General features: G+C 52.2%; 49 protein-coding genes and 1 tRNA gene (1 of these 50 running past the window's edge). 16 read left to right on the forward strand and 34 right to left on the reverse strand.

The window, feature by feature from the left end; genetic code table 11:
• Window positions 1-157 precede the first annotated feature (157 nt).
• The 4 genes from ADN00_RS14925 to ADN00_RS14940 form a co-directional block, all read right to left on the reverse strand.
• Window positions 158-394, reverse strand: coding sequence for a hypothetical protein (locus tag ADN00_RS14925; protein WP_075063805.1), 237 nt, complete (start codon window positions 392-394; stop codon window positions 158-160).
• Between the two features lie 149 nt (window positions 395-543).
• Window positions 544-2,772: a RelA/SpoT family protein gene (locus ADN00_RS14930; protein ID WP_075063806.1), complete on the reverse strand. Its 2,229-nt coding sequence runs from the start codon at window positions 2,770-2,772 to the stop codon at window positions 544-546.
• 135 nt (window positions 2,773-2,907) lie between these two features.
• A complete protein-coding gene (locus ADN00_RS14935) occupies window positions 2,908-4,074 on the reverse strand; it encodes an NAD(P)/FAD-dependent oxidoreductase (protein ID WP_075063807.1) in 1,167 nt (388 codons plus the stop codon).
• Entirely contained in the window at window positions 4,071-6,164 is a 2,094-nt protein-coding gene (locus ADN00_RS14940) for an FAD-dependent oxidoreductase (protein WP_075063808.1), read from the reverse strand. Before ADN00_RS14940 ends, ADN00_RS14935 begins: the two co-directional genes overlap by 4 nt.
• A gap of 185 nt (window positions 6,165-6,349) precedes the next feature.
• Here ADN00_RS14940 and pfkA point away from each other — a divergent pair, with 185 nt between their 5' ends.
• A complete protein-coding gene (gene pfkA, locus ADN00_RS14945; RefSeq protein ID WP_075063809.1) occupies window positions 6,350-7,321 on the forward strand; it encodes a 6-phosphofructokinase in 972 nt (323 codons plus the stop codon).
• 55 nt (window positions 7,322-7,376) lie between these two features.
• Here the strand turns inward: pfkA and prfB are convergent.
• The 12 genes from prfB to ADN00_RS15005 all read right to left on the reverse strand — a co-directional run bounded on the left by prfB (window position 7,377) and on the right by ADN00_RS15005 (window position 19,220).
• A protein-coding gene (gene prfB / locus ADN00_RS14950) for a peptide chain release factor 2 (RefSeq protein ID WP_236691523.1) occupies window positions 7,377-8,466 on the reverse strand; the annotation gives its coding sequence in 2 pieces (ribosomal slippage) (window positions 7,377-8,399 and window positions 8,401-8,466; 1,089 coding nt in all).
• Window positions 8,467-8,481: 15 nt separating this feature from the next.
• Window positions 8,482-9,384, reverse strand: a complete 903-nt coding sequence (ftsY, locus tag ADN00_RS14955; protein ID WP_201781208.1) for a signal recognition particle-docking protein FtsY — start codon at window positions 9,382-9,384, stop codon at window positions 8,482-8,484.
• Window positions 9,385-9,395: 11 nt separating this feature from the next.
• Window positions 9,396-10,475, reverse strand: a complete 1,080-nt coding sequence (rlmN, locus tag ADN00_RS14960) for a 23S rRNA (adenine(2503)-C(2))-methyltransferase RlmN (RefSeq protein ID WP_075063812.1) — start codon at window positions 10,473-10,475, stop codon at window positions 9,396-9,398.
• Window position 10,476: 1 nt separating this feature from the next.
• Complete coding sequence (locus ADN00_RS14965) at window positions 10,477-11,271, reverse strand: HAD-IIA family hydrolase (protein WP_075063813.1); 795 nt, start codon at window positions 11,269-11,271, stop codon at window positions 10,477-10,479.
• A gap of 75 nt (window positions 11,272-11,346) precedes the next feature.
• On the reverse strand, window positions 11,347-11,952 hold the full coding sequence (locus ADN00_RS14970) for an ATP-dependent Clp protease proteolytic subunit (protein WP_201781209.1): 606 nt from the start codon (window positions 11,950-11,952) through the stop codon (window positions 11,347-11,349).
• Between the two features lie 50 nt (window positions 11,953-12,002).
• Window positions 12,003-13,418, reverse strand: coding sequence for a trigger factor (gene tig / locus ADN00_RS14975; protein WP_075063814.1), 1,416 nt, complete (start codon window positions 13,416-13,418; stop codon window positions 12,003-12,005).
• 33 nt (window positions 13,419-13,451) lie between these two features.
• Window positions 13,452-13,536, reverse strand: a tRNA-Leu gene (locus ADN00_RS14980).
• 142 nt (window positions 13,537-13,678) lie between these two features.
• Window positions 13,679-14,764 (reverse strand): hypothetical protein, encoded by a 1,086-nt coding sequence (locus tag ADN00_RS14985; protein ID WP_075063815.1) that lies wholly within the window; start codon window positions 14,762-14,764, stop codon window positions 13,679-13,681.
• A 7-nt stretch (window positions 14,765-14,771) separates the two neighbouring features.
• On the reverse strand, window positions 14,772-15,296 hold the full coding sequence (locus ADN00_RS14990; protein WP_075063816.1) for a VOC family protein: 525 nt from the start codon (window positions 15,294-15,296) through the stop codon (window positions 14,772-14,774).
• Between the two features lie 67 nt (window positions 15,297-15,363).
• Window positions 15,364-16,662, reverse strand: a complete 1,299-nt coding sequence (locus tag ADN00_RS14995; protein ID WP_075063817.1) for an NAD(P)H-dependent oxidoreductase — start codon at window positions 16,660-16,662, stop codon at window positions 15,364-15,366.
• A 24-nt stretch (window positions 16,663-16,686) separates the two neighbouring features.
• Window positions 16,687-18,249 (reverse strand): FGGY-family carbohydrate kinase, encoded by a 1,563-nt coding sequence (locus ADN00_RS15000; RefSeq protein ID WP_075063818.1) that lies wholly within the window; start codon window positions 18,247-18,249, stop codon window positions 16,687-16,689.
• Window positions 18,250-18,272: 23 nt separating this feature from the next.
• Complete coding sequence (locus ADN00_RS15005) at window positions 18,273-19,220, reverse strand: sugar-binding transcriptional regulator (protein WP_075063819.1); 948 nt, start codon at window positions 19,218-19,220, stop codon at window positions 18,273-18,275.
• A 338-nt stretch (window positions 19,221-19,558) separates the two neighbouring features.
• On the opposite strand from ADN00_RS15005, the gene ADN00_RS15010 reads away from it, so the two are divergent.
• The 10 genes from ADN00_RS15010 to ADN00_RS15055 all read left to right on the forward strand — a co-directional run bounded on the left by ADN00_RS15010 (window position 19,559) and on the right by ADN00_RS15055 (window position 32,129).
• Window positions 19,559-20,551 (forward strand): sugar-binding transcriptional regulator, encoded by a 993-nt coding sequence (locus tag ADN00_RS15010; RefSeq protein WP_075063820.1) that lies wholly within the window; start codon window positions 19,559-19,561, stop codon window positions 20,549-20,551.
• A gap of 63 nt (window positions 20,552-20,614) precedes the next feature.
• The gene (locus ADN00_RS15015) at window positions 20,615-22,027 is read left to right on the forward strand and encodes an L-fucose/L-arabinose isomerase family protein (RefSeq protein WP_075063821.1); all 1,413 of its coding nucleotides are present in this window, start codon (window positions 20,615-20,617) and stop codon (window positions 22,025-22,027) included.
• Window positions 22,028-22,228: 201 nt separating this feature from the next.
• Entirely contained in the window at window positions 22,229-23,251 is a 1,023-nt protein-coding gene (locus ADN00_RS15020; RefSeq protein WP_152966377.1) for a sugar ABC transporter substrate-binding protein, read from the forward strand.
• 137 nt (window positions 23,252-23,388) lie between these two features.
• Entirely contained in the window at window positions 23,389-24,474 is a 1,086-nt protein-coding gene (locus ADN00_RS15025; RefSeq protein ID WP_075063823.1) for an ABC transporter permease, read from the forward strand.
• A gap of 18 nt (window positions 24,475-24,492) precedes the next feature.
• Window positions 24,493-26,013 carry a sugar ABC transporter ATP-binding protein gene (locus ADN00_RS15030; RefSeq protein ID WP_075063824.1) on the forward strand — a complete coding sequence of 507 codons (1,521 nt, stop codon included), beginning with the start codon at window positions 24,493-24,495 and terminating at the stop codon, window positions 26,011-26,013.
• Window positions 26,000-27,025 (forward strand): ABC transporter permease, encoded by a 1,026-nt coding sequence (locus tag ADN00_RS15035; RefSeq protein ID WP_075063825.1) that lies wholly within the window; start codon window positions 26,000-26,002, stop codon window positions 27,023-27,025. The genes ADN00_RS15030 and ADN00_RS15035 overlap by 14 nt, the downstream gene beginning before the upstream one ends.
• Before the next feature lie 101 nt (window positions 27,026-27,126).
• On the forward strand, window positions 27,127-28,635 hold the full coding sequence (locus tag ADN00_RS15040; protein ID WP_075063826.1) for an FGGY-family carbohydrate kinase: 1,509 nt from the start codon (window positions 27,127-27,129) through the stop codon (window positions 28,633-28,635).
• Between the two features lie 129 nt (window positions 28,636-28,764).
• Window positions 28,765-29,190 (forward strand): hypothetical protein, encoded by a 426-nt coding sequence (locus tag ADN00_RS15045; protein ID WP_075063827.1) that lies wholly within the window; start codon window positions 28,765-28,767, stop codon window positions 29,188-29,190.
• Window positions 29,191-29,199: 9 nt separating this feature from the next.
• Window positions 29,200-29,952 carry a DUF364 domain-containing protein gene (locus ADN00_RS15050; RefSeq protein ID WP_075063828.1) on the forward strand — a complete coding sequence of 251 codons (753 nt, stop codon included), beginning with the start codon at window positions 29,200-29,202 and terminating at the stop codon, window positions 29,950-29,952.
• Window positions 29,953-29,999: 47 nt separating this feature from the next.
• Entirely contained in the window at window positions 30,000-32,129 is a 2,130-nt protein-coding gene (locus ADN00_RS15055; protein ID WP_075063829.1) for a Tex family protein, read from the forward strand.
• A 54-nt stretch (window positions 32,130-32,183) separates the two neighbouring features.
• On the opposite strand, the gene ADN00_RS15060 is transcribed toward ADN00_RS15055, so the two are convergent.
• Window positions 32,184-32,627: an NUDIX domain-containing protein gene (locus ADN00_RS15060; RefSeq protein WP_075063830.1), complete on the reverse strand. Its 444-nt coding sequence runs from the start codon at window positions 32,625-32,627 to the stop codon at window positions 32,184-32,186.
• A gap of 33 nt (window positions 32,628-32,660) precedes the next feature.
• On the opposite strand from ADN00_RS15060, the gene ADN00_RS15065 reads away from it, so the two are divergent.
• Entirely contained in the window at window positions 32,661-33,317 is a 657-nt protein-coding gene (locus tag ADN00_RS15065) for an IMPACT family protein (RefSeq protein WP_075063831.1), read from the forward strand.
• Here the strand turns inward: ADN00_RS15065 and ADN00_RS15070 are convergent.
• The 3 genes from ADN00_RS15070 to ADN00_RS15080 all read right to left on the reverse strand — a co-directional run bounded on the left by ADN00_RS15070 (window position 33,305) and on the right by ADN00_RS15080 (window position 35,193).
• Window positions 33,305-34,402 carry a hypothetical protein gene (locus ADN00_RS15070; RefSeq protein WP_075063832.1) on the reverse strand — a complete coding sequence of 366 codons (1,098 nt, stop codon included), beginning with the start codon at window positions 34,400-34,402 and terminating at the stop codon, window positions 33,305-33,307. The genes ADN00_RS15065 and ADN00_RS15070 overlap by 13 nt on opposite strands.
• Window positions 34,396-34,884, reverse strand: coding sequence for an aminoacyl-tRNA deacylase (locus ADN00_RS15075; RefSeq protein ID WP_075063833.1), 489 nt, complete (start codon window positions 34,882-34,884; stop codon window positions 34,396-34,398). Before ADN00_RS15075 ends, ADN00_RS15070 begins: the two co-directional genes overlap by 7 nt.
• 81 nt (window positions 34,885-34,965) lie before the next feature.
• Window positions 34,966-35,193, reverse strand: a complete 228-nt coding sequence (locus tag ADN00_RS15080; protein WP_075063834.1) for a hypothetical protein — start codon at window positions 35,191-35,193, stop codon at window positions 34,966-34,968.
• Window positions 35,194-35,431: 238 nt separating this feature from the next.
• Between ADN00_RS15080 and ADN00_RS15085 the strand changes: the two genes are divergently transcribed.
• On the forward strand, window positions 35,432-36,862 hold the full coding sequence (locus ADN00_RS15085) for a L,D-transpeptidase family protein (protein WP_160317538.1): 1,431 nt from the start codon (window positions 35,432-35,434) through the stop codon (window positions 36,860-36,862).
• A 57-nt stretch (window positions 36,863-36,919) separates the two neighbouring features.
• Here ADN00_RS15085 and ADN00_RS15090 read toward each other — a convergent pair whose 3' ends face one another.
• Window positions 36,920-38,029: a hypothetical protein gene (locus tag ADN00_RS15090; RefSeq protein ID WP_075063836.1), complete on the reverse strand. Its 1,110-nt coding sequence runs from the start codon at window positions 38,027-38,029 to the stop codon at window positions 36,920-36,922.
• On the reverse strand, window positions 38,026-39,315 hold the full coding sequence (locus ADN00_RS15095) for a hypothetical protein (protein ID WP_075063837.1): 1,290 nt from the start codon (window positions 39,313-39,315) through the stop codon (window positions 38,026-38,028). The genes ADN00_RS15090 and ADN00_RS15095 overlap by 4 nt, the downstream gene beginning before the upstream one ends.
• A gap of 363 nt (window positions 39,316-39,678) precedes the next feature.
• On the opposite strand from ADN00_RS15095, the gene ADN00_RS15100 reads away from it, so the two are divergent.
• Both ADN00_RS15100 and ADN00_RS15105 read left to right on the forward strand, forming a co-directional pair.
• Window positions 39,679-40,362, forward strand: coding sequence for an FAD binding domain-containing protein (locus tag ADN00_RS15100; protein ID WP_075063838.1), 684 nt, complete (start codon window positions 39,679-39,681; stop codon window positions 40,360-40,362).
• The gene (locus ADN00_RS15105; protein ID WP_236691524.1) at window positions 40,362-43,271 is read left to right on the forward strand and encodes a molybdopterin-dependent oxidoreductase; all 2,910 of its coding nucleotides are present in this window, start codon (window positions 40,362-40,364) and stop codon (window positions 43,269-43,271) included. Before ADN00_RS15100 ends, ADN00_RS15105 begins: the two co-directional genes overlap by 1 nt.
• Before the next feature lie 81 nt (window positions 43,272-43,352).
• Here the strand turns inward: ADN00_RS15105 and ADN00_RS15110 are convergent, their stop codons facing one another.
• The 4 genes from ADN00_RS15110 to ADN00_RS15125 form a co-directional block, all read right to left on the reverse strand.
• Complete coding sequence (locus tag ADN00_RS15110) at window positions 43,353-43,691, reverse strand: DUF1475 family protein (protein ID WP_075063839.1); 339 nt, start codon at window positions 43,689-43,691, stop codon at window positions 43,353-43,355.
• Window positions 43,692-43,740: 49 nt separating this feature from the next.
• On the reverse strand, window positions 43,741-44,535 hold the full coding sequence (locus tag ADN00_RS15115; protein ID WP_075063840.1) for a DUF1295 domain-containing protein: 795 nt from the start codon (window positions 44,533-44,535) through the stop codon (window positions 43,741-43,743).
• An 84-nt stretch (window positions 44,536-44,619) separates the two neighbouring features.
• On the reverse strand, window positions 44,620-45,066 hold the full coding sequence (locus ADN00_RS15120) for a DUF4332 domain-containing protein (protein ID WP_075063841.1): 447 nt from the start codon (window positions 45,064-45,066) through the stop codon (window positions 44,620-44,622).
• A gap of 204 nt (window positions 45,067-45,270) precedes the next feature.
• Window positions 45,271-47,013, reverse strand: a complete 1,743-nt coding sequence (locus tag ADN00_RS15125; RefSeq protein ID WP_201781210.1) for an alpha-amylase family glycosyl hydrolase — start codon at window positions 47,011-47,013, stop codon at window positions 45,271-45,273.
• Here ADN00_RS15125 and ADN00_RS20170 point away from each other — a divergent pair, their 5' ends adjacent.
• Window positions 47,014-47,286, forward strand: a complete 273-nt coding sequence (locus tag ADN00_RS20170; RefSeq protein ID WP_201781211.1) for a hypothetical protein — start codon at window positions 47,014-47,016, stop codon at window positions 47,284-47,286.
• Window positions 47,287-47,308: 22 nt separating this feature from the next.
• Here ADN00_RS20170 and ADN00_RS15130 read toward each other — a convergent pair whose 3' ends face one another.
• The 8 genes from ADN00_RS15130 to pyk form a co-directional block, all read right to left on the reverse strand.
• Complete coding sequence (locus tag ADN00_RS15130) at window positions 47,309-48,403, reverse strand: carbohydrate ABC transporter permease (protein WP_075063843.1); 1,095 nt, start codon at window positions 48,401-48,403, stop codon at window positions 47,309-47,311.
• Entirely contained in the window at window positions 48,400-49,524 is a 1,125-nt protein-coding gene (locus ADN00_RS15135) for a carbohydrate ABC transporter permease (protein ID WP_075063844.1), read from the reverse strand. The genes ADN00_RS15130 and ADN00_RS15135 overlap by 4 nt, the downstream gene beginning before the upstream one ends.
• A 136-nt stretch (window positions 49,525-49,660) precedes the next feature.
• Complete coding sequence (locus ADN00_RS15140) at window positions 49,661-51,082, reverse strand: ABC transporter substrate-binding protein (protein ID WP_075063845.1); 1,422 nt, start codon at window positions 51,080-51,082, stop codon at window positions 49,661-49,663.
• A gap of 124 nt (window positions 51,083-51,206) precedes the next feature.
• Window positions 51,207-52,208, reverse strand: coding sequence for a LacI family DNA-binding transcriptional regulator (locus ADN00_RS15145; protein ID WP_075063846.1), 1,002 nt, complete (start codon window positions 52,206-52,208; stop codon window positions 51,207-51,209).
• A gap of 175 nt (window positions 52,209-52,383) precedes the next feature.
• Complete coding sequence (gene treS, locus ADN00_RS15150; RefSeq protein WP_075063847.1) at window positions 52,384-54,006, reverse strand: maltose alpha-D-glucosyltransferase; 1,623 nt, start codon at window positions 54,004-54,006, stop codon at window positions 52,384-52,386.
• A 110-nt stretch (window positions 54,007-54,116) separates the two neighbouring features.
• Window positions 54,117-55,619, reverse strand: coding sequence for an MFS transporter (locus ADN00_RS15155; RefSeq protein ID WP_075063848.1), 1,503 nt, complete (start codon window positions 55,617-55,619; stop codon window positions 54,117-54,119).
• Window positions 55,620-55,629: 10 nt separating this feature from the next.
• Window positions 55,630-56,757, reverse strand: a complete 1,128-nt coding sequence (locus ADN00_RS15160) for a hypothetical protein (protein WP_075063849.1) — start codon at window positions 56,755-56,757, stop codon at window positions 55,630-55,632.
• 81 nt (window positions 56,758-56,838) lie between these two features.
• On the reverse strand, window positions 56,839-57,671 hold the 3' portion of the coding sequence (pyk, locus tag ADN00_RS15165) for a pyruvate kinase (RefSeq protein WP_075063850.1). It continues 631 nt past the right edge of the window; the window shows 833 of its 1,464 coding nt (coding positions 632-1,464); its start codon lies off the right edge, out of view — the gene reads right to left on this strand; the stop codon is at window positions 56,839-56,841.

Genomic DNA, 57,671 nt, shown 5'->3' on the forward strand with positions numbered 1-57,671 from the left:
AGCAGCGCTACCTGGTTCATTACATAGGGCTTAAACACGGGGTGGGCTTGTTTTCTTCTCATTCCTTTATTGAATCATTGCTTTTTAAAAATGTAAAGGGGCTGTCCTCTACTTTTTGGACAGCCCCGCGGTGGAAATACTTTCAGGCGTCGATGTTTTAGTCTTCGGACCAGGTTTCGTCGGCGTCTTCTTCCTCATCTTCTTCGTCGAGGTCGAGATCTTCCCATTCATCCAATTCTTCCTCTTCTTCTTCCCACTCATCTTCGGTCAGAGGTTCGTCATTGGGTGTATAGGTGATACAGCCGTTGTCAGGATCGATTTCTACCGCAGCCGCGCTGCAGTAGCCTTCATCTAAGAAAGCGCAATCATCATAATGACAACGAATACGGGGCATAATTTCCTCCTGCGAAATAATTTCACCCTGAAGTTATTATTTATTCAGAGCAATAATGCAAAAAATGATGACCATAGAATAAGCATTCCAGAGCCAATTGTCAATGAAGAACTGGTCTCCTGGAAATCGAAACGCTATTATATCACTGATTAACCAGGTTTCAAGCGATGTGCTTCTAATACATTGGGCAAATTTTCAATTCGCGAAAGCACTTTACTCAATTGGCTGATATCGCCAATTTCCAAGACTAGACGAAATGTACCCATGTTGTGAGTTACTTTCAGGTTGATGTCTGAAATGTTAACCCCTTCATTGCTGATCACGTTGTAAATATCCCCCATTAACCCCTGGCGGTCATAGGCGCGGATTTCTACGGCGACAGAAAATGTCTTTTTGGGCTGACCCCAAGAGACCTGAACAATTCTCTCTTTATCATGCTCAGAGAGGCGCATGATGTTGGGGCAGTCCCGCCGATGCACCGTCGCGCCCCGCCCGCGCGTGATGTAGCCCACAATATCGTCACCGGGCGCGGGGTTACAGCAACGCGCGGTGGTCGTTAAAATCCCTTTAAGTCCAACAACGGTAACGGCATTCGAGTCTGGCCTGGTTGAGGGGGTAATATTGGCTTCAAGTAAGGCGTCTTTGTCTTTGTCCACCTCGCTGATCACGTTGATGATTTTTTTCAGCGAAAGATCACCGCACCCCAGCGCGGCATACAGGTCATCTTCGGACTTATATTCAAAGGAGGTGGTTAGTTTATCAAAATCAACATCAGGAATGCCCAGGCGGTGCAATTCTTTCTCCAGGATCAACTTGCCGTGGGCGATATTCTGATCGCGGTCTTGTTTCTTGAACCAGGCGCGAATTTTGGATCGTGCGCGTTGCGTTTTGACCAGCCCCAGATTGGAATTTAACCAATCGCGGCTGGGACCGCCCTGCTTGGCGGTTAAAATTTCCACCTGGTCGCCGGTTTTAAGGGCGTATTCCAGGTTAACCAGCTTGCCATTGATTTTTGCGCCGCGGCAGCGGTGGCCGATTTCGGTGTGGACGTGATACGCAAAATCGATGGGAGTGGAACCGGAGGGCAGGTCAATGATATCGCCGCGGGGGGTGAAGATGTAGACACGATCTTCAAAGACATCCGACTTCATTCCATCCACAAATTCCTGGGCGTCTTCCACTTCCTGGCGCCACTCCATTAATTTGCGAATCCAGGTTACCCGCTGTTCGTAAGAACGATCCGTCTTGATTTTTTCTTTATATCGCCAGTGCGCGGCAATACCAAATTCCGCGTTTTGGTGCATTTCTGTGGTGCGGATTTGCACTTCGAGTGGCCGTCCGTCATTGTAGATGACAGCCGTGTGCAAGGACTGGTAAAAATTATCCTTCGGCGCGGCGATGTAGTCATCAAACTCCTGGGGAATTGGCCGCCAGTGGGTGTGAATCAAGCCCAGGGCGGCATAGCAGGAAGGGATATCGGATACGATAATGCGTACCGCGCGAAGGTCCATGAGGGCCTCAAAGGGCTTGCCGCGGTCCTGCATTTTCTTGTAAATGGAATAGATGTGTTTGGGCCGGCCGCTAATCTCGCAGGCGATATTCGATTGATCCATCAAGGCTTTAATGTTGTTGATGATATCTTTGACAGTGTCTTCGCGAGATGTGCGCCGTTCTGAGAGTTTTTCCGCAATTTCTTTGTACTTATCGGGGTTGACATAACGGAAGGATAAATCCTCCAGCTCCCATTTGATGCGCCAGATACCCAGCCGGTTAGCAAGGGGCGCGAAGATATCGAGGGTTTCCTGAGCGACCCGGCGGCGCTTGGCCTCGGGCATGTAGCTGAGGGTTCGTAAGTTGTGAAGGCGGTCAGCCAGTTTGATGATGACAACCCGAATATCATCTCCCATTGCCACGAAGGTTTTGCGCAGCGTTTCGTTGCGCAAGTCTTTGCGACGGGATGAGCGCATCCCGGTTTCGGGGTAATCTTCATTCTCGTCTTCTTCATCTTCGTCCAGGATGCGGCCATTTTCCCGGGTTATTTGATCGCCGCGGGTAACATTGGGTAGGTTTGTCAGCTTCGTGACGCCGTCGACCAGGCTGGCCACCTCGTCGCCAAATTCTTGTTTGATGGTATCGAGGGTTATTTGTGTGTCTTCCACGGTGTCATGTAACAGGGCGGCTACGATCACTGAGGGGGGTACCGATAGCTCTACCAAAATCGCGGCAACTGCAACACAATGGGTAATATACGGCTCGCCAGATGCGCGTTTTTGACCGGCATGAGCCACCTCGGCAAATTTGTAAGCCCGGTTGATTAACTCGCGATCTACTGCTGTGTATTTTTCTGGCAGTGATTCAAGCAAGGTTTCGATTTTCATAAGGCAGCAAAGATATCCTTCTGAAGTTGTTGAATAAGTATAAACCCCACTTTTCAGTGGGGCAAGTCATCGAACAAGGAAATTGAAGTTCAGAAATACTTGGTCTTGCTGTATCGTGCGGGGTTTTCTCGCGGATTATTGCAAGACCTCCTGGCTGGTGAACGCGCGGATTGGCTCCATGTACGAAAGCGTTTCCTGGTCATCCGGGCTGAGCTGCTGTGTGAGAATGCGTGTGGTTAATTCTCCCAAGGCGGGGCCGAGCATAAAGCCCTGACCGCACATCCCAGCGAGGTGTAAGAATCCTTCTGTGTTGCGGCTCCAGCCGACAATGGGAAAGCCGTCGGGCGTCATGGGGTAAAGGCCGCGCCAGGTGCGCCGCACGCGGATGTGTTTAAGGCGCGGCATCACTTGAATCATACGCGAAGCAACCTGGGGCAGAAATGAGCTAGTTTCGCGGCTGTCGGTTCCCCAAATCTGCGGAGAGGGGGTTAGGCAGAATAAAAGCTGGCCGGTAACATGCTGGTAAAAATAGAAATTGCTGGAACCGGGCATGGGGCGGATGTCCACAATCATAGGCTTTAGAAACGGCGCGACTGGCTCTGTAACGGCTGCTTCGTGGGAATCAGGAAAAATTGGCAGATCTTCGCCAACAAGGGCGGCTATTTGTCGGGCTTGGGCCCCTGCAGCGTTGATGACGATTGGCGCGGCATAGTTACCCTTATCCGTGCGCACGCCAGTAACGCGGCCGCTGACCTGCGTAATTTCCAATACGCGCTCAGAGAAACGAAATTGAACTCCCTGACGCGCGCTGTGATCATAAAAAGCGGCTGCCATTTTGAGGGGAGAGGCAGAGCCATCTTTGGGTGAATACGTTCCACCGTGCAGACCAGCTGGGTTTAAGTCTGGCACGACTTCCAGTAGTTCTCTTGCGGGCAGCCAATCGATGTTTAACTGGTATTGCTTTTGTTTTTCCAAAAGTTGCTTGAGGGTGTTTTCTTCTTCGGAGCGGTAGGCAACAAAACAATAGCCTCCTTGCGCCCATTCGATTGAATCGCCGTAAACAGACTGCCAGGTGGAGAAGATTTCCAGCGAACGCTGGCACAGGCGAATTTTTGCGGGATCGGAGTGCGTGGCGCGAATACCGCCGATGGCCTTTTTATTCGATTGCTGGCCAACGGAGGCTTCCTGGTCAATGACCAGAACGTGGTAACCGGCTTTGGAAGCGTAAAAAGCGGCAGGTAGTCCAACAGAACCTGCACCAATGATGATGATGTCGTGTGTGGTCGTGTGAGATGGGTTCATTCGGTTAACCTGTTTGGATCGCCATCAAATAAGCCCAGGGGGGCTTCAATGAACAATGGGCGCTGAACCAGGGGGATGACTTCAGCGGCAGGGATGCCTTCTTCTTTGAAAAGCCGCATAATAAGGCTGGGGCACGTTTTTCCGCCGCAAGCGCCCATGCCGGCCCGTGTAACGGCTTTAATCTGGTTCATGTCGCGGCAGCCCGAACGGATCAGCGCGCGGATCTCACCGGCAGTAACGCGCTCGCAGCAACAAATGATGGTGTTGTCTTCCAGAGGCGGTTGTATGGTATCTGCTAGCGGCTGAGACGGTGTTTGCGCCTGAAAACCCGCAATTTGCGTAGCGATAGCCGCGGGCGCCTGAACCCTCAGTATCATGGTGCGGTCTGATGAGGGAATGGGGTGAATATCCTGGATTTGGAAGCTGCCAAGCGGGTGGCCGTTGGTGTCTAATACGGATATCCAATCTCCCGGCTGGTACCCTTGCGGATTGAATTCAAAAGGAATGGAAACAAAGGGTAGTTCAGCATTCTGCCGCCCATCCACGAGTGTGATTGCCAAACCCGGGCAGCCCGCCACGCAGCGCTCGCAAGCCTCGCAGCTCTGCTCATCCCCAATGTATTCGGGAATGGCGCGGATATTGCTTTCGGGGATGCGGATTAATTTATGCGGGCAGACCGCTGAGCAGGGGTTGCAGGGAATCTCTTGTGTGCAGTGGATGACCGGGAACACGCCTTTGATGGAGTTTATTTGCGCTTCAGGAACCACTTTTCCGGGCCGTGATTTGAGAATCTGGCTCATTTCTGACCACTCTTCTGGCACGGGCTGACTGGTTTTGTTCAACCAGCGGGCGATTTCCAATCCGCGGATTTTGCCGGAAAATATGGCAGCCGATGCTTCGGCTATTTCTTCAGCGTCGCCAGCGGCAAACGCTTTCAGGCCGTATTCAACGGCTTTGTGATAAAACTCATTTACCGGATCCAGCCCCACGGCAATGAGAACGCTGTCGCAGGCAAATGTTTTTTCCGTCCCGGCGAGGGGGTGGAATTGAGCGTCTACCGCGGCGATGGTGATCGATTCCACATGATCCCTTCCGTTGGCGCTCAGAATGGTGTGCGAGGTGTAAATAGGCACGCCAAAGCGGTGCAGCTTGTCAAGGTGAACTTTATAACCGCCGCATTGGCTGGCGGCTTCTACCAGACCCACAACTTCGATCCCGGCCTGAAGGGCATGGTAACCAGCGATGAGGCCAACGTTGCCGCCGCCGACGATAAACAGTCTCTGAGCGGGTTTAACCAAATCGCGGTTGACAAGGGTCTGAAAAGCTCCGGCTCCATAAACGCCGGGCAAGGTGTTGTTCTGGAAGGCCAGGAACTTTTCACGGGCACCGGATGCGACCAGGAGCACCTGGGGTTCAATGAGAACGTACTGGTTATTCTCTTTGAGCACGCCCACTTTTTGATCCGAAAACACGCCGACAGCGGTTGATTGGGTCCAAATTTCTACGGATGGATGGGCGCGTAATTTCTTCTCAAGGCGCTGGGCGATGTCAATTCCGCGCCGCCCGGCATAAACAGCACGGGTAGAGCCGAAGAAACGGTGGGTTTGCAGGACAAGCTTGCCGCCCAATTTCTGTTTGTCATCCACCAGCAGCACGTCTACGCCCAGGCTGCCCAATTCCATCGCAGCCGAAAGCCCGGCGGGGCCGCCGCCAATGATCAGCACTGTGATTTTTTTGGATTGGGGCGGAGAGGTGAAGCCTGATGGCGCGCCGGCCGGGGGAAGATCGGGCAGCCCGTCGACGGGGTTTACATCCATGCCGGGCTGAACCAGTTCCATGCAAGATTTCACTGGGCGTCCGTTGGCCAATACCAGGCACTGCGAGCATTGACCGTTGGCGCAAAAAATCCCCAGCGGGCTATGGTCTTTTGGGTGATGACCAAAAATGTGGATGCCGTGGGCGATCAGCGCAGCGGAGATTGTTTCGCCAGGGAGAGCTGTCAGCGGTTGTCCCTGCCAATAAAAGGTCAGTGTTTCTGGGCTTGGTGGGATGGACAAAATGGGATGTTGAGTTAATCGGTTGTTTGCCATTCTTTTTCAGTGATACTGCTTCTTATCGAGTTTTGTTTTGAATTGTAGCAAAAGTGGATCGGGGTCTCCTATTGCAATATAACCCATTTCCGCTAAATGATTGTCATATTGAAACCCGCAAAAATGACTTCATGATAGAATTAAACATTAAGTGATTATTATTTGATCTTTTTTCAGGAGGCGATATGAAACGGGTAGCAGTCTTGACCAGTGGAGGGGACGCGCCGGGCATGAATGCGGCTATCAGGGCGGTAGTACGCGCTGGTATCGCAAAGGGCTGGGAGATGTATGGGGTGCGCCTGGGATATAAAGGGCTGATTGAAGGTCGAATATCCCAGTTAGGCGTGCGCGATGTGGGTGGAATTATGCAGCGAGGCGGCACGGTTTTGGGCAGCGCGCGCTGTTTGGAATTCAAAACAAAAGAGGGACAGATTCAAGCCATCCGCTCCATGAATCAATTGGGGATTGAAGCCCTGGTTGTGATTGGCGGCAATGGTTCTCAAACTGGCGCGAACGCGCTGCGCTTGAATGACTTCCCGGTGGTTGGCGTTGCCTCGACGATTGACAATGACTTATTCGGGTCTGATATTACCATTGGGGTGGATACGGCCCTCAATATTGCTCTGGAGGCGATTGACCGCCTGAAGACGACAGCGTCTTCTCACCAGCGCGCATTTTTGCTGGAAGTAATGGGGCGCGATTGCGGTTACCTGGCACTGATGTCTGCGATTGCGGGCGGGGCAGAGATGGTAGTGATCCCTGAAGTTGAAACCGAACCAGAAGAGGTGGTGCAGGCCATCTGGAGGGCGTATGAAGCCGGCAAGGCTCACGCGATCATTGTGGTTGCTGAGGGCGCGAAATACAACGCCAACCGGTTGGCAGCTTACTGTGAGGAACATCAAGAACGCCTGGGGTTCTTACTGCGCGCCACTCAATTGGGGCATGTACAGCGCGGGGGGAATCCCGGCGCGTTTGATCGTATTCTGGCCACGCGCTTGGGCGCAGCAGCCATTGACCAGATTGAAAAAGGAGAGTACGGCGTTCTGATGGGATGGATAAAGAACGAAGCGACTGCGACGCCTCTGGAAGAGGTGGTAGCCAAGAAAAAGCCGCTGGATATGAAATTGTATGAATTGGCAAAAGTATTGGATCGCTAAGCAGTGTGCGAACATCAAAAAAGCCACGGACTTTTATGCGCCGTGGCTTTTTTTGTTATTTATTTCTGCTCATTCGTAAATAGGCTTCAATGAAGCCGTCCAGGTCTCCATCCAGCACCGCTTGGGAATTGCCCATCTCAAAGTTGGTGCGGTGGTCTTTGACCATCTGGTAGGGGTGGAGCACATACGAACGGATCTGGCTGCCCCATTCGGCTTTCTGATACTCGCCGCGCAGTTCAGCCATTTGTTTTTCCTGCTCTTCGCGATGTTTTTCCAGCAGGCGCGAGCGCAGCACGCGCATGGCGTTTTCGCGGTTCTGCAGTTGAGAACGCTCATTCTGGCAGGAGACGACAAGACCGCTGGGAATGTGGGTGATGCGGACGGCGGTGGCGTTTTTCTGCACGTTTTGGCCGCCGGCGCCCGATGAACGGTAAATATCGATGCGCAGGTCGTTTGGGTCAATCTGGATCGCATCGTCGTCATCGGTCACTTCTGGGAGGACTTCCACCTGAGCGAAAGAGGTGTGACGGCGGTGAGCGGAGTCAAAGGGCGACAGCCTGACGAGCCGGTGAACGCCTTTCTCAGCGCGCAGGTAACCATACGCGAACCGGCCATTGATTGCGATGGTCGCCGATTTCAGTCCGGCTTCTTCCCCTTCTGTGTAGTCGAGGGTTTCGGTTTGGAAGTTGTGTTTCTCTGCCCAGCGCAGATACATGCGTTCCAGCATACCGGCCCAATCTTGCGAGTCGGTTCCACCCGCTCCAGCGTGAATGGCCAGAATGGCGTTGCCTTTATCGTGACGGCCAGATAGAAGCGTGTCTAACTCGCGCTTTTCAATTTCCTTTTCAAAAATTAGTGTTTCCGCTTCCAACTCCACGCGCAGGGATTCATCTTCCATTTCCGCCAATTCAAGGGAATCGCGGATGCGGCGGTGAAGTCCTTCCCACGATTCGATTTCTTCGCGCAGCTCGGCGATCTTTTTCATCACCTTTTGCGCTTCATCGGGGGAATTCCACAAATCGGGATCCTCAGACCTGGCTTGCAGGCCTGCTAATTCAGATTTCTTTTTGGGTAAGTCAAAGATGCACCATTAAAGATAGGATGTTTGTATCACACACTTTAATGCGTTCTACAAGGTCTTGCATTTGAGTAACTCCTTATTAATTGTGGAAAATACCATTGACAAAGGCTTCGCGGTCAAAGTGTTCCAGGTCTTCGGGTTTTTCGCCCAGGCCAGCGTAAAGGATGGGCAGCCCCAGTGTTTTTTGAATGGCAAATGCCATCCCACCGCGGGCCGAAGAATCCAGTTTGGATAGAATGATGCCAGTCACCTGTACAGCTTCCTTGAAGGCTTTGGCTTGCTGTAAGGCGTTTTGGCCGGTGGTCGCATCTAAAACCAGCCAAACCGCGTGGGGCGCGCCGGAGAGGGCCTTGCCGGATACGCGATAGACTTTTTTCAACTCTTCCATCAGGTTATAGCGGGTGTGAAGCCTGCCAGCGGTATCAACGATCACATAATCAAAGCCGCGGGCAGCCGCAGATTGAATAGCATCAAAGGCCACCGCGCCGGGGTCTCCGCCAGGTTGGCCTGCCACCACCGGTAAATTGAGCCGCTCGCCCCACACCTGCAACTGGTCGACAGCCGCGGCGCGGTAGGTGTCGGCGGCGGCCAGCAGCACTTTCTTGCCTTGATTGGCAAATTGTTTTCCCAGCTTGGCCGCTGTGGTGGTTTTCCCCGATCCATTGACGCCAACCATCAGAATCACAAGCGGTTTTTGGTCGGGAAGAACCGGTTCGGGAATGGGTAGCAGGCGGTTGAGAAGCTCTTGTTTTAATACCTGGCTTAACTCTTCGGAGCGCGTAAGGCCATTTTCCACGACCACTTGTTTCAAAGCGCGAATCACATCGGTGGATGTTTCAATACCCAGGTCGGCCTGAACCAGAAGCGCTTCCAGGTCATCCCATGTGTTTTGATTAATTTCTGATACGCCCAAAAAGGCGCTGATGCGCCCAAAAGCAACTTTTCTTGTTCGGTCTAAGCCGGTCAGCCATTTATTAAACATAAGCACCCTGGTCAGTCTGAAATTATAACATTGGAGGACGGATTATTCAGCGATTCTGTCGCCAGCTGCCCGCAGCCAGCCTGGATATCAATACCGCGGCGCATGCGAATAGTGCAGGGGACCCCGGCTTTTTCGAGGATGGCGCGGAATGTTTCGGCTCTTTCACGGCCAGCCGCCTGCCCGGTGAACTGTCGCGTTGGGTTGAGTGGAATGGCGTTGACATGACAGAGCGTGCCTTTGAGCAGGGCGGCCAATTGGCGCGCCTGTTCGGGGGTGTCTGTCTGGTTTTCGATTAATGCCCATTCAAATGTAACCCGGCGGTGGGTCTGCTCAATGTAATAGCGCACAGCATCCATTAATGTTTCAATGGGCCAACGGCGGTTCACCGGCAACAAGGCAGAGCGGGTGGGGTTGTCGGCGGCATGCAGGCTGATGGCCAGATTGATCTGGCGTTTTTCATCCGCAAAACGCCTGATTTTGCTCACCAACCCGACCGTTGAAATGGTGAAGCGGCGCTCTCCCAGATTCATGCCCTGGGGGTGGTTCAGGCGGTCAATGGAATCCATTGTCGCCTGGTAATTGTGAAACGGTTCGCCCATGCCCATATAGACGATGTTGGTGACCTTCTCGCCCATTTTTTGTAGCTCGCGGGCATAATAAAGCACCTGTTCAATAATTTCGCCGGAAGAGAGATTGCGCTTGAAGCCCATTTGCCCGGTGGCACAAAAGACGCAGCCCATCGCGCAGCCAGCTTGCGTGGATATACACAAGGTACGGCGCTCGTCATAATGCATGAGGACGGCTTCAATGGCCAGCTGGTCTTCCAGTTTGAAGAGTGTTTTGACGGTTTCTCCGTCACTGGAGCGAAGCACGCGGTCGGGCGTGAGCGATTGGATGCTCAAATTGGCCTGCAGCTTTTGGCGTAAGCCCAGAGGAAGGTTGGTAAACTCGTCCCAGGAAGACCAGAGCTGCTGGTATAGGCCGTTCCAGATTTGAGCGGCGCGAAACTTCGGCTCTCCCCAAGCTTGGAGGAGTTCTGCGAGCTCTTCAAGCGAAAGGTCGTAAATCAGGAGCTTACGGTTGGTTTCCACTTCAGTCTTCCAACAGGGTTGCGATTAACTCTGACACATGATCACAGACCAGGTCGGGAGCCTGCGGCCAGGTTTCCAGGTCTTGCCGGCTGGTTACGCCGCTGAGCACCAAACCGGTGCGGCAGCCGGCGTTTTGGCCGGTGAGAATATCGGTGTCCAGCCGGTCGCCAACCACTAAAACTTCTTGCGGGGTAAGTTTGAGGTGTTCCAGCGCCATGTTTACCATTACGGGGGCGGGTTTGCCTGCATATTGAGGGGTGACGCCGGTGGCGATGGAGATAAATCCGATCATCGCGCCCGCGCCGGGTTGCAAGCCAAGAGGCGTTGGATAGGATGGGTCGGGGTTGGTGCCGACAAACATCGCGCCGTTATTAATCAGCAAGGTGGCTTTGGATAGTTTTTCATAATTCAGAGAGCGGTCCAAACCGGCCACCACGGCCAACACATTTTCTTCATTGTGATGAAAGCCCGCCTCTGCGAGGGTATTGATCAGGCCTTTTTCTCCAGCAACGTACACCGGACCCCCAGAGGGAAAATGTTTTTTCAGCAAATAGGCGGTGGCCATCGCCGAGGTAATGATTTGCTGTGGTTCCACCTGCACACCGAAGGTGAGAAATTTTTGAATGTACATCTCAACCGATCGGGTGGCGTTGTTGGTGGCAAAGGCATAACGGATGCCGTGCTGATCCAATCTTTTGAACAGGGCAGGTAAATCGGCAAGAGGGGTGTCCTCGCGCCAAAGCACGCCGTCCATGTCGAATATGATCCCTTTAATAGGAGGAGTGAAGGTTGGCATAATTCCCTTTACAAGTCAGGCCGGATAGAAAAGGATCCATCCGGCCTGGAAAGCATGCGTTCGTTTCCTGAAAAATTATTTTTCAGGCGGCGTCAAGACCTGATCGACCAGGCCATATTTCACAGCCGCGTCCGCGTCCAGATAGAAATCGCGTTCAGTGTCGCGTTCGATCACTTCCATTGTCTGGCCGGTCGCCTGGCTGAGAATGTTGTTGAGGCGCGCTTTGAGGCGCAGGATTTCGCGGGCCTGAATCTCAATGTCTGAGGCCTGACCCTGCGCGCCGCCCAGAGGTTGGTGCATGTGAATGGTGGCATGTGGCAGCGCGTACCGCTGTCCTTTGGTGCCAGCGGCCAATAAAACAGTGCCAAACGAAGCGGTTACGCCCACGGCCACGGTGCTGATTTTGTTGGGAATCATCTGCATGGTGTCGTAGATGGCGAGGCCGGCGTAAATTTGGCCGCCAGGCGAGTTGATGTACATTTGAATCTCTTTGTCCGGGTCTTCGCGGCTTAAGAAGAGAAGTTGGGCAACGATCAGGTTCGCAACCTGGTCATCAATGGGCGTGCCCAAGAAAATGATGCGTTCCTTCAGCAGCAACGAATAAATATCGTAGGCGCGTTCCCCACGGCCGGACGTTTCAATGACCATCGGGATGACGGAGTTAAAATTGTTCAGTGACATTTCTGCCTTCCTTGTTAAGACCCGAATTTGCCACATTTCGCGGCAGCGTTTTATTCTGCCGCGGGTTCCTGGTTTTCTTCGCCAGCAGCGGGCGTTTCGGGTTGTTCAACGGTAGAGGACTCAACTTCCTGATCGGCTTTGCCAGTGGCAATATCCTTTAGGCGGTTGAGAATTTGGCGGTTATACATACGGTTAGCGGTATCCATCGTGACGGCGCTGGCCAGGTCTTGGAATGCTTTGCCTTTTTTATATTTGCTATAATCGGGCATGGACTGCATTTCAAACAGAGTGCGAGCCACGGCGGTCTTGACTTCGTCGGGGTCAAGCTCCACTTTTTCCTGCTCGGCAATTTGTTCAAGCACTAAGGAACGCTCGAGACGCAAGCGGGCAGCGGGTTTGACTTCTTCTTCAATGAATTTTTCTTTGTCAGACTGGCGGATCTTTAAGTATGTATCCAGGTCCAGATTATTTTGCGCTAAATCTTGTTTGATCGATTCGAGGACGTGCTCGATTTCATGATCAAGGAGCTGCGGAGGGTATTTGACTGTGGAGTTCTTGACGATGGTCTGATCAAGCAGGTCTGCCATAAAATCCTGGTCGTACTGCTGCTGGCGGTCTGCTTCCATTTGCGTGCGAATCTCAGTTTTCAGCGCGTCCACCGAGTCAAATTCGCCAAGGTTCTTGACGAATTCTTCGTTGACTTCGGGCAGGTTAAGGACTTTAACGCTCTGAACCTGAATGGTGAAGTCGATGGCTTTGCCCTTCAAACGATCGGAGGCGAAGTCTTCGGGGTAGGTGTAGTGAACAACTTTTTCTTGCCCTTCTGCCATCCCCACCAATTCTTTCGTGAAGCCGTCATATGGCCAATTATCCGGGCGCGTTTCATTACCGCCCACAATCAGTTCGGCCGGGGTTTCATTGAAGACAGGAGCTTCATCTTCGGCGGCATCCACCAGCTTACCGGTGATTTTCACAAACACCAAGTCGCCTTCCTGCGCCGGGCGGTCAACTGGTTCCGATTCGGCGTAGTTCTGACGCAGGTTTTCGATGACTTTGTTAACATCATCATCGGTTACAGCTTCCAAATTGTATTCTTTGCGAATAGAACGGTAATCGCACAGCTCCACACTGGGTTTGAGGGGGATCAGAAAATTAAATTTCGGAGGATTGATGCTGACGATCTCTTGCAAAGTGCCGGGGGCAGAAGGTTCCAGCGCGGCTTCGTCCAGGAAGCGCGGGTAGTATTCCTCAACAATCAGTTCAATGGCCTCTTGCTCGATAGCCTGCTCACCGTAAAGGCGCAGAACCACTTCGTAGGGGGCTTTTCCAGGGCGAAAGCCAGAGATTTTGGCTTGCTTGGAAATATTGCGGGCAGCCCGGCGCTTAAATTGCTCCAGGACTTCACTGTCCAGTTCGGCGGTAAGCAGAACTTGCTGGTCATCACGAAATTCTTTTTCGATTTTCACGCTCTATCCTCGTCTTAAATTTTTTATCGCTGTTGGTAGGGAAGGAGGGGCTCGAACCCTCACGCCTGTCGGCACATGATCCTAAGTCATGCCTGTCTGCCAATTCCAGCACTTCCCCGTTCAGCGGCATATTTATAAGCAAAGGGTATTATACCAAGAAGTGAAACAGGCGTCTATCAATTGTACTCACTTGTTCATAGTTTGAATCAGCCCGGAGAGGATTTGCTCCGGGCTGAAAAAAACGTTTTATATTGAGATTGTTACAAAATGGGAATTCCCAGGAGAATCTGGGTAATGCGGCCAATGGTCTCGCGCTGGCCGGTGTAATACCAGATTTGCATTTGCTCGCTCACGCTTCGCAGCCCGTTAGGCCCTCCCACACTTTGTCCCTGGCATTCCAATTCGCCAAAGCCGCCCAACGCGCCGTCATCGTTGTAGACATAGACGGATTGGCCGTTGATTCCGGGGCGGGTGGGCGGTTCTTCCGCGTATTCCGCGGAAGGATTGTTAAAATAATTACGGACAATCAGGGTCGATGACTGCGGGCTGGTGTGGATGATATAGCCTAAACGACCGGTCAACCCGGCGGCGTAGTAGGCCAGCTTGAACTGATGGCTGCCGGTCAGCTTGACCTGGGCGTAACCGGGATGGTTGTACAGATACGGTTCGGCGACTGGGTTGCGGTAGAACTCAACCATTTCGGGAATGCTGGTTGGGATGAGCAGGTCGCCGCCGGGTTGAAGCTGCATGAGGGTCCACACGGCACTGTAGATGGGATTAGGGTCTTCGTCCACCAGAGTGAAGGCCTGTTCAAAGCCACCGAAGCGGTAGGCTGGTTTCAGTTCCGGGTAAATGGGCAGCTTGCGAAGCGGGTCTGCGGCGATGCGGATTTTTTGTTCCAGATAGAGCCGTTTTGTGCCCGTCGCCAGTATGCGTGTATCCATTTGAATGCGTTGCGACAGCCGAAATTCCGTGGAGGAAACTTGCTCCAGCGAGTAATTCCCCGGGTCCAGAGCGGCTGGGAGCGAATAAGAGCCGTCGAAATCAAACCGGTTGCTGATGTGAAACTGCAGCTCGGGGGAAATCCAGGCGCGGGTGCCGCCAACATTCCATTCTCCGCGTTCGATTAACGCTTGAAATTGCCGTGGATCGTTAAAGGCCTGGCTCATCCAGCCGATGGAGGGCGTATCTTCATCTATAAAGGGGCCAAAAATGCGGCCACCGCGCTGCCACAAAATAATAGAAAGTCCGTCTTGGAGGGTCAGCTGCGAAAATGGAAGGCCGGCTTCTTGCAGGCGCTGTTTGACAGTGTGCAAATTGATGCCAGATGGGGTTTGCGTTCTCATGGCAGAATTATTCTCCTGAGGCAGGGTAGACCTTTTCTGGTGGGTTGCGGTGTTTGGGGCGCTCGATCAGTTCAATGGTGACACCGATGGCGTTTTCGGTGTTCAGATAGGCGTAATGCCCATCGCCGTCCAGCCCAAAACCGGAGCCGTCTTGAATCATTTCCAGACCGGCTTCGGCGGCCTGGGAGAGGGCGGTTTGCATATCTTCAACCAGCACACCAAAGTGATGCACGCCGTAGCCGTGCTGGTCAATGAAATCCTGGTATATTGTCTGGCCTTCTTTGGCCTCAATCAATTCAACGCGCATAGGACCAAAATAACCCAGGGCAACGCGGAAACGATGCTCGACAGGCTGGCCGTGGTAAGTCATTTTTTTGACCAGCGGCGGTCCGTAAGTGTAAAAATGCCATTCATTGATTCCGAACAATTTTGAATAATTATCAACCGTCTCTTCCAGGTTGGAAACGATCAATGCCACCTGGGCAATGCCATTTTTCAAAAACGGTAAAGGCAACTTTGGTTGCGGGATCATCGAAACCTCCTGAGGGATGAAGGAATCCTGCCCTCATCCCATAAAAAATTCTAGCATGAGCGCGGAATCAGACCGCAGATTGGTGAAGCATTTCGTCCTGCATTTTTCGCAGCTGGTAGACAAATTTGGAGGTGTCGGGGGCAACGGCGTCTTCGGTGAGCGGTGTGCCTTGGGGAATGTCTTTGAGAATGGTCGCACCCGGAGCGATGCCCATTGGGATGGCTTTCATGGCACGGGCGTCTTTGTAGGTGTAAATGCGGTTGAAGATATCCGCGCTGCCAATGCCGCCGATGACTTCACCGGCTTTGAGATCACGTTTGGCAACCGAAACAACCTCTGATACCATGTCTTTGGCTACCACGGTGGTTTCACCGTAGATGGCGGCTTCGGCCACAGCTAATGGCGTTTCGATGTTGCAGAGATGGAAGGGACGCAGGAAGAGATAATATGGGCCGTTGCCCATCGAGACAAAGCGCAGGTCAGCGTGAATGCGCGGGTCATCGGTGGTGACAATGGCGAAAACGCCGGGGGCGATGTTACCGGTGGAGTAATCTACGCAGCCGCTCTTGGAGAGCACGCCGCCGTCTTTTTGCGGGATAAAGTGCTTTGTCAGATCGGGCAGGTCCACTTTGGGACCATGCATACCGGGAATATCGGGAACCAGCCCTGTGGCGTTGGAGACAGCGGCCATCTCGACCATTGTTTTTGTGCCGTCCTTGAAAGACGCCAGCATTTTGGGGTTCATGTTTTTGCTTTCAGCTTCGGCGCGGCAGGAATCAGGGCTGGCTTCGTAATTGATAACGTTATTCTTTCCCTTGCCCAGGCAAACAACTTCGAAACCCATACTGGAAGAAAAGTCGTAGAGCATTTTACAAACGGCTGGCTCGTCGCCGGCGGCAACGGTGTAGACGCAGCCGGTTTTCCGGGCCATGCGGCTGAGGAAAACGCCCACGGTAACATCGGTCTCCACATTTAACATGGTGATGTTCTTTTTATTGAGGATGCAGTTCCAGGCAACTTGCGCGCCAATTTCGGTGATGCCAGTGGCTTCCACAACCGCGTCGATGTTGTCCAGGCGAGTGAGCAGTAATGCGTCTTCGGTTACCAGATATTTGCCTTTGCTGAGGGCATCGGAGGCGACGGCGTAATTGGACGTAACCACGATTTCAGAGCGCGGGATGCCAATAGAGATAAATGTCTCAATGGGCCGTTCGGGGTTCACGTCGGCGATTGCGACGGTTTCCATGCCAGGCATTTTGCGGGTGATGTGGACCATGCCAGAGCCCATCTGGCCACAGCCGACAAGCCCAACGCGAATCAATTTTCCAGCGTTCTGGAGTTTTAATAAATGTTGATATAGTTCCATTGGAATGACTCCATGATTAAAAATTTATTCCTTCGAGAGTTTGCGAAGATTTGCCAATTCTCTGAAGTTGGGTTTGATGTTGTTGTAAACATTTTTGAAGAGGCCAAAATATTGCATATAGCGCTCGTGGTTGGCGGCGATGGGTTCCAACGGATCGATATACTCAGCCCAATCGCGCGCGATGGTGAAATCTGTAAACACCCCGGTTGAGACACCTGCCAGGATGGCATCTCCAAAGGGAGCACCGGTGCGGCGGTGGGTGAGAACAGTTTCTATATTGAAAACATCGGTGATGATGCGGCGCCACAACTGGCTCTTGGCGCCACCTTCATTCAATACCAGGGGATATCGGATGGGGATGCCTGCGTCTTTGATCAACTGGAAGGAATCGTACAGCGCGTATGCGACGCCTTCCATCGCAGCGCGAATGAGGTGGCCTTTGTGATGGTTCAGCGAGAGACCGAAGACCACGCCGCGGGCATACACATCCCAAATGGGCGTGCGCTCGCCCATTAAGAAAGGTAAAAAGAGCAACCCTTCAGAGCCGACCGGCACTTTTTGGGCTTCGAGGTTGAGCAGATCGTAGGAATTGATGCCCATTGTGCGCTCGGCTTCAATTTCCAGAGGGGAGTAATTGTCGCGGATATAGCGCAGCGTTTGCCCACCGGTGGTTGTGGTGGGGACGGTGATGTAGGTGTTTTCTGAATCTACGGTGTAGGCGAAATTGATGGAGGAGGCGCCAATCTCGGTGAACATAAAGCCGGTGTCTTTGAAGATGACGCCAAAATTACCGCAGGTGCCCAGGTTCATCTGGATGTCGCCCGTTTCAATGGCGCCGCCGCCCAGCCAGCCCGCGTTGCAATCCACCTGACCAGCCGCAACGGGCGTGCCAGCCGCCAACCCGGTTTGTTCTGCGGCAGCGGTGGTTACTTCTCCGACAATGTCTGTGCAGCGGTAAATGGGAGGGATCAGGTCGGGGCTGATTCCCAGTTTATCGAGGAAATCCTTTTTGAATCCACGGCCTAGAATATCGTAGGCCACACCGTAAAAGGCGGCCGCTGAAAGGTTGACGGTGGCTTTGCCCGTCAGTTTGAGGGTGACGTAGCCGTCAATGGTCAGCGCTTTGTCAATGCGCTTGAAGTCATCGGGGCGGTTGCGCTGTTCCCATAACAAGTTGACGAGTGAAGGGTGGTCATCGAGGCGATTGGCTGTGAGATTGAAAACTTCATTCTCGCCGAGGTTCTCTTTGATCCATTCCACTTCGGTCAGGGCGCGTCGGTCCATCAGATTGTAGGCGCGGTTGACCGGCTGGTGGTTTTCATCTACCATCACCATTGAGGGCAGCGCGGATGAAACGGCTACGCCGCGGATCTCTTTGGGGTTGACCCGGGATTCGGCTAAGGCCATGCGAATCAGGCGGCAGGCAGCATCCCAATAGCGGTGAGCATCGTGCTCCGACCAGCCAGGCTGGTCCGTGTAGATAGGATATTCTTCAAAGGCAAAGCCTAAAACCTGGCCTTGTGTGTCGATGATGCAGGCTTTCGCGCCTCCTGTGCCGAAATCGATTCCTAGCAGAAAATCAGCCATCCGGTTCGCTCCTCTTGTTTTCGTCAATTGCGCAGCAGCATCTCGGCTGTGCGGTCATCGGTTACCAGAACATTGATCAATTTCGCGCGCAGCGCGGCGCGAATGGCAATCCATTTTTCTTCGCCGCCGGCCACACCGATCACCCGGGAGATGCGTTTGACCTGGTGTAGTTCCAGACCAATAATGCGGTTGTGGATGGGGTCTTCGATCCGCTCGCCATTTTGATTGAAGTACTGCAGGCAAATATCTCCAATGGCGCCTTTTGCAACCAGACGGTCGACTTCTTGCGGGGTAAAAATTTCATTTTGCAACACCGCTGAATCCGGGGAAAAAACGCCCAGCCCAACCACGGCAATCTGCGCGGCAGCGGCCATACTCAGTGCTTTTGAAACCGCGGGGGCATTGATCAGCGCGTTGCGAACTTCCGGTGAATTGACAACACCGGGCGCGCTGAGAATGATAGGCCTGGCTTCAAAGGCCTGGGCCATCCGGCGAGTCAAATCTACGCCATTGATTTCAGCGTCTGGCTGGCTCATGCCACCTAACATCTGCACCACACGGATGGCCGGCCAATGTTCAGCGGGCAGCGAGTCTACCACAGAGAGGAGTGAGCTGCCCCAGGTAAGTCCAATGACCTCATCTCCCTTGATGCTGCGAACCAGCGCTTCGGCAGCCAAAGGTCCCAGCGCGCGGATGACACCTTCACGATTGTAGGAAGGGGGAGTGGTGGTAATGACTTCATCGATGCCATATTTTTTCTCGATGGCGTGTTCCAGGTCTGAGCGGCCGTCTTCAGGGGCGGACAGGCTGATTTGAACGATCTTCTGTTCTCGGGCCTGCTTAAGCATACGAGACACCTTGATACGAGACAAACCAAGCCGCTTGCCGATTTGCTTCTGGGTCAATCCGTCTTCGTAATATGACTTGGCAATTTTATACAGGATGCGCTGCTGGTCTATTTCGTCGTACATAAGCTTCCGTGAATGAAAATATTTTCAGTATTGAAAATCTGTTTAGATCATACCAAACCCACAGTCTCAAGTCAAGTGAACATTAATGATCATGTGATCATATTGGCTGGAATGGTTGATTTGGAAACAGGACGGCATCTGTGGTTGCAATTGTTTATGTATGGTTATTGGAAATTTGGGTACTTGACATGCATTTTACAATATGTTAATATGCTTATGAACAATTTTGCAAATATGAAAATATTTTCATTAAATGTTCATTGCTGAAATTAACGCACCCAATTATTGGTAATCCCATCTTTTTAACCGCTCAACTTTATCCACCGAATGGATCTTGCATGGCGAAACTAACCACCAAAGAAGAAATGCGGCTGCTGAGCAAGGTTGGAAAGCTCTATTATGAAGAAGGGCTTACCCAAAATGAGATCGTCGACAGGCTGCAGCTGTCTCGCGCGAAGATCTCTCGTCTCTTGCAGGCGGCTCGTGATCGTGGGGTGGTTCAAATCATGGTCATTTCGCCTCCTGGAATTTACCCAGATTTGGAAATGCAAATTGAAACCCGCTACCAGTTGAAAGAAGCCATTGTGGTCGAAGTAACCGAGCCAGAATCGTCTGAATCTGTCTCGCGTGAACTGGGCGTAGCGGCTGCCAATTACCTTCAGCGCATCATTCGTGAAGATGAAACGCTGGGTGTTTCGTGGGGAACCACGCTGAGCCACATGGCTGCATCTCTGCAGCCAAATATCTTTCCTGAAGCGCAGGTGGTGCAATTATTGGGCGGTTTAGGCGCACCCGAATCGGAAGTGCATGCCACCGATATTTGCCGCCGCATGGCGCGTATGTTGGGCTGCCGGCTGACATTGATGCCTTCACCGGGAATCGTGGACCGCCAGGAGATTAAAGATATTATTCTCTCGGACAGTCATGTTCAAAAAGCGTTTGACAGTTTCAGAGATTTATCGACCGTTTTTCTGGGGATTGGCGCGCCAAATGACCAATCGGTGATGCTGACCTCGGGGACGATCTTAACCCAAAAAGACTTGCAGGAACTGCTCGAGTGCGGCGCGGTTGGGGATATTGCGCTGCGCTTCTTTGACAAGTTTGGCCAGCCTGTGCGCTCCGAGTTGGATTCGCGGGTAATTGGCATTGGATTAGACCAGTTATGCAAAGTGGATCGGGTGGTTGGAGTAGCCGGTGGTAGTCACAAGGTAGAAGCCATTTTGGGGGCGCTGCGCGGAAAGCTGGTCAATGTTCTCATCACTGACCAGGTTACGGCTCGGCGCTTGCTGGAGCCGTTTGGAAATTTCAACGGTGCGCGTGGCAGGAATTAATGTGTGATTTTGCAACACAGGTTGCTTAAAACAAGAAATCAATTGTATGAGGAGAGGTAAAAAATGGCCAAAGCGACATTGGGTTTGATTGTTGGTAACCGGGATTTCTTTCCCAGCCGGTTTGTAACGGAAGGAAGAAATGATTTGCTGCAACTGTTCAAAGAAATGGACATTGAGGCGATTGTCATTGATGAGAAAGAAACCAATCTGGGCGGTGTTGAAACCCGCTCGGAGGCAAAAATTTGTGGCGAATTGTTCAAAAAGAATATTGACAAAATCGAAGGTGTGCTGGTCATTTTGCCCAATTTTGGAAATGAGCTTGGTATTGCTGAAACGCTGCGAATTTCTGGCTTGAATGTGCCGGTGTTGGTGCAGGCTTATCCGGATGATGTGCAGAAAATGAGCCTGGAAGGCCGGCGCGATTCTTTCTGTGGCAAGTTCTCGGCCTGCAACGTTTTGCGCCAATATGGATACGCATATTCGCTGACTGCCAATCACACTGTTCACCCGAAGTCGGAAAGTTTCCGCAAGGACCTGGAAAAATTTGTGGCGGTCTGTAAAGTGGTCAAGGGCCTGAAGAAGGCCCGCCTTGGCGCGATCGGCGCGCGCCCGGACGCCTTTAAGACGGTGCGCTTTAGTGAAAAACTGTTTGAACGCTCCGGAATCAGTGTTACCACGGTTGACCTCTCGGAGATTATCGGTAATGCCAGCCGCTTGAAAGACACCGATTCGCAAGTTGTGAGCAAGCTGGATGAAATCAAGAGCTACGTCCCAACGCAAAAAGTACCGGCTGCCTCGCTGTTGAAAATGGCGAAGTTGGGTCTGGTAATTGAGAATTGGATGAATGATAACGAAATCGATGCCACTGCTATACAGTGCTGGGAATCGATCCAGAAGAATTACGGGGTCAATGTTTGCGGCCTGATGAGCATGATGGGTGAAAAACTATTACCGAGCGCGTGCGAAGTGGATGTGGCGGGCGTTTTGGGTATGTATGCTTTGACCCTGGCTTCTGGCAAACCCAGCGCGCTGGTGGATTGGAACAACAATTACGGCGATGACCCGAATAAGTGTGTGCTCTTCCACTGCGGCAACTTCCCCAAGTCTTTCTATGACGACAAAGTGGAAATGTACCTGGCAGATGTTCTGGGGACGACTTTGGGTAATGAAAATGTGTACGGCGCTCTGGCGGGCCGCATTCCAAGTGGACCTTTGACTTACGCGCGCGTCAGCACCGACGATGTGAACGGAAAAATTCGCACTTACTTTGGCGAGGGCCGCTTTACGGATGATGAGCTCCCGACCTTTGGCGGCCGCGGCGTCATCGAAATCCCCAATATGCAGACCTTGCTGCAGAACCTTTGCAAGGGTGGGTTTGAGCATCATGTCGGTATCAGCCGATCTCACGTTGCGGGTGTTCTGGAAGAGGCGTTTGGCACGTATCTAGGATGGGAAGTTTACTATCACAAAGGATAGTGGACTGGATTAGATACGCCTGCTAACCTGACGATCTTCCGGTATGAAAGAACCATCACGGTTAGAGGAGGTGATAATAAGGTTAGGAAGCGAGAAGAGAGAACCTTAAGAAAATGCAGTCAGTATTTGGCTGCAGAGCTCAAAATGGAGCGAAGCAACAGCTTTCTGAATTCTCTACCAATAAAGAGGAGATCTCAACAAATGAAGAAGCTTTTTGGAATTCTGAGTGTTTTGATCATTGCTGCTTTCATTCTCGGCGCATGCGCACCGAAAGCCGCTGCCCCGGCCGCCGACGATGGCGAAAAGAAGATCAAAATCTGTTTTGTTTTCCAGGACCTGGAAACTGAATTCTGGGTAGCCGGCCACAAAGCGATCACCGAAACCCTGGCCAGCAAAGGCATTGAAGTTTTGGAGCGCAATGCTAACGAAGATGCCAACCGCAGCTTGGAAATGGTTAAGGACTGCATCACCCAGGGCGTCGACGGCATCATGCTGATCCCGCAAGATGGTGAAAGCGCTGTGAATATCATTGGCGTTGCCAACGAAGCCGGTATTCCGATTGGTATCTTCAATCGCCCGCCTTCCAATGATAGCAACCCTGCGATCGTGATTGTTGCTGACAACGAAGCCATTGCTGAAGACGCTGTTGAATATATGGCGCAGCAGGCTCAGAAACTTGGCCGCCAGGTTACTCCCTTAATCATGGTTGGCGATCTGGGTGACCCCAATGCCGTTGGCCGCCGCCAGGGCTTTATGAATGTCATCGAAAAATACCCTGATCTGTGGACGACCGCTCCGATCGAAGTCCCGACCAAATGGGACGCCGCTGTTGCTCAGGCTGGTCTCGAGAACGCCATGCAGGCGAACCCGGATGTTGACTTCCTGTTCACTTCTTCTGACTTCATGTTCCCGCTGATCCAGGGCGTGTTGGAACCGCTTGGAAAATGGGCGAAAGTTGGAGAAGAGAACCATGTGATCATGGGTGGTCTGGACGGTGATGTGACGGCCTGCCGCTTACTGAAAGAAGGTTGGATTGACGCGACTGGTGTGCAAGACCTGTATTTCGAAGCTGACTCTCTAATGACCGCGATGCTTTCTTCCATCGCTTTGGGTGAGAAGACCCCCGAGAACTGGATTGACGATCCTGGTTTCGCTTTGACCGGTGGAAACCTGGCCGAGCGCGAAATGGATATGTGGGGCTGCAAACTCCTGGCTGAGAAGTAAGCGCAGCTACTTTTACAGCACTTCGATTGGGGGGCAGGCATTGCCTGCCCCCCAAAAAACTCGAATTTGGTCTCTCATCCTGAATTTCCTGAGCACCCACTCTTGCTTCATTTTCAACTAGAAGGACTTTTCGCACAATGACGACGATTAACCTAGAGAAATCCAAAACATGGGTAAAGGTGCAGCAATTTTTCCATCGAATGCTGTTGTCTGAGTATTTTGTGCTTTACCTGTGCTTGTTTTATTTTGTCGTTCTTATACCATTTGTTCCCATCATTGCATCAGGCAGAAACCTGACGAATTTATTTTCCAATATCTGGCCGTTATTTGCGATTGCGCTGGGGCAAACATTTGTGTTAATTATTGCCGGCATTGACCTTTCCCAAGGGTCGATTATGGCCGTCTCGTCTGTAGTTGGGGCGGTCATCATCACCAATCAGGTCGATCCGATTTTATTTACCAAAAGTCCTTTATGGGGGAGCGTGGTGTCAGAGTCTGGCGGCTTGCTGGCCGGTCAGAGCTATGCCATACCGGTTGCGATTCTTGCCATGCTGATGACGGGTGTGATTATTGGTTTTATCAATGGTATCTCTGTGGCCTGGTTCAAGATTCCGGCGTTTATGGTAACGCTGGTGACCCAAATTTTCTTCTCTGCCTTTGCAATCTATTTAACCAAGTCTGAAAATGTTATCCACCTGCCCAAAGAGTTTACTGCTATTGGTAACGGGACCCTGTTTGGCATGTCTTTGCTGCCATACACGCTGTTCTTGACCCTGGCTTTAGCTGCGTGCGCCCATTTTTTGCTCAGCCAAACCGTATTCGGCCGCTGGCTTTATGCAATTGGAAACAATGTGCGCACGGCGGTTGTCTCGGGCGTGCCAACCGAAAAAGTAGTCGTTCTGGCTTATGTGTTCAGTGGTTTCTGCGCTTCTTTTGGCGCTGTGCTGTACACGGCCCGGTTGGAAGCCGGGCGGCCGACTTTGGGCGCGAACCTGCTGCTGGATATTGTGGGCGCGGCTGTGATTGGCGGCGCCAGCCTTTCGGGCGGCAAAGGCAAAGTGGTCTGGACGCTGTTCGGCGTTCTCTTCTTGATGCTACTGGCAAATTCGCTGAGCCTGTTGAATGTGCCATACTTCACCATTTACATGGTGAAAGGTGGAGTCATTTTGCTGGCCGCGCTGGTGGATGTTACCCGCACACGCATTTTACAAAGAAACGCATAGGGTGAAGGAGCGAAATTGATGAGAAATGTTATTTTGGAATTCAAAGCGATTAATAAGAGCTTCTTCGGCGTTCAAGTGTTGGAGGGTGTTTCCTTTCAGCTTGAGCAGGGCAGTGTGTTGGGCTTAATCGGTGAGAATGGGGCGGGGAAAACCACCATGATGAATATTTTGGGCGGTGTTATCCCCTATGATTCAGGCGAGCTGCTTTTGCGGGGCGAGCATTATCGACCAGAAAATCCAGGAGACGCGCAGAAAGCCGGGATTGGTTTCATTCACCAGGAATTAAACCTTTTTACCAATTTAAGCATCGCCGAAAACCTGTTCATTGAGTCGTTTCCCCGAGTTAAAGGAATGCCCTTTATTGATCGTAAAACCATTCACGATCATACAAAAGAATTTCTACAGATGGTCGACCTTGAGTTTTCGCCCGATGTACTTGTAGAGCGATTATCACCAGGCGAGCGACAGCTGGTTGAAATTGCCAAAGCGCTGAGTTCGGATGCGCAAATCATCATCTTTGATGAGCCGACCACCTCACTGACCAATCGGGAGACTGAGAGGTTGTTCAACATTATCGAGCGCCTCAAGAAGGACGGCCGGTCGATCATTTATATTTCCCACATTCTGGGTGATGTAAAGCGCCTCGCCGACAACATTCTGGTTTTGCGCGACGGATCGGTGGTGGGCGGAGGCTCTGCCAATGATTTTGACATCAACCGCATGATTTCCATGATGGTTGGGCGCGACATTACTCAGCTCTATCCTTCTCGCAAAACCGCACCCACTACCACCCCTGTTCTCTCCGTCAATGGGTTGCGGCAGTCGGGTATTGTGGAAAACATCAATCTCCAACTGCACAAAAAAGAGATTTTAGGCATGTTCGGGTTGATGGGGTCGGGACGCTCTGAGCTGGCGCGCATCATCTTCGGCCTCGACCCATACGAATCGGGTGAAATTGTCATCAATGGAAAGAAGGCCAGCCGCGTAAATCCGCGAACCAGCATTGCCAATGAGATCGCCTTTGTGACTGAGAACCGCCGTGAAGAAGGTCTGCTCATGAACCTGCCTGTGGCGGATAATATTGGGCTGGTTGCGCTGCCGACCTACTCCACGCAACGGCTCAGGAGGGTTGACCGCTCGCGCATCACGAAAGCGATTGACGATGTGACGGATTTGCTGAAGATCAAAGTGGCGAATGTGCACAAAAGCCTGGCAAAAGGTCTCAGCGGCGGCAACCAGCAGAAGGCAGTGATCGGAAAGTGGTTGCTTTCCAGGCCCAGCGTTCTGATTGTGGACGAGCCGACTCGCGGTATTGACGTGGGCGCGAAGTATGAGGTGTATAACATCATCAATGATCTGTCTGCGGAGGGTGCCTGCGTGCTCTTCATTTCTTCTGAACTTGAAGAACTGATGGGTGTGTGTGACCGCATTCTGGTGATGAGCTATGGCGAAATCACGGGTGAATTTGTCCGCGAGGAATTTAATAAAGAAAGTATTCTGCGCGCTGCATTCAGGGAGAATGGAAATGGCTCAAAGTAATCATAAACTGCTGATGCTGGCCCTTAAGAACACGCCGATCATTCTTTTTGTCGTTGTTTTTGTGGTCTTCGGTGTGCTTTCGCCCAGGTTTTTCTCGCTGCAAAATTTTGAAAACCTGCTCCGACAATCATCTTACATCGGCATTATCGCGGTAGGTATGACGTTTGTACTGCTGACGGGCGGGATTGACCTATCCGTTGGGGCGATTATGTATGTGGCCGCTGTGATCTTTGGAAAGATGGTTGAAGCGGGGATGAACCCCTGGCTGGCGGTGGCGGCCGGTATGCTGGCCGGCACGTTTTTTGGCGCGATCAACGCGTTCTTCATTACGAAACTCAAAATTATTCCGTTCATGGTTACCCTGGGAACGTTAACTGCGCTGCGCGGCCTGGGACTATTCATGACCAAATCGTATCCGCTGCATATACCTGACAATGTAAAGATCGGCGCAATTAAGTTTTTTGGGTTTATTCCTGTGCCGATTTTCTTGTTTGGTCTGGTGGTGCTGATTGCCTTTCTGGTGCTCAATCTCACACCTATTGGCCGGCAGATTTACGCGGTGGGGAATGATGTTGAAGCAGCTAAGAAAGCCGGTTTGAACACCAACCGCGTTCTCGCTACGGTTTACATTATCAGTGGTTTCTGCGCGGCGATGGGTGGTCTGATTGCCCTTTCGATGCAGGGATCCGTTCAGGCCGGATTTGGCACCGGTGACGAGTTCGACGCGATTGCCGGTTCGGTTTTGGGCGGCACAAGCCTGTTCGGCGGTGTGGGCACGGTTTTCCCCGGCACGGTTCTCGGCATGGTGCTGATCCAGATGATTCAAGCCGGGCTTGTGTACATCCAATTGGATCTGTATATCCAGCCTTTGGTAACGGCGGGGGTGATTTTCCTGGCGGTGTTTATTGATGCCTTCCGCAGCGGGTTGTTGAAGAAGATGGAGCGCCGCAATATCCGCATGCAGCGCGAGACTGAGACGAAAACGGAAGTTAATACCGTACCAACTTCTTAACCTGTTTGAATTATGGGTATTTTGGGCTCCTCTTGTTAACAGATTAGCAAGAGGAGCATTTCTCATCCAGATAAATACAGCCATCATTGGAGGATAACCCCATGACTCATTTGCTCGGATTGGATATTGGAACCACTGGTTGCAAAGCTACACTGTTTGATTTGCAGGGAAAACTGGTCTCGGCGGCCAGCCATGAGTATTCTGTTCAATTTCCCAAGCCCGGTTGGGCGGAACAGGACGCGGAGCTGGTGTGGGACCTTGCTCAACAAGTGATGAGGGAAGTGACCTACAAGAGCGGGCAGCGAAATGTAGCCGCGATCGGGTTGTCGGTTCAGGGGGAGGCCATTACCCCGGTGGACGCCAAAGGCAACGCGCTGCGCCCGATGATTTTAGGGATGGACACTCGCACTGTAGAGCAAAACCAATGGCTGGAAGAAAAATTCGGCAAGAAACGTTTGTTTGAAAAAACCGGCATGCCCATCCATACCATTAACACACTCCCAAAGCTGCTCTGGCTGCGCGAGTTTGAGCCCCAGTTGTGGAAGGAAGCCGAACGCTTCATGCTCTATGAAGATTTTCTGATTCGCAAGATGACCGGTGAATCTGTGGTCAGCCGCTGCCTGGCGTCGCGCACGCAGTTGTACAGCCACCAGGAAGATGGGTGGTCCGTGGAAGTATTGGAAGCCCTAGACCTGGATCAAAAGCGCCTGTCCGTAATTGCCGATTCGGGCTTCGCGGTTGGGCGGCTGCATCGCAAGATTTCTGACGCGATTGGATTTGCGGAACCACCAATGGTAGTGACGGGTGGGCATGATCAATCTTGCGGTGCGTTTGGGGTGGGCCTGACCCAGCCTGGGTTAGCCAGCGTATCTACGGGGACAGCCGAGGTGGTGGAAGTGGCGCTGGCTTCTCCCAATGTAAGCCAACCTTTGTTTGAAGGGAATATCTCGGTTTATGCACATGTGTACAAGAAATTGTTTGTCACCATGACGTTAAACCATAGTGGCGGGTTGTTGTTCCGCTGGTTCCGCGACACTTTTGGACAAGAAGAAATTCGCGAGGCGCAGACCAGCGGTGAAGACGCCTACCAGCTTTTGTTAGCCAACGCGCCAGAAGGGCCGACGAATCTGCTGGTTTTGCCGCATTTCTCTGGCTCAGGCACACCTACCTTTGACACTGCCTCTAAGGGCGCTATTCTGGGAATGGGATTCACGACCTCAAAGGCCGAAATGGCCAAGGCGATTCTGGAGGGGTTGACGTATGAGCTGCGATTGAATTTGGATGTGATGCGCAGCGGCGGCGTGCAGATTGATGAGCTGCGCGCGATTGGCGGAGGCGCAAAGTCGGATCTGTGGCTGCAGTTGAAAGCCGATATCACCGGCACGCGGGTTGTCGTTCCGCAGGTTACCGAAGCCGCCTCAATGGGAGCCGCTTTTCTGGCCGGGCAGGGCGCCGGTTTGTTCGCAGACGCTGGTGAGGCAGTTAACCAATATTTGCGGTTTGGAAAAGTGTTCGAGCCGGACAACCGCCGCGTGAAACAGTATGAAGAAAAATTCGCGTTGTATTCGGAAGTGTACCCAACGTTAAAGTCCCTTCATCATCGTATGTAAATCAGTGTTATGACCCCAGCTCTCAACCCGGCTTGAATGCTGGGTTGTTTGTTGCGCATAGGCGAAGATAGGGTTTGAACATTTAAGATATAATGGGGAAAGCCTTGAGGATTGGAGGAATCTTCGAAATTGAGCAGGGTCATAAATCCAGAATCCGCGGGAAAAGAACGCACGCGGTTGATCAAATGCATTGTGCTGGCGCTGCGCGAGCTTATGCAGCAGACCGAGCCCAACTCAGCTAGCAAAGACCTGGCGGCATTTATTGCCATTGCGCTGCAAGAAATTCACGATTCAATTGACAGCAGTGTAAACGCGTGGGAAAAGAGAGGGTATTGGGTCAAAGCCGATCGCTTCCGCATGGAGTGGGAATGGACTGGACGGGTGAGTCGCGCGATGAAGAACGCGCTTTTGGGCGAAGATTGGGGGGAGGTAGCCGGGCAATCGGCATTGATTATGCAAAAATTCTTTACGGTTCAGGTGCCGGCGCGGCACCGCTTGGGGACGCCGTGGGTTGGGGCGTATCAACGATTTCTTAATGAATCAAAAAACGAATAAGGGGATCAAATGGAAGCGATTCGCCAGTTAATTCAAACGTTGAGACCGGCTGAGATTGATGACGTGCGGATTGGTCTGCATTGGATTGGAGTGACTGCCCGAGCGCAAGGTAGGCTGACATGCGGATTGGCCTCAACCGTACCGGCATCCCATGATCACCACAGCGATTTTGACGTACCGGAAGCAGGCCGCCTGTCATTATTAAGCGGACTGGAGCTGGCAGAATGGGCATTGTCTGATCACCCGATTCGCACTGGGATTGGGTTGGCCGCCATTAACGCGATGGTAGATCCCTGCCCCGAATTGTGGGAAGATATCAACGCTGAGCAGGTGATCTTGCGTTATGCTGAACAAGGTCCGGTGGGGTTATTGGGCCGCTTCCCATTTATTCCCCGCCTGCGTGAAAAAGTGAAACAGCTTTATGTATTTGAGTTGAACCCACAGCCGGGTGAATATGGAACAGACGATATGAAAACCATTTTGCCCGACTGCGCGGTGGTGGCCATTACTGGCATGACGCTGGTCAACCACACCTTCGAAAAGGTCATTTCTTGCCGGTCTCCAGACTCGATCAGTCTGGTTATGGGGCCCACAACGCCCGTCAGCCCGGTGCTGTTCGATTATGGGATTGACTTGATTTCTGGCACGGTTGTAGAGAAGATTGAACCGGTGATGCGCTGTCTGATCCAGGGGGGCGCTTACCGGCAGCTTCACCAGGCCGGGACGCGCCTGGTCACTATTCAATCCCCTCGTTTGAGATAATAAGTGGTTCTTGACGCTCTTATTAAAATATTATTGCTTGAGGTACTATGGAAATTGCACAACAGATCGCAAAGCAGCTCAATATTAAACCTTCACAATCGTCAGCGGTGATTGAACTGCTGGATGAAGGCAACACGATTCCATTTATCGCCCGTTACCGAAAAGAGAGAACTGGAACGCTCGATGAAGAGCAGATCCGAAATGTATCGATTCTGGTTGAACGCCTGCGCGCAATGGAAGAACGCCGCTCAACCATTATCGCGACGGTTGAATCGTTAGGAAAAATGACTCCCGAACTGCTGGAAAAAATCCAGCAGGCGGATACCATGACGACTCTGGAAGACCTGTACCTGCCGTACAAGCCCAAGCGCAAAACGCGTGCCAGCATCGCGCGGGAGAAAGGGCTGGAAGGTCTGGCGGAGAAGATACTCAAGCAAGATTTATCCAAAGTTCCTGTTGAGCAGGCAGCAGAGGCATTCCTTAATGATCAGGTTCCCACAGTAGAAGACGCCCTGGCTGGCGCGCGCGATATTGTCGCTGAAACAATTGCTGACCACGCGGATGTGCGCAGCGCGACCCGTGAAAAGGCAATGGGCTGGGGCATGCTGCGGTGCGAAAAACTGGACGACAGCCAGGATGAACGCAAGGTCTACGAACTGTATTACGACTATGAATGTCGAATTGACCGCCTGCGCCCGCACCAGATTTTGGCGATGAATCGCGGCGAAAAGGAAAAGGTGCTGCGCGTGGGTGTTGAAGTGGCTGAGCGGGACTGGCGGAACGCGATGGTGAATTCTTTCCCGCCCGACCGGCGCTCGCTGTGGAATGAACAGTTGCAGCAAGCGATGGAGGATTGTGCTGAACGGCTGTTGCTGCCGGCAATTGAGCGCGACGTGCGCCGAAAATTAACTGAGACGGCGGAGGCTCACGCCATTCGCATTTTTGCGGACAACTTGCGGGCGCTGCTTACCCAGCCCCCTCTGGCGGGGCATGTTGTTTTAGGTTTGGACCCTGCCTACCGCACGGGCTGCAAAGTGGCGGTGGTGGACGCGACTGGCAAAGTGCTGACCACGGATACCATTTACCCGCATGAGCCAAAACGCCAGTGGAAGGAATCTTTGCAAACTTTGGACGTGCTGGTCAAGCGCTACCAGGTGAGCTTGATCACCATTGGAAACGGGACTGCGTCTCGCGAGACCGAACAACTGGTGGCTGAATTCATTCACAGCAGACCGGGTTTGCAGTACTTAATCACCAATGAAGCGGGTGCGAGCGTGTACAGCGCCAGCGAGCTGGCCAGGGCCGAGCTGCCGGATATGGACGTAAGCCTGCGAGGGGCGGTTTCCATCGCGCGGCGCGTGCAAGACCCTCTGGCTGAGCTGGTGAAAATCGATCCCAAGTCGATTGGGGTGGGGATGTACCAGCATGATGTCAATCAAACTGAACTCACGAACGCGCTTACCGGAGTTGTCGAGAGTGTGGTGAACCAGGTAGGTGTGGATTTGAATACTGCTTCACCGGCGTTGTTGACGTTTGTTTCAGGGATTGGGCCGAAGCTGGCCGAGAAGGTGGTTGCTTACCGTAATGAGTACGGCCAGTTCCGTGATCGCACGCAGTTAAAAGATGTCTCGGGCCTTGGGCAGAAAGCATTTGTACAGGCGGCAGGCTTTTTACGCATACGCAATGGAAAGAACCCTCTGGATGAGACGGCCATTCACCCCGAAAGCTATGCGGTGGCGAAAGCTGTGATGGAGCGGGCTGGATTGGATTTGAAAGCGCCTATTGCAGAAAAGCAAGCCAAAATTCAAACTTTGGTAGAAGTAGAAGGCCTGGAAAGCCTGGCGAAAGAATTAAACACAGGGCTGCCAACATTGAGGGATATTTTGGAACAACTGGTGCGCCCCGGCCGCGATCCGCGCGAGGATTTGCCCGCGCCAATTCTGCGCAGCGATGTGCTGTCAATGGAAGACTTGATTGTGGGTATGCGCCTGAAGGGAACCGTGCGTAATGTGGTGGATTTTGGCGCGTTTGTGGATATTGGTGTGAAACAGGACGGCCTGGTCCACCGCAGCCAGGTGCCGGTTGGGTATTCGCTGAACGTGGGCGATATTGTGGATGTTGAAATTGTCAAAATCGAAACCGAACGAGGGCGCATCGGGCTTTCGATTGTGGAGTAGCTGTAAATGGGACAACAGCCGCGCTGAGACAAAAGCAGCGCGGCTGTATCCATCTTATTTTGACGCTGACTGCGGCTGGATCAGCGCCAGGTAGTGGCGTAAATTTTCTCTGGTTATTTGTGTCAGGTCTGGCGGCGCGACATGCGGGTCAAACCAGCCGATCTCAGCGCATTTGCCGGGTTCCTGAATGGCCGGCTCGCCGGATGTGATGGAACAGATAAAGGTTGGTGAGACCCAATGCTGTTTTTCCTCCGGCAGAATGTGGTCAACTACGTCCAAAAGCCTGCCGACGGAAATGGTGATGCCGAATTCCTCGCGCATTTCGCGGATCAACGATTGGGCCAGGGTTTCGCCAAACTCCACGGAGCCGCCGGGAAACTCCCACAAGCCGCGTTCATTTTTTGCCAGCGGACCTCTGCGGGCAAGAAAAACCAGACCTTGTGCGTTGACGATGAGCGCGCCAACACCTACGCCGATGTAATCGATGCCTCTTTTCATGAGTGTGACCTTTCCTGCTACAAGGATCTTTCGATGAGTGAGAAGAAACCTTATCTACTGCCGGCCGGGCCAGCCCGAACAGAAATTCGGGTGGTAAACAGCCGCTTCATCGCCTCAGCCGGGCCGGCACGGACGGTGGAAGAAGCGCGGGCATTCATTGAGGCAGCGCGGGCGGAGTTTGCCGATGCTACTCACAATGTGCCCGGCTTTGTGATTGGCTACCCGCCTTCGGTGATTACCCACTACAGCGATGACGGCGAGCCGTCTGGTACGGCCGGGAGGCCGGTTTTGGCGGTTTTACAGGGCAGCGGGTTGGGGGACGTTGTGGTGGTGATTACGCGCTATTTCGGCGGCACCAAACTGGGCACGGGCGGGCTGGTGCGGGCTTACACCGAGGCCACCCAGGAGGTTCTGCGCATCCTACCGCGCGCACATCGAATTTTAACCCATTCGGTGATGCTGGCAATCCCTTATTCCTATTTGGAACGGGTGAGGCTGCTTGCGCCTGCTCACCAGGGTTTGATCCTGGATGAGGATTTTGGCGCGGATGTTACCTTGTCCCTGCGGTTTCCGATTGAGGCATTGGAAGGGTTTCAAACCGCGTTGGGTGAATTGACCCGGGGAAGCGTGTTGGCTGAGATTATTGAAGCAAATACTGAAACCTTGATGCCCGTGGATCAGAGCGATTGAGCGGAGAGGTGCTTGAGGATGAATTCGCTGATTTGGTCCGCGCCATTGGGAACCGCGCGCACCAGCCGGGGAGCAGAAAGCAGCGCATCCATGTGGTTTATCCACTTTCCCGAATAAAAATCCTGGTCCGAAATGCAAATCGCGTTGAAGTTCTGGTCTACATAGGCAGAGAGCAGTGGGCTTTCACGGAACTGGTCGCGGGGGATGTAGCCGAAGGCTAAACCCGCGTGGTATACCTCTGAAATGGTGCTGTATCCCAATTTTCCAATCACTGCCTGGCTGGCGTTGACCAGGTCGGGATGATAGAAGGCGCTGCGGTGTGGCAGCAGCACCAGGTTATCTTGAATCTGGTGTTCGTTGCTGCTGCCGGGCAGCATGAACCACACCGATGAAAGCTTGCGAAGCTGATCCAATGCGGCATATTTTTCAGGAATGCCGCCCATTGTGATCAACACAGCCGGATTGTTATCTTTAATACCGAGGCGGTTTCTCACTTCGGAGGGGGGACTCTTGGGCCTGCGGCTAACGGGATGGGTGGTCAGGTCGGCGGCGGGGGATGGCTGGCAGAGCGGCTGGGTTTGGATGTGATGATCTGCCTGGCGGAAAACCTGAGCCAGACCGGGGATAATCTGAGCGAAAGCTGGCTGAGTGGAAAGATACCCCTCATAGATCCAATCCCAGGTGAAATTTTCGATTAATATGGAGGGAATCCCGGCAGCCTGCGCCGCGGCAATACCGAGGGGGGCGATATCGCAAAGAACTGCCTGGCAGCGGCAGTTAACCAGGCTGGCGGCAAGGCATGAGAGCAGTTCGGGTTGGAAGGGAAAATACTGATGCAGGGCGGAAATGGTGGCGGGCAAGTCTTCTTCGAGGGGAGAGCGCTGTACCAGGCCGATGTCGCTGCGTTCTTTGTGGAGGGTGAAGCAGGACGCCGGCAGCGCATCCTCAAAAAACCAGCCTGGCACAAGGGTAAAGATATGAAAGTGGATGTGCGGAGAGCGCGCGAGCAGGCTTTGCATTACAGCGACGGAACGGGAGGCGTGCCCGAAGCCGTGGGGTGAAATGAAATAGGCCAGATTCAGCATAGGGCATCGTCCAAGGTAACGACAATAGCCTGCGGCACGGCGCGCAGCACATCTTGCGGGTGGATGAGAATGGCAGTGCCGCGCTCACCAGACCCCAGAGAAATTTCTGGCAGGGAGAAAATGCAATTTTCGATCAGAACCGGGATTTCCGCATCCAGTCCAAAGGGGTTGACTGTGCCGGGTTCGCAGCCGGTAACCTGCAGCACTTCTTCCCGGCTGGCCAGGGTGAGCCGCGACTGCTGCCAATAAACGCGCAGGGCTTTCCAGGGAATCTGGTTCGGCCCAGGGGTTAATACCATAAAGTAGCGCTGTTCTGATAAGCGGAAGAGAATTGAGCGGATGACCTGTTCTGGAGACTGTCCGCGCTGAACTGCCGCGTCTTCCAGGGATTCTACTGGGCGCTGATGATGGAAGAGGCGAAACGGCACCTTCTGTTGTTCCAGAAAGCGGATGGAAGCGGGTAAAGAGGGTTGATTTGACATCGCGAACAGCAGCCTATTTTTAATACCTCTTGATTATACCCGCAAAAAATGGCGCGTTGTTTTTTGCGCGCCATTTACCGTCTAGAAGAGACTGCGTAAAACGATGAGAAGGCCCACGATCAAAATTGGAATACCAACCGGTGAAGCGATAATCGTAACGGTCAGCACCAGGCCGACAATCATCAACGCCATTCCCAGCAATGAGCCAACCAGACGGCCGGTCAAGCTCAAAATGAAGGCCAGTAAATCCCATAATGCCACAAATGGCCACAAATACCAGGGCGTTTTCGCGCGTTTTTCATTGGACATGATTAAACTCCAGCTCACTTGTTAAGAGATAATTGATTTTCTATAATCAATATACGTGAAAATGAAACGGGCGTTGCAGCCCAGAGGAACTTTATTGTGTGTTTCAGCGTTTTATTGTAGAGACTATTGAGAGGTGAGTTTTATTCTTATGCAATCTTTGCCCAATACGCAATTATCGTTTAAAAAAAGCAGCAGCGTTAATATCAATTTTCTTGCCGCTGGAGTTGTTATTGTTCTTTTGGCGTTGATTTTCTGGTGCGTTTTCTTCTTTGTTTGGGGGTATTTTCACGTCAGCCAGCGCATACTGCCGGGCGTTACAGCCGCGGGTGTGCAAGTGGGCGGGATGACCATCAGCGAAGCCGAGGCCGCCATCCATGAACAGTGGAATATGGGGCATCAGGTTTTGATTGGCAGTGAAGACCAATGGTGGAGAACTCCTTCTTTATCGCTGGGAATTTATGTTGACTCGGTGAAGATTGCCCGGGACGCCTTTGAGATGGGCCGGGGGTCCGGCGCGCTGGCTGAGTGGATTACTATTCTGTTGGGCGGGCAGCCATCTGGCGGACCGGAGATTCTTTTTAACGAAGAAATGGCCCGAAACACGCTGACGCAAATCAGCCAGCTTGTGTATGCCGCCCCGCAGCCGAATGAGATTGTCTATGAGAATGGGCAGTGGGTTGCGAAAGGTGGCTTAAATGGAAAAGCATTGGATGTGGAACGCGCCGTTTTGATTCTGCGCAGCGATCCGGGGCGTGTACTTTCGCAAGGCCAATTGGAATTGACCTATGTGCCGATTGCTGTTGAAACGGTCAATTCTGAAATATTGCAAGTACTGAACCAGATTGGCAACCGCCCGCTGACAGCGAGTCTGTATGATCCATTCAGCGGCGACATCCGCGATTATGAAATTGGGATGGATCGCATTGGCCCTTACCTGGGATGGGACGCCCAAACCCAAAGCATGACCTTGAATACAACCGGGTTGATAGCAGAGGTAACCACGATGTTGGAGACCAGCCAAGGTGTGAAGGTGCGCATGGATGACGATCTCTCCGCTGTGGAAGAGGCGTGGAAATCTGGCCGCAGCCTGGAGTTCAGCGTGGTGGACTTGCCCCGCCCTTACCAGGTGGAGTCGGGCGACACGCTTCTGAAGATTTCCCAAAAATTCAGGCTGCCGTACTGGTACATTCTGCAGGCAAATCCCGGCATTCAGCCCAACAGCCTGATCGTTGGAGCCGAAATCACTATCCCCTCGCGAAATGAAATGCTGCCGCTGCCTTATGTGCGCAATAAGCGGATCGTTATCTCTATTCCGGAGCAGCGGATGCGCGTATATGAGAACGGAGAGCAGGTGCATGAGTTTATCGTCAGCACGGGCATCGCGACCTCTCCCACTTTTCCAGGAGTTTACCAGGTTCGCACGCACGAATTAAGCGCGTACGCCTCTAACTGGGATTTGACGATGCCGCATTTTCTGGGTATCTATGAAGCCTGGCCGGGTTTTATGAATGGGATTCACGGCTTGCCCACCCTATCCAATGGCCGGATTTTATGGGGAAATGTATTGGGCGGGCCCGCATCTTACGGCTGCATTATCCTTTCTTTGGAAAACGCAGAGCTGCTGTATCAATGGGCGGAAGATGGTGTGGTGGTGGAGATTATTGGATAATGAAGAAAAGGCGGACACAATGTTCCGCCTCTTTGATGTTTTCTCTGGCAAAGAACCTCAAGAGCTATCCTTCGAGCGAAAAACCCGCAGCTCCATTTGCCCGCGATTCCACAGCCAGGGATAAGCGGCTGGAACGACCGCGCCTGCCACCAGCAGTAAGCCGGTGATGAGCAAAATGGAGGCTATGATGCTGATGGGGGGAAAGACAGCCGCGACCAAGAAGAATAGAATAGCGAGCAGCACGATACCCAGGCCAATGCCGCCCAAAATCCCCGCCGATTTCCACCCGCGCTTTTGGGATGCCAAGCGGGGACCATACAGCTGCCCGCTCTGCGCGTTGAGGGCGACCAGGATTTTCTGGTTGTCGTCTGATGTGTAATAGGTGATGTAAGCTGGGGCCAGAAGTTGAGTCCAGTTTTGGTTGGAGTAGTCTGCGGTTACGGAGAAATTTCGAACATGCTGCGCGCTGCAGGCCGTCTGGCAATCTGTTTGCAAGACTTGTTGCAGGCGCATCTCGGCTTGCGGCCAGGCTTGTTCGGGGAGAACGTCTGGACAGCGAAGCCAGGCTGAGGATGCATGCGCGGGATCGAAATCAATGGCCCGTTCAAAGTCGTATTGCCCCAATGCAGTGGAAAGCTGCTCCTGGTCGGTGAGGGCGTTAACCGCAACGTTCTGATAAGAACGGGAGATCTTTCCCAGGCGCGGTTCCCATCGGATGCGCGTTTCCTGAATAGGCTGGGTGTGCCATTCGCCATTGGTAAAGATTTCTTTGGTACTCTGAACCTGGTAATCAAAACCGGCCTCCGCCTGCCAGGTTCCCTGCGCGGCGGCGTCGACCAGCCAGAGGGGGAAATAAATCGGCAGCGCTCTTTGCGCCAGGTGTTGGGGAGAAAAATCGGGAGCGGAAAGCCATACGCCCTCACAAAAGCGGGTGAAGCGAGCGGCCAGGTGGGAAGGAGAAATAGCAAAGGGAATGATCTTCTCGGGCGGTTCAGGCCGGACAGGGCCGGAGAAGGGCTGCAGCCTGCCTTGCGAGCATTGGGGGCAATTGTCGGCTGCGCTGCCGGCAGGTTTAAGAAAAGCCCGGCTGCATGCATGGCAAACGACCGTCTCAAGCGGCAGGCCCCACATCTCTTGGATTGTGTTGGGTGCTATTTCCTGGTTCATTCCGCCTCCGATTCTACGGCCTTTTTGTAGAGTGAAACTGAGAAGATAATTCCAGCAACCAGCAGCACAAAGCCCAGAATGAGCGGCACGATGCCAATTCCGCCGGCCAGCAGAAGCGGCAGGCCAATCAACAAAAGCAGGAAGCCAGGGGAAAGCGAGGCGGCAATGGCTGCCCAAATCTTCCACCATTCAACCGGTTTTTGACCGGCAATTTCGCCCGTTTGCCCATTGATCATGACCTGATACTTTTTTTCTTCAAAGTGATAGGTGCTGAGAAAGACCGGTAAAAAGATATAGCGCCAGGTCTCGTTGGCAAAGTCGGCGGACATGCTGAAATTTCTGACATGGTGGGTTGGAATATCCGCGTAACAAGCTTCACGGTTTTTCTCGCGCATTTTATCTTTAGCGGTGTCCCAGGCTTCTTGCAGTGATAAGTCGAAATGGTTGGCTTGCCAGCCGGCTAGAAAATCGGGTGAGAAAGATTGGAGTGCGTTGAGGTCAAAGGGTTGAATTTCTTCCAGGATGCGCTGGCTGACTTTGCGTGTGCCAGGGATCAGGATGTCATCAAAACTTTGATTAACCTGCCCGTCTTCCCAACGCCAGTCGATGGTCGTGCGGGTTTTCCACTCTTTGCTTCCGGCATCATAATATCGCTCACTGCGTTCATAGCCAACCAGCGCTTTCCAGTCCGCATTGATCTCGGCGTCGAACGTCCAAAAGGGAAGGTATACACCACGAAACGAGTTGACCGTGGCTGAGGAAGATAAGCTTTGGGGGTGGAACCAGCCTTTACCCAACCAATTCGATACAATGGTTTTCAATTGATTCTGGTTGATCGAAAAAGGAATGATGTATTTGGGTTGTAATTCTTCCACAGGCAAATCGGCGATGTGAATCTTGTTTGAAGCGCAAAATGAGCATGTGCCGGATATCGCGTTTTCGGGTACGCTGGTGGCGGCGCCGCACTGCTCACATACCAGATCCTTTCGCCCGGCTGTCCACTGGACGTGGTTGGCTTTTTCCATCACGTCCACGCGAAATTCATGCTCTTCGGCGGCTTTCCCGGCGACCTGCGTCTGAACGGCATGCACATACCCACAATGTTCACAGGCGACACCGCCCGCTGCAATGTCGTAGCGCGTAACCGCGCCGCAACGCGGACAGGTGTATGTAACCAATTTATCGCGTGAACCATTCACCTGCTTCACTGGCGCGAAAACAGTTACACCCGGTAATTTGGACTCCACTTGCGAAAACCCTTCAGGAATGTGCCATTCTTTGCTCATTGTTTTATCCTTATACTAAAATCAGACCCCATTATTTTAACATTTTTTACTCGGTCTTAATGCAGTGTTGTAATGCGGGTCAAAATTTGCTATATTAATTGTCATACAATTACTTTTACTATCCAACTCGGTAGGAAAACTGTACAATACATATACGAAAAATTTTGTTATTGATTGTATTTAATTGTTCGATGGGATATCCAACCTTTCAACTAATTTTCCTTGCTATGATGAAGCACATGTCCCATGTCAATTGGTGGCGATGGGACATTTTTAATGATGAGATGGTCTGGTCAAATTGACCGGCTCTGAAAGCTGGAGGCCGGTCTTACCCAATGATTAATCCACAGACGAGAGGAAATTATGGGAGAGAAAACCGAATTGAGTAAGGTCAGGCAAGTACAAGTTGATGGTCTCGCGTTTCTTTTGGCGGATGCCGACGCCAGTCTGGATGATGTTGAGCAGTTTAGCGGACTTCCGAGCCTGGTAAAAGAGGGTTTGCATCTCGGAACGAACTGGCACCACCGGAACGAGTACACCGTAGAAAAATCATTGCTGTCTCCCAGTCTTGCGCAGCAATGGGTCGCATCCTTACTGGCAGTTGGGGCGGCCCTGGAGTTTGAGGATGGAGCGAAAGCCAGTGTGGCTGACCTCTTATCACGCCGGGGGACACGCGGTAAATTGAAAGCCTTGCTGATTCCGATGGATCAGGGGGCGTTTGGCGCAGAAGCGCATGTTGGAATGACACCGGGAGACACACCGATTGTTTCCAGCACGGTTGGATTGGTCCTAGAAGGCGGGAAGGTTGCCGCTTTACGCATCGCGCTGGCTGGCGCTTTCAAAGAAAGCGTTCGGTTGAGCGCGGCAGCAGAGGCATTCCTGGGCAAGGAATTCTCTCAGGACTTGATCACGCAGGTCGCCGACTCAGTGGAAGAGGAATCCACACCCAAAGCGGATTATCGTGGAAGTGTTGAATATCGGAAGAGAATGGCTGGCGTGCTGACGCGGCGCGCCCTGGAAACTTGTTTGAAGGGAGCCGTGAAATAATGGCAGAGAAAATGGTTTCAATCGAATTTGTTCTCAATGGTGAGGCTCAGCAAGCCGCAGCTGACCCAAAGCAGAGCCTTTTGGAATTTTTACGCGGGCAAGGGTTATTTGGCACCAAGAACGGTTGCAGTGAAGGCGACTGTGGCATGTGCACCGTTTTGTTGGATGGAAAACCGGTGCGGAGCTGCATGCTTAAAACGCCGGCTGCCGATGGCCATGAGATTTTCACAGTGGAAGGATTAAGCAAGGACGGTAATCTGCACCCGATTCAGGAAGCTTTTTTTGACGCAGGCGCTATTCAATGCGGTTTTTGTACGCCCGCCCAGTTGCTCACGGTGAAAGCGCTGCTGGACCGGAACAGTAATCCTTCTGAAGACGAAATCCGCGAGGCTGTCAGCGGCGTGCTGTGCCGTTGCACAGGTTACGTCAAAATTATTGAGGCAACTCAGCGCGCCGCGGCAATGATGCGGGGCGAGCCTGTGCCGCCGATAAAAACCATTGAAGAAACCCTGCCGAAAATGGATGATCCGCTTCGACTGCCAGAAGCGTTCTATCGCAAAGAGCACAATCATGGAATTTTGCCTCACATTGTCTATACCCCAGAAGAAATGTCGAAGACCGATTTTGTGGGCAAACCGGAAAAGAAGGTGGATGGGCGAAAGCTGGTGTTAGGTAAACCGGTCTTCACCGATGATTTCCGCTTGCCTGGAATGCTGTATGCTGAGTTATTGGTCAGCCCGCACGCGCACGCGCGAATCAAGAACATTGACGCAAGCAAGGCTCTGGCGTTGCCCGGAGTGGTGAAGGTGCTGACATACAAAGACCTGCCGCGCGTTAATTATGCTTCTGGCGGTCAAAGCTATCCACAACCGCTGCCTTTCGACCAGGTAAGCTTGGATGATAAAGTGCGGCATGTGGGTGACCGAGTGGCCTTAGTTGCCGCCGAGACGCCGGAGCTGGCCCAGAAGGCGCTGCGCCTGATCAATGTGGAATATGAAGTATTGCCGCACGTCACCGACATGGAAGCGGCGATGAAAGACGGCGCGCCGGTGATCCATGACGAGCCGGGTGTTGAAGGCATCTTTGATACTCAGCACAATGTTATTTACCATATCGATGAGCATGTTGGCGACATTGAAAAGGCTTTTGCAGAAGCTGATCATGTGTTTGAACGTGAGTTCCGCACTCCCAAGCAGCATCACGCGCAAATGGAGCTGCACGCCTGCATCACCTATTGGGATGAGGATGACCGCTTGGTGGTGCGCACCAGCACGCAGGTGCCTTTCCACGTGCGCCGCATCATTGCTCCGCTGATTGGGCTGCCCATCAAACGCATTCGTGTGGTCAAACCCCGCATTGGCGGCGGTTTTGGCGGCAAGCAAGAGATTTTACTGGAAGATTTGTGCGCGCATATGACGATTGCCACTGGACGCCCCGTTCGCTTGCAGTACTCGCGCCGCCAGGAGTTTATGAGCGGACGCAGCCGTCATCCTCAGATCATCAAATTCAAACTGGCCGTGAAAGATAATGAAGTTACCGGCACCGAGCTTCGCCTGATTGGCGATACCGGCGCGTATGCTTCACACGGGTTAACGGTGCAAATGGTGGCTGGTCTCAAAAGCCTGACGCTGTATAACGCGCCTAATTCGCATTTCTTGTGCGATGTGGTCTACACCAACACACCCCCGGCGGGCGCATTCCGAGGCTATGGGACGATGCAGTGCGAATTTGCCCTGGAAGTGATGATGGAAGAAATCGCTGAGAAACTGGGGTTGGACGTGATTGAGTTCAAACGCAAGAACCTGATTAAAGTTGGCGACAACATGTGGGTCGCGCAAAAGCTGGGTGAGGGGCGGGAAGGGTACGCCCAGGTGATGACGACCAGCGCGTTTGATGAATGTCTCAAAATCGGTGTGGAAGCGACTGATTTCTATAACAAGCGCAAAGCCTACCAGAATCAAAGCGGAAGCAAGCGTAAGGGCATCGGTGTGGCAACTGTGATGCACGGCAGCGGTATTGCGGGTTTGGATATGGGCGCCGCGACGCTGAAGATGAATGACGATGGCTCATTCAACCTGCAGATGGGCGCTACGGACCTGGGCACCGGCTCTGATACCATTCTGGCGCAAATGGCGGCAGAAATTCTGAGTATTCCGGTTGAAGATTTTATCGTCTACTCTTCAGACACCGATTTCACCCCCTTTGACACGGGCGCATACGCCTCCAGCACGACCTATATCAGCGGTGGCGCGGTTCGCAATGTGGCCTTGGAGATCAAGAAGCAAATCCAGGCGCACGCAGCAGATATGCTGGAGTGGAAGAACCCCGAAGAATTAGAGCTGCGCGACCGAAAAGTGATTGCCCCAGACGGCCGCTCTGTTACCTTTGAGCAGGTGGCGTTGAGCAGTACTCACCAGATGAACCAACACCAGATTATGGCAACCGCTTCTCACATGAGTTACATGAGCCCTCCGCCAACGGCTGCCCAGTTCGTGGAAGTGGAGGTGGACACAGAGACCGGTGAGGTGAAGGTTGAGCGCATGTTGATGGTGGTAGACTGCGGCCGGGTCATCAACCCAATCACCGCTGCCGGCCAGGTGGAAGGCGGTATGCAGCAAGCCCTGGGCTTCGCACACAGCGAGTTCTCCCTCTTTGATGAGTCGGGTGATATGGTCAACGCGCGCCTGGCTGAATACCACGCCTACAAAGCGCATGAAATGCCGGCTACGGATGTCATCTTTGTGCAAACGGATGACCCGAACGGGCCTTTTGGCGCGAAATCGATTTCTGAGCTGGCCATTGATGGGGTTGCCCCGGCTCTGGTAAGCGCGATTCACGACGCGACTGGTGTCTGGATTCGCGAGCTGCCGCTCACTCCGGAAAAGGTTTGGCGCTCGCTCAATCAATAGAAGCCCACGCAATTTGAAAATCGAAAAGGCTGGCCCGCAACCGGAGTCGCGGCCAGCCTTTTTCTTTTACAGCAAGGTGAATTATGCTGATAAGGAATACCGCCTGCCGTGAAAGAAGCGATTCCAATCATCGCGACTGCTTTGAAGCGCAATGTAGATATAGAAGCTGACGGTAAAAAAGCCTAAAACCATAATGAAAGCGACCCAGATGATTGATTTTAGGGCGCTCTTTTCGCGGTAGATGACCCACATCGAAAACAGAGAAAACCCCACATACAAGTCAACCAGTGAGACAATTCCCCACGGCATGGAAAGTAGCTGCGAGCCCTCAGTGAAAAAATTGCCGCGTGTGAAGGCATAGATCAGAACCGCGGTCATTGCAAATACACCGATCAGTGAGATGGTCTTGGTAATTTTCATTAAGCCTCCCTGCAGGATAATCAAAATTATTCGTTTGAAAAACGCTTCTCTACTCATTTGGGTTGGATGGATGTTTGGGAAACCAGGGGAAGAATGAGCTGGTCGTCTCAATATATTCCTTGTATTGTGGTTTGGTTTCTTTGAGTGTCTTTTCCAAAAGCGCGACACCGGACACCCGCAAGAGAAGCACCGTCATCAAAATGGGGCTGAAAACGCTCCAGAACGCCCCCAACGAGGCGGCAATCAAATAGTAACCCCACCACTGCGCAGCGTCTCCAAAATAGTTGGGATGGCGGGTGTAGCGCCAGACGCCGGTATTAAGGACTTTCCCTTTATTTTCTGGGTTGGCTTTGAACCGCGATAATTGGGCATCTCCGGCGGTTTCAAAGTAGAAACCATACAACCATACCAATCCACCAGCAATCACGAGCGGCAAAATGCCTGGCTGTGTGCTGATCATGGCGGCAGTGAGAGGGGTTGAAATCATCCACATTAAGACGCCCTGGAGAATAAAGGTCTGAAAATAACTGTACCACCACCAGCTTTTGCCATGTTCCTCACGCCAAGCACGGTAGCGAAAGTCTTCAGGTTTATTTCGATTGCGGATGAAAATGTAGATTGACAGTCTCAGCCCCCAAACGGATACCAGAATCAACAGTAAGACCTGCGCCCATGACATGGGGCTGGCGACCATGAACACCAGCCAGGCGGTTAGGACAAACCCCAGTCCCCAGAAAATATCGACAATGCTGGTATTTTTGAGGGCCAGGCTGGCGACCCAGATGGCGGTCATATAAGCAAAGATGAAAACGCCGGTTAAAAGAACAGCTTGCTGGATACCCATTTTTCACTCCTCTGTTGATTTGATTCTACTCGAACCCGATCAACGGGGTGAATGCTTGTATCAGCTTTAGTTGGCGTGTTGGGGTTATTCGCTGATGACTTTTCCGCCCTTGAGCGTGGCCTGGTACGATTTTAGCTGTTCCCATTCACCGTTGGCCGCAAGGCGGGCTTGATTGGGCCATGTCTGCGGATCGGCCAGGCGGATTCCAGCTTTCTTCAAAATGATCTCCAGTTCGGAGCGGTTGCACTCCGATAGCTGCTGGAAGGTATTAATCCCCGCGCTATTGAGAATTATCTCGATTTTGGGACCGATCCCTTCCACCTGCTTCAAATTGTCGGGAGTGACGGGCGTTTGGGGGGCGGTAGGCGCAATTTTAATTTCTTGCAACCGGCTTTGCTGCCTCGGGGAAGTGGATAATGACGGCCATCCTTCTTTTTGCTGCTCGATGAGCTGTTTGATCACCACATACAGCCCAAAACCGGCTGCAAAGAAGTAGACAGTTCGTTTCATTGTTTTGATCATTTTTTTCATGATAGCTTCCCTTAGTTGGTCACTTCATCGGGTGACCTCGTTATCTGTTTGCCTGAAGTAATGGGGGATGGTTTCTGGCAGGGCGAAAACAAAATTCCACATGCCGGCTTTAACATCCGTCCATTTTTTTTCAGTAAAGAAAAAATAGCCTAGCGTATAAGGCTAAGACCATTTTACCAGTATATTGATGAGAAAATATACGCTTCAGGCGCGAAGAATCAGGAATTGGTAAGGAGTAAGACGCAGTTGTTCAAGGTTTAGATTTTCTTTGGTAATCAGGTTCTCAAATGTGTAACCCAGGCCGTACAATCTCAGCAGGTTAAAATCCAATTCCTGCGGCTTCTCAGAAAAATTGGCAAGTATGATCAGACGCTCTTTAGCTGTGCTTCGGACGTACCCTAAAACATGCGGGTTCCAGGTATCCATGACCTGAATATGCCCGTTGGCCAGTGCCGGCTCAGTTTTGCGGATGCGGATGAACTTCTGCATCTCCTGGAAAATGCGGTATTCTACAGACCCTGGATTATTCCGATTTTCGTATTTTGACCAGTCTGCGCGGGGACGGTGAACCCAACGGCTATCTGAGGCTTTGGCCGGGTCGTTTCTATAGCTGTAGTCATTCAACGTGCCAATTTCGTCTCCCAGGTAGATCAAGGGGATGCCGCCGATGGTCATGATGACCCGATGCAAGAGGAGAATGCGATTTATGCTGTTCTGAATTTCTTCCTCTGAATTTTCTGTGAGGGCTTTTTCCAGACCAGCCAGAGAGGCGCATGTGCCGGAGATGCGCGCATCACCGGTGCGCGGGTTTTCCTGGAAAGGCAAGCCGCGGGCGAAACTTTCGGGATAACGGCCGGTATAAAACGCATTCAAGAATTTGCGATGATCGTATCCGTTGATGCCAAGACGACCAGCATCATCGTCTGAGAATGTCCAGCCGATATCGTCATGGCAACGCACATAATTTACCCAGGCGGTGTGCTCTGGCAGGGAGAAGCGTTCGACCAGGGCCTGCTTGAGAAGATTGATTTCGCGGGTGGCCAGGGTGTTCCAAAGGAGGGCCATGATGAGAGGATTATATGAAAGCTGGCACTCCGCGGGCGAAATGTAACGAACGACTTCGTCGGGGTGGACGATGGCCTCGGATTTGAAGAGCAAAGCGGGGGCTGCGATGCGCGCAACGGCATTGTAAGCCTGTATGAGGATATGCGCTTTTGGCAGGTTTTCGCAGACCGTTCCCATTTCTTTCCAGGTGAATGCAACCGCGTCCATGCGCAGCACTTCAACACCGGCATTGGCCAATGAGAGCATCTCTTCGGCCATTCTGATAAAGACAGCCGGGTTCTGGTAATTCAAATCCCATTGGTAGGAGTTGAAGGTTGTCCAGACCCATTTTTTTACTTCCGGTAAGTAGGTGAATGACCCTGGGCGTTGTTCGGGAAAGATTTCGCGCAGGTTGCGCTCGTATGCGTCAGGCATTACCCGGTCTGGAAACATGAAGTAGTAATCCTGATATTCAGGATCGCCAGCAATGGCGTTAAGCGCCCATTGATGCTCGTTGGATGTATGATTGAAAACGAAATCAAGCACCAGGCTGACGCCGTTTTCACGCAACTGGCGTGATAATTGGGCCAGTTGCTTCATCGTGCCTATCGATGGATTGATTTCTCGGTAGCTGCTGATGGCATAGCCGCCGTCATTCTCGCCGTCGGGAGACTTAAATAACGGCATCAGGTGCAGATACGTCAGCCCCAATTCGCGGAAGTAGGGAATTTTGGATTGGATGCCCTCTAGGCTGCCAGCAAACAGGTCTACATAGCAGACACCGCCAACCATTTGATTGGATTGGAACCAGTCAGGATTTGATTCGCGGCTCAAGTCGAGCTGTTTCAAGTCCGCGGGGCGGGCAAACCAGGACTGCGCAAGGCTTTGAAGCAGTTTTTCCAAATGGAAATAGAAATCGTGCTGATTTGCGTAGAGCTGGAGGAGAAGAGAGAAAAGGGTCTCAAAATGGCGCTCAAGGCGAGCATTGAAAGCCTGCCAATCTTCGGGAGATCGCTGGCGTTCTGCTTTGAATTGCTCTTCAATACGGGGGCGCAGGCGATCCAGCGCCAGGAGGGCCTTGTTTTGGTAATGGATGGCTTTTTCCATTTTCACTCATTCCCATTGGCTGGGTGCCTGGGTATTCTAACCGGCGAGACGGATAATCTCGCCGGTTAGCGATTCAGGAGACCAACCAAATCTAACCTTTGACAGACCCTGCCATCAGGCCGCGCACAAAGTAACGCTGCAAGGAGAAGAATACAACCAGGGGCAGGATCATTGAAACGAACGCGCCGGCGGTGAGCACGTGCCAATCCTGGCCGCGCGAACCCACCATATCCGCCAGGCGCATGGTCATCACTTGTACGGCTGGCTTGCTGCCGATGAAGACCAGGGAGACCAAATAGTCATTCCACACCCAGATGAACTGGAAGATAGCAAAGGAAGCCAATGCCGGAACCGAAAGCGGCAAAACCAGTCTCTGGAAAATGGTGAAATGCGATGCGCCATCAATGAAGGCTGATTCGAAAATGTCTCTGGGGATGGTGCTGATGTAGTTGTAAAGCAGATAGGTGGCCAGGGGCAAACCAAAACCGGTGTGTGCCAGCCAGACGGCGAGGAAAGTGCCGTTCAGGTCCAGCTTTACATAGTCGCGCAGGATCGGGATGAGGGCCAACTGCAGCGGCACAACCAGCAGCGCAACCACGATGATAAAGAAGAATTTGCGGCCAGGGAAGCGCATCCACGCGAAACCATATGCCGCAAAGGCGGCGATCAGGATGGGAATGACTGTGGACGGCACAGTTACCACAATGGTGTTGATGAAAGCTTGAGAGAGATCATCACCTTTTTCAGTTTTTGTGCTGCCATCGGGCGCAACATATTGATACTCTTTTCCGGACAATACGTTTTGGTAATTGTCAAGGGTGAAGTTGGTGTTTGCTGCCCATACTCTATCCTGGACGCTCACAATCCTCTGGCGGCGATTCTCCCATATCAGTTTCTGGCCGTTTGGGGTGACATACCCGTCGCGAAGCTGCCGGTCAGTCACTGTTGCGCCAGCTACTTGAATAGGCTGCTCAAGATCGACCTCTTTTGGCAGACTGACGGATTCTACCGTCTTAAATTCGCGGTGCGGGAAGATTGTCCACCAACCTGAATTGACGATGTCTTCACGGGTGCGGATCGAGGAAACCAAAAGACCGATGGTGGGTACTGTCCAGACCAGGCATATGAGCAAAAGGGTGAAGTTGACAAAAAACTTTGACCAGAATTTTCGTTTCGACTGGCTCATTTGAACACCTCCCGCTTGCCAAACTGGCTGAGGTTATAAATCATGATCGGGATGACCGCAATGAGCAAGACAATTGAAATTGCCGAGCCGTAACCAAAGTTGCGGTTCGAGAAGAACTGCCGGTAAAACTGCGTGGCAATCACCTCTGTGCCGTATTGTCCGCCTGTCATCACCAACACAACGTCAAAGATTTTCAGGGAGAAAATGACGATGGTGGTCGTTACGGTGATAATGGTGCCCTGGATCTGGGGGATGATGATTTTGAAAAAGATTTGAAATTCGTTGGCACCATCCACGCGCGCGGCTTCGAGCAACTCTTCCGGAACGCCTTTGATGGCAGATGAGAAGATGACCATCGCGTAGCCTGTCTGAAGCCAGACCATGATCACGATCAGGAAGAAATTGTTCCAGGGCTGCAACAGGGTAGTCCAGGCTTGAGGCTCACCACCAAAGAGGGTAACAATGGCATTGAGCAAACCAGTTTGAACCATGTTTGCCGGGCGGTAATAGTAAATGAAGCGCCAAATAACACCCGCGCCAACAAAGGAAATGGCCATTGGCAGGAAAATGAGCGATTTTGCGATGGATTCAAAAGAACTGCGGTCGGCCAGAACAGCGATTAACAAGCCGAAAATGACGCTAAGCGAGGTGCCGATAACCAGCCAGTACAGATTATTGCGGAATGATTCGAGCATCGCACGTTCGGTAAAGGCGGCCACATAATTTTGCAACCCCACAAAAACAGTAGAGTTGTTGTTGAACAGGCTGAGATAAAATGTTCGCAGGGTTGGCAGGAATAAGAACCAGGTGAGGATAGCAACAGCGGGGCCAACAAAAACGAACGGTGAAAGACGACGGGTCCAAACGTCAGGCAGCTGCTCAATTAACCAGTTCGAGACAATGTAGAGGATGGCAACGCCACCCACACCCCAAATGATGGCGACCAGTGCGGTAACGATTTGCGGCGCATTACTATCTCGCAAGAAGAGAAAGCCCTGCCAGAGACCAATAAAAGTTAATATGGGTACGAAAATGGAGATGAGAATCCGCCCCAGGCTGGATGCCAACCAGTCAATTGGGGAAGAGATGCTCTCTCTGTTACCAATTCCTTTCGTAGACATGTGGTCTCCTGTTCTTAATTATTTGATTCTGATTGCTAACTTTGAAAAGAGAAGCAGGATAACAACCTGCATGGCTACCCTGCTTCTCAACGTACAGACTTATCTTAAGGAGAGAATTCTCCTCTGATTGGGTTGGTTATTTCGGCCAGGCCGCGTCAATTTCTGCCAGGGCGGTGTCGAGGTCAACGGTGCCGCTTACCCAGTCGGTCATGCCTTTCCAGAATGAGCCAGCGCCAACTTCACCGGGCATCAGGTCTGAGGCATCGAAGCGCAGGCTGGTGGCGTTGAGGATGATCTCGGCCACGCCGCGGTCTACGTCGTTCGAGTACCAGTCCAGGCTTGAGTCGAGGTGGGGCGAAATCGCGCCGCCCGAGCGAACCCAAGACTCAACCGAAGCGCCAGTGGTGAAGAACTCCATGACAGCGCGAACTTCGGGGCGGTCATTGAACATGGCCATGATGTCGCCCGCTACGAGCACAGGCTTGCCATAGGCTTCGTCGATGGGAGGCAGGTAGAAGAAGCCGTAGTCAACACCGGCTTCGACGCCAGCCGGGAAGAAGCTGGTGATGAAGTTACCCTGTTTGTGGAAGTAGCACTTAGCCGGGTCTTCGAACATGGGGGCCGGGGCGTCACCGAAGAAGGTGGTGACGATGGAAGCGCGACCGCCGTAGACATATTCGTCGTTCAGCCAGATCTCACCCACTTTTTCAGCAGCAGCCTTGACTTCGGGGGACGAGAATTTCAATTCGCCAGATACCCACTTGTCATAGTTTTCGAGGGAGGTGGTGCGCAGCATAACTTCTTCCATCCAGTCAGTCGCCGGCCAACCGGTGGCGGTACCGGATTCGATACCGATACACCACGGGGTGTCGCCGTCAGCAACGATCTGGTCGGAGAGGGCTAACATTTCGTCCCAGGTCTGGGGGATTTCATAGCCAGCGACCTCGAAGTCATCTTTGGGATACCACACCAGGCTTTTACCGTTCACGCGCTGCCAAACACCGGCCATGATTTCGCCATCAGGGGATTCCATCATTGCCATATCCAACCAGGACTGGTTGTAGTTGGCCTGCAGTTTTTCCATATCCAGGAACTGGCTTACATCAACGACTTTACCATCGCGAACGAAGTTGGCCAGAAGGCCAGGCTGCGGGAAGTCGGCAATATCAGGAGCGTCGCCGCCATCCACACGAATGGAGATGGTGGTTTCGAACTCTTTCGAGCCTTCGTACTGAATATCGATGCCGGTTTTCTCTTCGAAGTCGGCAACGGCGGCGTTGAATTTCACGGCGTCTTCATCGGTGAAGGGGCCGGCCATTGTAACAACGGTGCCAGAGTATTCACCAGCAAACGCAGCTTCCAAGAAGGAAGCGGGCTCTTCAACCACGGGTTCAGCCGTAGGGGCTTCAGCGGGTTGTTCGGGAGCTTTGGTCGGTTCAGCCGGAGCCTGGGTAGGCTCTACTGGGGCTTCAGTTTCAACGGGTCCGGGCGCGCAAGCGGCCAGAACCATTGCGGCCACAACCAACACGGCAATTAATTGCCAGACTGATTTTTTCATTTTCTCCTCCGAGATTTGTTTTCCAACACTTTGCCAGATTTGATACTTCTTGAATTCGACTTGCTAGAACAACGATTTTAGTTTCTTTGTATCCGATAACCACCTCCTTTCAAAGAAATTGTGATCAAGCGGTTTCCCGCTCAATTAGCGTCAGCGGTAAGCGTATGTGCTGCGCGGGCCGGTCGGGATTTTGGATGCGATTGATGAGTAATTCAGCCGCGATGCGACCGGATTCATCCAACGGTTGGTGAATGGTCGTCAGCCCAAAATATTCAGCCAAGTCCAGGTCGTCGAATCCAATGACTGCAAGGTCTTGGGGGACGCGCAGGTTCAATTCTTTGGCTGCGCGCAATACACCAATGGCTTGAAGGTCGGTTGCCGCAAAGATAGCTGCTGGGGGATTTGGCTGCATGAGGACTTTCTTGGCCAGCACTCGAGTTGCTTCAATATCATGGCTGGCGTAGTGGATGCTGTGCGCATCCAGAGTAATGCCGCTTTCCGAAAGGCGATTCATGAAGCCAAGCAAGCGGCTCGAAATGGGATTAATACCGTATTCTACTGTGTCCGCAGTGCCAATGAAGGCAATATTAGTATACCCCTTTTGCAGCAAATAGTTGGCGGCCATTCTTCCACCTGATTGATCATCAATCTCCAGGCAGTTGAGAGAATACATGGGGTATTCGATTAATACTACTTCGATATTGTGTTTACTCAAGCGTTCCGCTTGTTCGGCGGTTAATTGGAGAGAAATTAGGATAAGGCCATCCAGATTGCGGGTGAGGGGGATCGTCTCGAGGTAGCTGTTCAAATTTGTGATGGAGTCGACAGAAAAGACGACCAATTCGTATTGAGAACTGGAAAGCACCGAAGCCACGCCACGAAGTCGCTGAACAAAGGATGGCTCAGTAAAGAAAGGTGTGATGACCCCAATTCGCCCCAAATTTTTTAAGGCCCGCGCTCGGGCTTCTGCTTTGGGAATAAAACCCAACTCCGAAATGGTGTCAATCACCGCGACACGGGTCTCGGCATTGACCTTGTTCGGACTATTCAGGACGCGCGATACGGTAGAAATGCTCACTCCGGCTTTTTTCGCGACGTCATAGATCGTTGGGCGGCTACCTGACATTCTCTATCATTTCTGAATAACTAATTAGGAAAAATTGATGTTGCTTTTATGAAAGCACTTTCATGATACATTAAACCAATCTTAAAGTCAATAGTTAACGGGAGATTATTAAGAATTAAATAAGCGGTCTCCTGGGTATCAGGGGACCGCTGGACTATTACCATTGTTGGTTAGGTTATGACAATTTGAGCCAGAAATAACCCAATGGAGGAATTTGCAATTGAAGCTGTTGGTCTGATAGGGCGCTCTTCTTTTGCGTGAAGAGGTTTTCAAAGGCGGTTATGTGGGCATCAAGAGGTAAGGTTACTGGCTGCTCTGCAGTTGAAAGGTTGATAAGGATGAGAATGGTTTGCTGTTGATCGGAGCGGTAAAACGCCACTAGAGCAGGATTATTAACGTTTGCCCAGCGAAAATCTCCCTGGCTCAGGGTGGGGTTGGCTTTTCGGACCGCAATCATTTTTTTGATGCGATTGAGAATTGAATCTGGCTTCTCCAATTGGTCGGCCAAGTTAACCTGTTGGTATCCATATACCGGATCGGAAATGACTGGCAGATAAAGGGCAGACGGATCTGCAGTGGAGAATCCGGCGTTTTTGCCGGCGTTCCATTGCATGGGGGTGCGCACGCCGTTGCGATCGAAAAGCCAGATGTTATCTCCCATGCCGATTTCATCGCCATAATATATGATGGGCGAACCGGGCAGAGAGAAAAGCAGGGCATTGGCAAGTTCAATTTTGGCCTGATTGTTGTCAAGTAAAGGGGCCATGCGGCGGCGAATGCCCAGGTTAAGGCGCATGCGCGGTTCCGGGGCGTATTCCTGCCACATCCACTGGCGCTCTTCATCAGTAACCATTTCAAGGGTTAATTCATCATGGTTGCGTAGGAAGGTGCACCATTGGCAATTTTCAGGGATGGAAGGGGTTCGGTCAAGGATCCAGCGCAGGTCACTGCTGTCTTGTTTGCGCATAGCCATGTATATTCTCGGCATAACCGGGAAATGGAAGCCCATTTGGAAAATATCGCCGTCACCGAAATAGCGTCTCACATCATCAGGCCACTGGTTGGCTTCGCAAAGCAAGATTCTACCTGGGTAGTTTTGGTCAACGAATGCGCGCAGTTCTTTTAGATACTCCAGCGTTTCGGGCAGGTTTTCGCAGTTGGTACCTTCGCGCTCAAACAAGTAGGGCACCGCGTCCGCCCTAAATCCATCGACGCCCATCTCCAGCCAAAAGCTGAGGATTTTTAAGATTTCAGCCCGCAGACCAGGGTCGTCGTAGTTCAGGTCGGGTTGAGAGGCGTAGAAGCGGTGCCAATAGTACAATTTTGCTTCGTCATCCCAGCTCCAGTTGGAGGGTTCGGTGTCCAGGAAGATGATTCGCGCGTCCTGATATTTCTTGTCGGTGTCGCTCCACACATAGTAGTTGCGATACGGCGAATTGGGATCTTTTCGAGCGGCCTGGAACCAGGGATGCTGGTCGGAGGTGTGGTTCAGCACCAGGTCGGTGATCACGCGCATTCCTTTGCTGTGGGCGGCATGCAAGAATTCCTTGAAGTCCTCAAGGGTGCCAAAGTTGGGGTGAACATTGTAGTAGTCAGAGATATCGTAGCCGTCATCTTTCAAAGGAGAAGGGTAGAAGGGCAGCAGCCAGATACAATCCACCCCCAAGTCCTTTAGATAATCCAGCTTTTGGATGGCGCCCTGAAAATCACCGTGTCCATCATGATTGCCGTCAAAAAAAGCTTTCAGGTTCAGCTCATAAAAAACTGCATCTTTGTACCATAGATTCGAAGGAGTCATTGTCATTCCAATCCGAAATAAGGGGATATTGTTTGTTACTACGAATCATACCAAAAAACGCCGAAGCTGATAACCAGTTCGGCTTTTTGTATAGTTGATCATGCGGTAAATTACATCTTTGGGGTCATATCTCTGCTAACGGTGGGCTGAAGACGAGCGGCTTTGCGATTTTTTCGGCGGTTGAGCATGGTGCGAATTTTCTTCTGCCGTTCGCGGGATAGTGGATACTTCCAGGCGAACAGAATGGCAAATAGAAGCAAGATAATGATTACCGGCCCGGTAATGAAGCGAATAGCGTTAACCGCCTGGGCAGGCTGTAAAAATGTGGTTGTGTTGGCCGGGGGGGATTGGTAACCAAACCACCCCAGTGCCTGCAGAGCAATAAAGGTGGCAATCGCACTGCTCAATTTACGAATAAAATTGATGGCCCCATAATACATGCCTTCGTGCCGTTTGTTTGTGCGCAGTTCGTCCCAATCGATTACATCGGGGAAAATGGCTTCGGGCATGATGTGGGCCGTGGAAACGCTGAGGCCTGCCAGGGCTGCCAGCACGATGATTAGTTGAATTTGGCCGGCTTGAATGGAAAAGACAAACAATTGCACCACAATCCAGAAAGCCATACCAATGATGTAGGCGGATCGTTTGCTAAAACGATGCGCCAGCCTGTTCCAGATGGGAATGGAAAGGGTTGCAACCAGCAGCAGCACACCAAAGACAACCGACTCCAGCGCGATGGACGCGCCGAAAAAGTCGACTTTTGCCAGTAAATTTCCTTGCGCAACGATGTAGAGCAAGAAGAATGGCAGCATTAGCCCTTCGATATCGAAAGCGATCCAATTCAGCACATATATACCCGTGGCGAATTTGAATGGGGTGTTTTGCCAGAGCAGCTTTAAGGTGCCGCGAAAGGTATAAGTCTCCGTTTGGATGTTTTCTGAAGGCTGCTTTTCTTTCACAATAAAGAAGATAACTAGATAGGGCAAAATGGCCGCGCCGCCAAAAATGGCCGCGATGGTCATGTAAGCCTGCTGCTGGCTCAGGCCAGCGTGCAAAGCTCCGTCCATGATGGATGGGGCAGCAACCGCTGTTACCAGCGACGCAACGAGGTTGAAGAACATGCGCATACTGGTTAGCGAGGTACGTCCGTCGTAGGTGGGTGCCAGTTCTGGTGTGAGTGCCAGGTAGGGAACAGTAATCAGGGTTTGAATGGTATCGCTGACCATGTAGGCCAGGGTTACATGGATCATCAGCATTGCCTGGGTTTGCCAGGGTGGGGCCCACCAAAGCAAAAGAAAAGCCAGCGCAAATGGGACGGCAAAAACCAGCAGGAATGGACGCCGGCGGCCCCAGCGCGTGCGGACATTATCACTGACCGCGCCAATGATCGGATCGTTGATGGCATCCCAGATGATGCTGATCAACGCGGCAAAAGAAGCCAGACGCGGGTCGAGCCCAACAACGTCGGTAAGGAAGATGGCGTAGAAAAATTGGCGCAGGGTGTTAAAACTGGCCCGTCCCCAGTCGCCAGTGCCATAGATGACGCGCTGGAAGAGAGGTAGCTTTTCAAGGGGGGCTTCTGTAAGGGTTGTCGTGGAGGAGTCTGCCTGCATGGAATCCGCCTTATTCTGCGAGTTGGAGGGTGTAGCTGCGGTGGGTTTTATTCCAAATCACACCCATCCGTTCCATGTCTGATTTGCTCAAAAAATTGCGCTCATCTACTTGAACAATCTCAGCTCGGTCGAAACGGTTGGCGGAGCGGATGGTGCGGTCTAATTCGGCATATAAGAGCGCATTCGCGCCCAGCCCCTGGAATTCAGGCAGGATACCAAGTCCGTTAATGTTGAGCCGGCGCGTGCGTTTTTGTTCCATAAGCACGTCGGCCCAACCGAAGGGAAACAACTTGCCTTTGATTCTTTTGAGGGCTTGCGATACGTCTGGATAAGTTAGAATGAAGCCGGCGATTTGATCGCCTTTCATAATGAGCTTAACCAGGTCGGGGGTCATCACCTGCAGCATAGTCTTGGCCATAAAGGTAAACTCTGCCGGGGTGGAAGGATAATAATTCGCTTTGGTGCGGAAAGCCTGTTCGTGAACGCTATCCAGCTCGGGTATCCATTTTCTCATCTCCGCAAGCGACGAAAAGCCCTTGACCCAGAAATTACCACGTTGCTTTACTTTTTCGGCTACTTCAAAGAGTTTATCGGGAAGGACCATTGATGTATCGAGGTAACCCGAAAAATAGTCCGTTTCTTTGGTGAATCCATACTTTTCAAAGAGCGCGTTGTAATACTGCGGATTGTAGGGGATGCCCATTGCGGGGTCGTCTTCAAACCCTTGTTGCAGCAAGCCGTGCCCGGCGGATCGCAGCATACCTTTGGGCCCCAGGATGCCGGTGAGGTTTCGCTGACGCGCCCAAACGGCAGCGGCATCGAATAACTTCTGGCTGACCTGGGGGTCATCAACACATTCAAAATAATAAACAAAGGCAATCTGTTTCTGGTGATGCTGGCAGTAGTTTTGGTTGTAAATGACCTGAATGCGACCCAAAACCTGGCCTTCGCTCTCGACAACAAAAAAATCGGCTTCTGAATGCCGATAGAACGGGTGCTCACTTCTGTTCATAGCAGCGTGCAGCTCAGAATCCAGGGGAGGGACCCAATGGGGAGTATCCTTGTAGATTTGGTAGGGGAAGTGAATAAACGCCTGACGGTCCTGCGATGAGGCGGTATTGATTTTTCGAAAGTTCATTTTCCACCTGCAAGTAGATTCTTAAAAAAAGCGCAGCGAATTTGATTCGATGCGCTTTGTGAAAAAGCTGGAAGAAGCTCCTTAAACCGGTTCGCCAACGGTGTGCAGCAAGGCCAGGTTGGGCGGGCGCATGGCTCCCACCGGCAGGCCGGTGATGATGACGGCCTGGTCGCATGGTTTGACGATCTTATTCGATACCAAAATGGCATCAACCTGGGTGACCATTGTCTCAACAGTGTATGTATAGGGAACTAAAAATGGCGTAATGCCCCAATACATACTCATGCGTTGATAGGTCTCCATCACGGGTGTCAGCGCGACAACTGGTACGTGGGGGCGCGTTTTTGATATCAGCATGGCACTGTGACCGGTGAGGGTGAAAACGGCAATGCAAGCGACATTGCGATCTCTGGCGAGTTCATTGGCTGCTCGGGTGGTCGCGATAGCGTCTGAATCGGTCGGCTCTTCATACCAGGCAGGAATCTGACCCCATTGGCTGAAGTTTTCTTCGGCGGTCTCAATGATGCTGGTCATCATTTCCACGCTGCGGATAGGAAAGCTTCCCATAGCGGTTTCACCCGACAGCATGACCGCATCGGTTCCATCAAATATCGCGTTGGCGACATCTGATGCTTCGGCGCGAGTGGGACGCGGATTCTGAATCATGGATTCGAGCATTTGGGTGGCGGTGATCACCAGGCGATTATGTTTATTGGCCTCAGTGATGATTTTTTTCTGCATGACTGGGACAATCGCCGGTGAGGTTTCGACTGCCAGGTCGCCACGGGCAACCATTACCCCGTCTGCGACTCGCAAAATTTCTGACAAATTCTGGATGGCTTCGGGCCGTTCAAGTTTGGCGATGATGGGCGTGTCGGCGCGCTGGGGGTCAAATTCTTGCATAGCTTTCCGGA

Origin of the sequence: Ornatilinea apprima (assembly GCF_001306115.1) — a bacterium.
Taxonomy (GTDB): domain Bacteria; phylum Chloroflexota; class Anaerolineae; order Anaerolineales; family Anaerolineaceae; genus Ornatilinea; species Ornatilinea apprima.

Coding starts and splice junctions, on each gene's coding strand:
- ADN00_RS15110 (WP_075063839.1), bottom strand. CDS start 43,691: ATGAAAATTACCAAGACCATCTCACTGATCGGTGTATTTGCAATGACC.
- ADN00_RS15115 (WP_075063840.1), bottom strand. CDS start 44,535: ATGGGTATCCAGCAAGCTGTTCTTTTAACCGGCGTTTTCATCTTTGCT.
- ADN00_RS15080 (WP_075063834.1), bottom strand. CDS start 35,193: ATGTCCAATGAAAAACGCGCGAAAACGCCCTGGTATTTGTGGCCATTT.
- ADN00_RS15075 (WP_075063833.1), bottom strand. CDS start 34,884: ATGTCAAATCAACCCTCTTTACCCGCTTCCATCCGCTTTCTGGAACAA.
- ADN00_RS14970 (WP_201781209.1), bottom strand. CDS start 11,952: ATGTCACTGAACAATTTTAACTCCGTCATCCCGATGGTCATTGAAACG.
- ADN00_RS14985 (WP_075063815.1), bottom strand. CDS start 14,764: ATGAGAACGCAAACCCCATCTGGCATCAATTTGCACACTGTCAAACAG.
- ADN00_RS14925 (WP_075063805.1), bottom strand. CDS start 394: ATGCCCCGTATTCGTTGTCATTATGATGATTGCGCTTTCTTAGATGAA.
- ADN00_RS15130 (WP_075063843.1), bottom strand. CDS start 48,403: ATGAGCCAGTCGAAACGAAAATTCTGGTCAAAGTTTTTTGTCAACTTC.
- ADN00_RS15000 (WP_075063818.1), bottom strand. CDS start 18,249: ATGGCTGATTTTCTGCTAGGAATCGATTTCGGCACAGGAGGCGCGAAA.
- ADN00_RS15015 (WP_075063821.1), top strand. CDS start 20,615: ATGGCCAAAGCGACATTGGGTTTGATTGTTGGTAACCGGGATTTCTTT.
- ADN00_RS15145 (WP_075063846.1), bottom strand. CDS start 52,208: ATGTCAGGTAGCCGCCCAACGATCTATGACGTCGCGAAAAAAGCCGGA.
- ADN00_RS15070 (WP_075063832.1), bottom strand. CDS start 34,402: ATGCTGAATCTGGCCTATTTCATTTCACCCCACGGCTTCGGGCACGCC.
- ADN00_RS14940 (WP_075063808.1), bottom strand. CDS start 6,164: ATGGCAAACAACCGATTAACTCAACATCCCATTTTGTCCATCCCACCA.
- ADN00_RS14990 (WP_075063816.1), bottom strand. CDS start 15,296: ATGATCCCGCAACCAAAGTTGCCTTTACCGTTTTTGAAAAATGGCATT.
- ADN00_RS15060 (WP_075063830.1), bottom strand. CDS start 32,627: ATGAAAAGAGGCATCGATTACATCGGCGTAGGTGTTGGCGCGCTCATC.
- ADN00_RS15120 (WP_075063841.1), bottom strand. CDS start 45,066: ATGAAAAAAATGATCAAAACAATGAAACGAACTGTCTACTTCTTTGCA.
- ADN00_RS20170 (WP_201781211.1), top strand. CDS start 47,014: ATGGAAATAGAAATCGTGCTGATTTGCGTAGAGCTGGAGGAGAAGAGA.
- ADN00_RS15050 (WP_075063828.1), top strand. CDS start 29,200: ATGGAAGCGATTCGCCAGTTAATTCAAACGTTGAGACCGGCTGAGATT.
- ftsY (WP_201781208.1), bottom strand. CDS start 9,384: ATGTTTAATAAATGGCTGACCGGCTTAGACCGAACAAGAAAAGTTGCT.
- ADN00_RS15020 (WP_152966377.1), top strand. CDS start 22,229: ATGAAGAAGCTTTTTGGAATTCTGAGTGTTTTGATCATTGCTGCTTTC.
- ADN00_RS15160 (WP_075063849.1), bottom strand. CDS start 56,757: ATGAACTTTCGAAAAATCAATACCGCCTCATCGCAGGACCGTCAGGCG.
- treS (WP_075063847.1), bottom strand. CDS start 54,006: ATGACTCCTTCGAATCTATGGTACAAAGATGCAGTTTTTTATGAGCTG.
- ADN00_RS14930 (WP_075063806.1), bottom strand. CDS start 2,772: ATGAAAATCGAAACCTTGCTTGAATCACTGCCAGAAAAATACACAGCA.
- ADN00_RS15135 (WP_075063844.1), bottom strand. CDS start 49,524: ATGTCTACGAAAGGAATTGGTAACAGAGAGAGCATCTCTTCCCCAATT.
- ADN00_RS15100 (WP_075063838.1), top strand. CDS start 39,679: ATGGGAGAGAAAACCGAATTGAGTAAGGTCAGGCAAGTACAAGTTGAT.
- ADN00_RS15030 (WP_075063824.1), top strand. CDS start 24,493: ATGAGAAATGTTATTTTGGAATTCAAAGCGATTAATAAGAGCTTCTTC.
- pfkA (WP_075063809.1), top strand. CDS start 6,350: ATGAAACGGGTAGCAGTCTTGACCAGTGGAGGGGACGCGCCGGGCATG.
- ADN00_RS14935 (WP_075063807.1), bottom strand. CDS start 4,074: ATGAACCCATCTCACACGACCACACACGACATCATCATCATTGGTGCA.
- ADN00_RS15035 (WP_075063825.1), top strand. CDS start 26,000: ATGGCTCAAAGTAATCATAAACTGCTGATGCTGGCCCTTAAGAACACG.
- ADN00_RS15025 (WP_075063823.1), top strand. CDS start 23,389: ATGACGACGATTAACCTAGAGAAATCCAAAACATGGGTAAAGGTGCAG.
- ADN00_RS14965 (WP_075063813.1), bottom strand. CDS start 11,271: ATGCCAACCTTCACTCCTCCTATTAAAGGGATCATATTCGACATGGAC.
- ADN00_RS15005 (WP_075063819.1), bottom strand. CDS start 19,220: ATGTACGACGAAATAGACCAGCAGCGCATCCTGTATAAAATTGCCAAG.
- ADN00_RS15105 (WP_236691524.1), top strand. CDS start 40,362: ATGGCAGAGAAAATGGTTTCAATCGAATTTGTTCTCAATGGTGAGGCT.
- ADN00_RS15065 (WP_075063831.1), top strand. CDS start 32,661: ATGAGTGAGAAGAAACCTTATCTACTGCCGGCCGGGCCAGCCCGAACA.
- ADN00_RS15140 (WP_075063845.1), bottom strand. CDS start 51,082: ATGAAAAAATCAGTCTGGCAATTAATTGCCGTGTTGGTTGTGGCCGCA.
- ADN00_RS15095 (WP_075063837.1), bottom strand. CDS start 39,315: ATGAGCAAAGAATGGCACATTCCTGAAGGGTTTTCGCAAGTGGAGTCC.
- ADN00_RS15040 (WP_075063826.1), top strand. CDS start 27,127: ATGACTCATTTGCTCGGATTGGATATTGGAACCACTGGTTGCAAAGCT.
- ADN00_RS15010 (WP_075063820.1), top strand. CDS start 19,559: ATGGCGAAACTAACCACCAAAGAAGAAATGCGGCTGCTGAGCAAGGTT.
- ADN00_RS15155 (WP_075063848.1), bottom strand. CDS start 55,619: ATGCAGGCAGACTCCTCCACGACAACCCTTACAGAAGCCCCCCTTGAA.
- ADN00_RS14995 (WP_075063817.1), bottom strand. CDS start 16,662: ATGGAACTATATCAACATTTATTAAAACTCCAGAACGCTGGAAAATTG.
- ADN00_RS15055 (WP_075063829.1), top strand. CDS start 30,000: ATGGAAATTGCACAACAGATCGCAAAGCAGCTCAATATTAAACCTTCA.
- ADN00_RS15090 (WP_075063836.1), bottom strand. CDS start 38,029: ATGAACCAGGAAATAGCACCCAACACAATCCAAGAGATGTGGGGCCTG.